Raw genomic sequence first — 47,399 nt, 5'->3', positions numbered from 1 at the left:
ATCGAAGGAAAGCTCTTTGCAGTACAGCCAGCGATTGAAGCGGCAGCTGCACAGCTTTACGAAACAGATCCAGAGCTATGTAAGGAATTCCTTACTGATTACGTTGCTGACGTCACCGACAGAGTAATGGCAGAAGTATGGGATTTCAACGAATATCTAATAACCAAGTACAGAGACGGATACATCAACATCCCGAACGTTGGTTCTTCAGCTGGATACCCCGATTGGTGGCTGCAGGAAGTCGGTTATGCAGACGGTCACGTCTTTGGTGACGACGCTTACAAACCTAAATGATAGTCCTGGCCTGCCCCTTTCGGGGCAGGTTTTCTTCGATAATTTCGGACTTTGTATACGATATTTGTTTCAAATATATGAGTCGAATAGAGCAGAAAGAAGGAGGTAGTTTCATGAAGAAAGCAATTCTCGTTATGATTATTGTTTCTGTTGTTGGTGCACTTGCCTTCTCGGCTACAGAAGTCTCACTGGCACTTCCTGTTGTAATCACTTCAGCCGGTCAGAGTACGGAAGTTGAGACGGTGACTTATGTTGCCGACGAAGTAGGTTTGAAGTACGATTATTGCGACATTCTCTCCAAAGATGAGCTAGCTGCCGGAGTAGGCCTTGGTGGAGCTGTGTCGGCTATTGGAAAGCACGTGACCACGCTTTCCCCTGATCCCAAAGGGACGAAGTTTCAGTCAATGATCCTGGTTCTTGGTGCGAGTCTCAAAGGTATGGGAGCGTCGGGATTGTCTGTAGAATCGGAAGTTTCAAGGCTCAAGGCACTCATCGACTACGCAAAGGCGAACGAGATCGCAATAATTGCCGTGGCAATCGGCGGTTCAGTTCAGAGGGGTCTTCCTGGTAGTCCGATCGAGGTAATGATTGACACAGTAGCTCCCTTTGCAGACATCTTCATCGTGACAAAGGACTCAAACAAGGACGGCAGATTCACGAATGCCGCTTCAGAAAGAAATGTGCCAATAGTGGAGATTGATTCAGCTTTCGATCTTCTCGACACATTCACAGAAGTCTTCGGGTTGTAGTTGATTGGATGCGGCGCGATCGTGATGATTGTGCCGCGTTCATTATAAGGGGGTAATCACGTTGTCAGCTGATGCAATATATATGCAAACGATCATAGCCGGGCTAGTCATGGTTGGAGCCTACGCCGTTGGAAAGTTCCTGAAGTTTTCAACGGAACTATGTATGTTTGTTGCAGTAATCGGGGGAGCAATTGCCGGAGGAGCAGGTTTTGACACTTTCAGGCATATAGCCGAAGGATCGGTAACTTACCTCGACATTGGACTTATCTTCGTATTTGCGACGATTTTCATGAATATTATCAAAGAGTCGGGTGGAACGAATTATATCGTCAGGAAGATAATTGGAGCTTTCCATAACAAAAGAGTCCTGATGCTGATACTACTGATGCTTGTAATTCTAGTTCCGGGAGCGCTCACCGGAGCAGGGAGTATCTCCGTTCTAGTTGTGGGGGGTACGGTAGCAGCAGCCCTTAACGCGATGGGACTTTCAAAGGTCAGGATTTCGGCGCTAATCTTCATAATTGCGGGTTTGAGCGCTGCTGCTCCGCCAGTCAACATCTGGGCAATGATGACTTGTGCGGGAACAGCAATACCTTATGTGGGGTTCACAATGCCTCTTCTTGTACCGATCTTGATTCTGGCGCTGTTTTCTGTCCTGTTCTTTGGACGTGGTGCAAAGAACATAGACAAAGAAAAGGCACTAAAAGAGATTCCCGATCCCAAAGGGCTCTCCGGGTGGAGCGTTGCTGTTCCTTTCCTTGTCTTGATATTCCTGCTCGGGGCCCCCAGAATCTGGCCGTTCGGATTCCCGGTTCTTGGATTGCCTCTAGTCTTTGCAATCTGTGCGTTAGTTGCTTGGCTAATGAACTTCAAGAGAGTGAATATTCTGAAGGTCAGCAAAGAGACCGTTGCCCAATTAACACCCCTGATAGCAACCACCGCAGTTGTGGGAATGCTGATCCAGGTCATGAGTTTCAATGGTGTGAAGGGTTTGATCTCAATGTGGATTGTTACGGCTCCTCTGGCTATAGTCTGGATACTCCTTCCCTTCATAATACCGATATCGGAAGGTCTCCTTACATATGGTGGTGCGATGGTAATAGGAATACCGCTTATCTGGATGTTGAATTCAAACGGAATAAACCCGGTAATTGTTTTGGCAGGATTAAGCCTTCTATGGCCTCTTGGAGATGGACTACCCCCAACTGCGCTGATAGGGAGGTTGACAGTGAGTACGGTTGGCTATAAAGGTTCTTACGGCTCGTTCTTGAAAGAGTGTGTAGTGCCCTGGATAGCCATAACCGCAGTTGCTATGATACTGATTATCTTCGCCAACAAATTCAACTTCCTGATGATGGTAGGTTGAGGAGGAGGTGTCGTCATGACTTTGATAATGTTTCTGTATTATGTGATGACAGCCTATGTGGCAGGCATGCTAATATGGAACTTCATTAAGACCAAGGATTTAAAGAGCGAGATACTCTATACTTTGGCTCTTCTACCCCTCATTCTCAGACTGCTGAGAATGAAGTAGGAGTGGTTTTATGATGAGAAAACTTATAATCGCTGGTGTACTTGCACTTATAGTTCTGGCTGGAGGAATACCACTGTACGTTCAGAGGTACTTCAAGGAAGAAGTAGTGGCCGGACCAAGTGTGACTAACGTTTTTAAACTCAGCAAGTACTTTGACGGAATAGAAGGAACGATTGCAGATACCGATGTTTTTGAACTGAAGGGCGCAGAGGAAGGCGGGAAGACTCTCATAATAGCGGGGACCCATGCCAATGAACCCTCTGCGGCTTTACTCGCATATTTTTTCATCGGGAATCTCGAAGTGGAAAAGGGAACAGTCTACGTTATTCCCCATTTCAATGTTAGCGGTTCTCTTGGAACACAGCCAGGTGGAGGATTTCCTCTCTACTACTATCTGGAAACTCCATGGGGAGAACAGAAGTTCAGAATGGGCGACAGAGGGTTCCAGGCACTTGACCAGTGGCCAGACCCGGACGTCTATGTACACTATCCTGATGGTCAGCTTTTGTCGTACATAGACGCAAGAAATACAAATCGATCCTGGCCAGGCAGGCCTGACGGATTCCTTGCTGAGAAAGTATCCTTTGCAGCAATGGAGATGATCCGTAATGAGGNNTTATTGATTTGCATGAAGCAGAGGCGATGTACCCTGTGACCAACTGCATAGTTGCCCCTGAGAAGTCAATGCCCTATGCAATAGGAGCTTCCTTCTATGTGAAGGGAAGAGAGAAGTTTGATAATCACGTGGAGTCTTCTCCAACCGGTTACAGAGGCCTCTCACACAGGGAAATTGGCGATTGGTCCGACGCATACCCGTTCTTACTGGAGTCACCCGGAGTCCATCTTGATCAGATTACGGCTGCCAAAACTCCAGAACTGATTATCGATGGTATAGACCCATTTGTGTTGAAGGCTGGTGAAAAGGGATTGCTTTTCGTCCCATACGACGAGAACGGATTCTCTATGGACAGAAGAGTCGGCCAGCATTCTTCAGTTATTCAGGAGATTCTGTCTCAGTGGACGAAGAAGAACCCCGACAGAGGATTCTCGGTTTCCGCCGCAAGATACGCCGAAATAGTCGAAAACGGACTTGGATACTACTTCAAGGACCCTGCTGAAGCAGATTCAAGAAAGGTATACTACCAATAGAATATCTTTCTGCATAGGAAAAGTGCATACGGGTTTTGCGTATGCACTTTTTTCATTTGCTATACATGTTAGGAATGGCCGTCATCAGAAACAATCTTTTCAAGCTGTAACAGATTGTCTATTGTGAAGTCGACTCGAATGGTTGGTCTGGATCCATTCTGAGAGAAGAAACATGTCTTTGTTCCCGCATCCCTTGCAGCAATGACGTCAAGGTCTCTATCACCAATGGAGAGAGTTGATCTGGGGTTCAGTCTATAATTTCTTATCGCGCTGACGAAAGCATCGGGGTCTGGTTTCCTCTTAAATCCGCTTTCTCTGGTGATTATGTCGCTGAAAAGCGAGGTCATTTCATAGTAACTTAGCAGCTTGAAAGCAGTCTTTCGCGATCTATGAGTTATGATCAGATTCTTACCGCCATTCCTTACAACTATTGAGCACACCTCGCGAGCACCTTCAAAAGGAGGTTGCTCGGCCGGGTCGAGTTCTTCTTCAGATTTCTTGAAGTCTTTGTAGAAGGCATAGTCAACTCCTCTATCCAAATAGAAGTCAACGGCCTTTCCGAGGGTGTCTTTCATGAGGGAGAGAATTTCGTTTTCGGAAGCGACATATCCCTTTCTAAGCAGAGCCTGTTTAAACAGTCTGACCATAGCGGGGTAGGTATTGAAAAGCGAACCGTCGAAATCCCATATAAGATTCTCGATCATCAGCTTTCACAACCACTGTATCTGTTGCACACCTGCAAAACAGAAGGAACCTGTTTCAAGGAGGTAACGACAAAATCAGCTTTTGTGGTTGCTGACGACGAATCTGGATTGAAGAGGCAGGTAGCTATTCCGGCGCGTTTCCCGGCCTCAATATCGATCTCTCGATCACCGATTGTAATAACTCTTTCTCTCTCAAGCCCATACTTGTCGATAATATACATAATTGCCTGTGGATCGGGCTTTCTGGCAAAACCACCGTCTGCAGATACAATTTCGGAGAAAAGATCCAGCATCTTGTAGTAATTCAGAAGTTTGGTCATGGAGTAATTACTCCTGTGACTGAAAAGGAAATTACTTCCACCGTTCTTATTAATCTGGATACAGGTATCCTTTGCCCCTTCAAAAGGTGGTTGTCTCTCCGGTTCAAGATGGTTCTCTATACTGTAGAAATCCTCCAGAAATCCACTGTGCAGTCTGTACTTATCCATGAAGTGTTGTGCGGCTTTCGATGTTGATTCCTTAAGCTTTTCAAGAATTTCTTTGACGGAAGCTCTCACCTCATACTTCTCAAGGACCCTCGAGAATACCTCCGCTGCCGCAGGGTAAGTATCGAAGAGAGTGCCGCCGAAATCCCAGATAACGTATTCATACATAATGGATTCTCCTTTCCTGTTGCTAAGTCAATGATATACGCTTTTCGGAATTTCGTCCTGTCGCACATTTTAAGAATTCTGAGTTTCTTCAAGATATCTTGTTCTTGATGCAGCGATAATTTCCAACGTTTCTTCTCTTCTTACCCAGCCCTCAATACCCGTTTTCTTCTTTTCGAGATCCTTGTATACGGAGAAGAAATGTTCTATCTCTTTCAGTAGATGAGGTGGAACGTCGTCGAGCGTCTCGATATAGTTCCAGACCGGATCATGTATCGGAACACAAAGGACTTTCTCGTCAGGGCCCTTCTCATCCCACATCTTGAATGCGCCGATTGGCTTTGCCTCAATCAGACACCCGGGAAAAGTCGGCTCCCATAGCAGAACCATTGCATCAAGCGGATCTTCGTCTTCGGCAAGAGTATTTAATATGAATCCATAGTCCATCGGGTAATGAACAGCAGAAAACAGAGTCCTGTCGAACCTTATCCTCTTGAGTTTCTTATCATACTCATACTTATTCCTACTTCCCTTAGGAATCTCTATCATTATGTCAAGCACGGTTTCTTCCTGCAAAGCTCTCACCTCCTTATCAATTATGCCAGAAAGACTACAGACTAATGATTATCACAAAAGAAGAACCCCCTAAGGGGGTTCTTCTAAACCTATTTCAAAACATTCTTACCTGTTGTTAAACAAGAATACCCAAGCAGCAGCGTCTTCGCCGTTGATCTTCCCGTCCTTGGGGAAGGAAATGTCACAGGTTGCGATATCCTCTGCTTCTGTCGAACCTATCTTTTCGACCAAAGCTTCGAAATCCTTCTCGTCGACAATGCCATCACCGTTTATATCAAGACTGTCTTCTTCGTGATGTGCAAGATCGTCGAAAATCGGAAGATACATCTCTCTTCCTTCGATTTCCCAGAAACCTATCTGTCCGCTCTCATATTGTTCCTCGCTAATGGCGGGGATTACATAGTAGCCCCCGTCTCCCCAATCATAGGCCCAGGAGTTCTTGATTATCCAGAAGGTGGTTGCTGTGAACTCTGGAGAACCGGTCTGTGTTGGATCCAAATATGTGTAGCTTTCGATTTCTTCGTCCAGTATAGGAGTTGCATCAGGATTCGTCCTGCCAGCTAGGATTATGTCATCGAGCTCGGTGGCATCCGCCCATCCAACTAGAGTGACTGCGTGTCCGCCTGTGCTGTAGTCTCCTTCTACAGGAGAATAGATTCCCTTGGAATAGAAGTTGAAACTGTATGGAACTGAGAAAGAGACGGCAAGAGATCCGTAATCCGCAAGAGCTGTCTTTATCATATTCAGATAATCCTCGTAGCTATATCCTAAGCGAGCTGCCGCTGTTGCAGGAGGTATCATCACACTTCTCGAGGACTTCAGCAGCGGAGCATTGTATGCCGATGGGGGCAGAGGAATCTCCTCTCTGGGGTCCAAATAGACTTCAGAATATGGAGCGTATTGTTCTTCCATCATTCCATACCTTATGAGATTGTACATTGCAAAGTAGCTGTTTCCACCCTCAAGGCTGTTCCTGTCCTGAACATAGTTGTCAGGTGAAAAGCTGTAGATGTCCCAGTCGATGTTATGATAGGTTCCCCATCGTTCCGAATAATCCAGGGTGTTATCCACGTTTCCGTTCATCCCATATATCTGCACTGCAAGCGCACTTTCAAAAGAACCAACAGTAGCGAAAGACCAGCAGCTGCCATGAATGAACTGGTCTCTAACGGGTTCAAGCCTCACGAAATAGCTTTCAGCCACTTCTCTCGGTTCCAAAAGGACGAAAGTTGACATCATGAGATCGTCTGTTGTGGTCATCCCCTGAATGGAAAAGTCCTCTACTTCTTCTATATATGCCATTCTAAGGTACTCAACCAACCGATCGCTAACATCCTTTGGAAGATCAATGTATCCATTAAGCCGCTCAAATATCGCATCGACATCTGCGATATTTGCGGTTTCAAGCTTTGCGACAAAGCTTTCTTCCAGACCTGCTTCCCAGCTCAAATTCAGCTTTTCTATTGAAGAATTTACTTTTTCCTCAGCTGACCTTACTTGAGTTGCAATACTTGCCAGTGCAAAGGACGATATCAAAACTACCGTAAGTAGAACTATAAAGGTTTTCTTCATAGTAATCCCCCCCTTACTCCAAGAAGACAATTGGTTCGTGGTCAACAATGAAACCGTCAACAGAACCATTGTCTACATCTCTGAAAGCGGGATTTGGCAAATCGGGATAGATGCCATATGTATCCCAGTAACCTTCGTACGCCAGTCCAACGGCAATGATCTCGCCTTCATAATCCTCAGGAACTGAGAAAGTGAGAGTTGCGAAGACATCATCGGCAGCTCCAGCTTCATCTGCTCCATTCAGGAAGGCTTTGTAAAGGGTGACAGCCTCATCACTACTCTTGAATGTTCCAACATCCTTCAAACCTGCCATGAAATTCCCGAACTCAACGCTTTCAAGAACCAAACCTTCGCTGTTCCACAGAGAGAGTTGAATATATCTGACATCATACAGATCGGCAAAACTCGCAACATTTTCTGTCATTACACCTACAGTAAACGAATCTCCAGGTCCTATATCGCTGTCAGGAGTGGAAAGGCTGATAATCGGTTTTTCGTCTGAATCATACCTCTCTCTTAGAGCAAACGCTTTGTAGGCTTCTCCGTAGTCGTTAAGCGTGTTTCCAAAGACATGAGCCTCAACCCATCTTGCATAAACTGTGTTTAGTTCAAAACCGACTTCCGCAAGAGGATAGAATAGAACGAAACCACTATACGGACCTTCTACTCCGGCATAATATACTCTAATTGAGTCCGTGCCATACTCAAAACCGTACGGTACCCAAAGTGTACTATAAACTTCCAAGTAACCCGGTAGGTACACGTACCTGTGTAGATCAGATCTGTTGTTAGGTATCTCTTCCCAAGTGTCATACAAGCCATCTTCATTGGTGTCCAGCAGGTTCAATCGCTTCCTTACAGTCACCTCTTCGGCAGGGACAATTTCCTCCGAAGCAGTTTTATAAAACCTCATGCCGAAGACTTCATCTTCGATGTACTCGAACAAATCGCTGTAATCGAAATACATCAGCCCAGCTCCAGATTGAAAGAGTTCTCTCTTCATATTAGTCGCTTTGAAAGAGATAGTCTTCTTTGTTTGAGCCCCCATCGAATCGGTCGCTACAACCTCTGCGACGTACTTTCCCTCTTCGTCTAGAGCGTACACCGCTTCGCCGGTGTCTACTACAGACAGAACTTCAGCCCCATTCTTGTAGAGCTTGAACTCAGAAGTGACTTCCGTGTCATCGAAGTCAGTTACTTCCCACTCGAAAGTGACAAGCGTCATCGGAGCAATTTCCTGTCCTTCCGAAACGGAGCCTGTCAACGATACCACTGGCGGATTGTTGATCTTGAAGCAGCCAGAGACAAAGAACAGGAATACAAGCAACAGAGATACGAACAATGCTTTCTTCATTCTCTTACCCCCTTTTTCGAGATTTCGTGTTCATGTACAATTATACATTCACAGGTGCCGATTCTGAAAACCTCATTTCTGAACAATTCTGCTTCCAGCGCTTGAAAACAAAATTGTCCACTTTACGTAGATCATGCAGGACACCGTCGGGAAATCCCTGAAAAACTTCGATAAACGAGTCGTCAACCTGCTTTTCAAATGAAGACTCTTGCCTCTCTGATCGACCGGGTTTGTCATCCCAAATTCAGTAACACTAGCATGTTATAATCCATCTAAGTTGCTTTTCTCAAGCTTTACACTCATTCGGGGAGGTAGCATATGTACGATTTCAGGGTGATTGAAAGGAAATGGCAGGATTACTATGCGAAGGAGAAGCCGTTTAACATAGATCTCAAGAAAGCGGAGAAGCCTTTCTACAATCTCATGATGTTTCCATATCCCTCCGCTGCCGGTCTCCACATAGGAAACATGTTTTCCTTCATCGGATCGGATGTATATGGAAGGTTCATGAAGCTCAAGGGCTACGACGTCTTCGAACCGATCGGTTTCGACGCTTTCGGTATACACAGCGAGAACTATGCCTTGAGAGTTGGGAGACATCCTGCTGAGCTCACTCCGAAAAGCATAGAGTACTTCAGAGAAGAGCAGCTCAAAATGATTGGTAATATTTTCGACTGGAACAGCGAAGCGATAACTTCTTCTCCGGAGTATTACAAGTGGACCCAGTGGATCTTCATTCAGTTGTTCAAGAACGGTCTTGCTGAGAAACGTGCGTCAAATGTTAACTGGTGTCCTTCGTGCAAGACAGTGCTGGCCGATGAGCAAGTAATTGACGGTCGTTGCGAACGATGCAATAATGAAGTCGAGAAACGTGAGATGAGTCAGTGGTTCTTCAAAATCACAAAGTACGCAGAGAAACTGCTGTCTAACCTCGAGAAGCTTGACTGGACGGATACTACTAAGAATCTTCAGCGCGCGTGGATAGGGAAATCTTCTGGAGCCACGATTTCTTTTAAAGTATCTGGAATGAATGAGCAGATAGATGTGTTTACAACCCGTCCAGATACGATATTTGGAGTAACTTACATAGTTGTAGCTCCTGAATACGGTCTGGTGAACAAGCTAGTCACGCCTTCAACAGTGGAGACTTTTGATAATTTCAAAGAAGAAGTGAAGAGCATGGATCTTGCCACAAGAACATCTATTTCTCGTCCAAAAAACGGGATATTTACCGGTTCTTACGCCATTCACCCTCTTACTGGTGAGGAGCTTCCAATTTGGATAGGAGATTACGTGCTGGCAGAATATGGAACGGGTGCCGTTATGGCCGTCCCGGCGCACGATGAGAGAGATTATGTCTTTGCGAAGAAGTATGGACTAGAGATAAGACAGGTCATAGAATGCGATCCCTCACAGTTGCCCTATACTGAGAAGGGAAAGATGATCAACAGCGAAAAGTACTCGGGTACGCTCAGTGTTGATTTCATCGACAAGATTGACGAAGTGAGCGAAAGCATAAAGGGCTCTGTGAACTATCACCTTCATGACTGGTGTATTTCCAGACAGCGCTACTGGGGTCCTCCGATACCAATGATCTACTGTGATAAGTGTGGAACTATCCCCGTCCCTGAAGATCAATTGCCAGTGATGTTGCCAAATACCGATGACTACATACCTGACGGCAGCGGCAAGTCTCCACTGGCCAAGAACAGCGAATTTGTCAACACGACTTGCCCGATTTGTGGAGAGGCTGCCAGAAGAGAGACCGATGTCTCCGACAACTTCCTTGATTCGGCATGGTATTATCTGCGATATCTTTCACCGAACAATGACGGTGCACCTTTTGATGATGGGCTGGTTGAAAAGTGGTGCCCGGTCGATATGTATATAGGCGGAAATGAACACGCAACTCTCCATCTGATGTACTCGAGATTTCTTGCGATGGCGCTACACGATATGGGTTTTCTTCCTTTTGAAGAGCCGTTTGCTTCATTTAGAGGACACGGGCTTATCATAAAAGACGGGGAGAAGATGTCGAAATCGAAGGGAAATATCGTCAATCCCAACGAGTATTTTGAGAGCCATGGAGTGGATGCCCTTAGAACCTATCTGATGTTTATGGGGACCTTTCTCGAAGGCGGAGATTTCCGGGACAGCGGAATGGACGCGATGAGAAGGTTTCTGAATCGAGTTTGGGACATCGCAACAATGCCTGAAGGCAAGAGCTCGACAGATCTGAAGATAAAGATGGCAGAGACTGTGGAAAAGGTCGAATATTCAATCAAGAATATCAAGCCGAACACGGCAATAGCCGCTCTCATGGAGTTCGTCAATGAGGCTTCGAAAGAGAGCGCTATCGAGAGAAAGCTCGTAGTAGATATGGCAAAACTCCTCTCGCCTTTCGCCCCCTTCATTTGCGAAGAGATATACAGCATGAAAGGCGGGAAGAAGAGGACTATTCTTGAAGATGGTTTCCCTTCTGGCTATGAGAAATACGCTTCTCTGGCGAAGACTGAATTGCCTGTTCAGATTACCGGTAAGATGAGAGGAAAGGTTGTGCTTCCTCAGAACGCATCCCAGGAAAAGGCAATGGAAGCGGTAATGGCTGATGAGAAGCTCTCAAAAATGCTTGAAGGAAAGTCAATAAGAAAGATCATCTACGTACAGGACAAGATAATCAATATAATTATTTGAGTGTAGTAAGAAATAGTATATTCTCAACATCTAGAAGGAGGGCCAGTGGCTCTCCTTTGTTTTCCATCGATTCATCTCCGTTTTGATGTGGGTTTTCGTGAAACGAAAATGCTTGAATTTTCGTATCTTGCATGGTGTCTTACAGTACTGAACACAGCCTCTTCCAGAACTGCTTGTTGATTATCTATGGAAAGCGGCAGATCAAAGTGGTAAAAACCATCAGGTGCGTCATGCTCGCTTCTCAGAGACTCGTATTTCTTGCGTAGTCCCATTTCCTCTATCGTGTAGTATCGACCACGTAATCTGCCTCGATATATGTTTCATTACCCGCTAGACTGTGGAGAATCTTCTTGAGCGACAACTTCTGTTTGTATCCGAAATGATGCATCGACTGAACCGAAATGGCAATGTCGAATTCTTCCGATGGCAAATCAACTTAGAAGTAGGAACCGGTAATCAAGTTCAGGCTGTCCAGTCTGTCTTCATGTTTGATTCTAAGAATTTCGAGCATCTTCTGGGACAAGTCGACACATGCTACTCTGGTTGTCGTGTTTAGTCTGAATATCTCGTCGAGTTCCGCAACCGAGATCAAGTATTTTGATTCCAGCAGTAACTAAAACTAACCTTTCCACTTCTCTGTAGAATTTAGCAGATTGATATTGTTCTTCATGTGTGATTCGAATGAATCGGCTCTTCTTCTGTCGAAAACACGAAAAAGGAAGGAAGCCATTCTTCCAGTTCCAGTTGATTATTATTTACTTCTTTTTTTCTTTTGTTTTTCTCTCTCTATTCTCTACGATCTCTACGAATCAAAACACACATGTCCCCTTTCTTCAGTCGCTATGATCTTCTGTATTAATATTGAAGTAGTCAGCAAACGTTATGTTTTTTCGAAATGGCGAATCGAGCTGTGATGATTTTGCACTTNNGAGCAGGAGGACAGATATCCCTGCTTTTTATTCAGAGTGGATGATAGAGCGTTTGAAAAGTGGCTTTGCTCTTGTTAGGAATCCGTTCAATCCCCATCAGGTGAGCAAAGTTATCCTAAATCCAGAAGCAGTAGACTGCTTCGTATTTTGGACAAAGGATCCCAAAAAAATGTTAGACAAGCTGAATCACTTTGCCGATTACTGTTATTATTTTCAATTCACGATTACGCCCTATCATGGAAGTGTAGAGCCTGGGCTTCGCAACAAGAGAGAGATTATCGAGACCTTCAAAAAGCTTTCCGGAAAGATTGGAGAAAACAGAGTGATTTGGAGATACGATCCTATTCTGATAAATGCAGACTATAGTGTCGACCATCATCTACGGGCCTTTGAAAAAATGGCGCATTTGCTTAAGGGTTTCACTGAAGAGTGTGTGATTAGTTTTCTCGATTACTATCAGAAGATCTCATCAAACCTTCGAAAACTTGATGCAAGGGCGCCTAATGAAATTGAGGTAAGGAAAATTGCCAGCCATTATTCAGAAGTATCATCTTCTGAAGGAATGAAGCTGAAGACATGTTCAGAGACCGTTGATCTTTCGGAATATGGAATTAGTCACGGAAGCTGTATTGACGGGACGGTAATTGACACGCTGACAGGCAAAAGGATTGATCACCCAAAAGACAGATATCAGAGAGCTGCATGCCGCTGTGTCGAGAGTGTCGACATTGGCGCATATAATACCTGTCTTAATCGTTGCCTATACTGCTATGCAAGCTTTAGTGAGAAAGCGATTCGTAAAAATTATCATTCCTTTAATCCAAAGGCCCCGCTTCTTTGTAGCGAATTGCAGGAGCACGATGAGATTACTGAGAGAAAGAAGTAGAGATATGCTAAATTTGGTAGAAATGATCTATACTAAGTCTGCCTCACTTGCCAGTTCATTCGAAGAAATCTGTTTTGCCCGTATTAAACAAGGTAATCTTTTTCATCATGCTATCCTGAAAGAAGTATCTTATAATTGGCTTGAGAGAAGAGTTTCTATGTAAGAATGCGGTAGGAGGGTTTCTAATGGAAGAATTCTTGAGTGGCGATCTCTTCAGATGGGTTCTTATGCCTCTGATAATCTTCTTCGCAAGGATCATCGACGTTTCTCTTGGAACCACGAGAATCATAATGGTTTCGAGAGGCAAGAAAGAAATAGCAAGTGTTATCGGTTTTTTTGAGATTATTCTGTGGTTGCTCGTTGCCAGCAAAGTAATCCAGAGTGTTGACAATGTACTTTACATTCTTGCTTATGCAGGTGGCTTCGCGGCCGGTAGCTACATAGGAATGCTCATTGATGAGAGGCTTGCAATTGGAACCGTATCGGTTAGGCTGATAATTTCGAGAGATCCAACTGAACTTATAGAAAAACTGTGCCAGGCTGGATTTGGAGTTACAAAGATAGACGCTCACGGTGCTCGAGGAAAGGCTTACATTGTTTACAGTATCATAAACAGGAAAGAAGTGGAAGACTTCGAGAGAATCGCTCTGGAATGCGTTCCAAAGGCGTTCATGTCAGTTGAAGATATTCGAAAGGTAAAAGAGGGGGTCTTCCTCCCCAAAGATACGATGCGCCTCAGAAGGGAATCCCCCTTAAGAAAGTCCAAATAGCTTTCCAGAAGTGTTATTATTTAGAGAGATGAGGGGGATGTCCCCCTTATCTCTTTATGTCATTGAAAATGTTGCCATCTCTGATTTCAACTATTCTGTCTGTCTCTTCTGCGATTCTTCTATCGTGAGTAATTATTACGAATGTTGTTCCGTATCTCTTGTTGAGATCACGCATGAGGCTGAAGACCTTCGCTGAGGTATCGGAGTCGAGATTGCCCGTAGGTTCATCTGCAAGTATAATCTTCGGATTGTTGATAAGGGCCCTTGCTATTGCGGTTCTTTGCTGCTGACCTCCCGACATGTTTGGAGCTAGATTATTCCTAACCTTGCTGATTTCAACGACATCCATTAGTTCCTTCGCCCTTTCCATAATTTCCTTCGAGGGTTTAAGACCTTTAATTCTGTAAGGAAGAATTACGTTTTCGAAAGCAGTGAACTCGGGAAGCAGATAATGAAACTGGAATATGAATCCAATAGTCTCATTTCTAACACTTGCGAGTTCATTCTTGTTCATTTTGTTTGTCTGTTTCCCTGCGATTTTTATTTCACCGCTCGTGGGTTGATCTAAAGTGCCCATAATGTTCATGAGTGTAGATTTTCCGCTTCCAGACTGTCCGACTATCGAAAGAAACGATGAGTCTTCGATTTCAAGATCCACACCGTGAAGAACTTCTGTCTTCACAACCGTTCCGTAAACCTTTTTTATATCCTTAAGCTCGATTATGTTAGCCATTTCGTATCACCTCAACAGGGCTGAGTTTGGAGGATCTCCTGGCTGGGACCATTGCGGCAATAGTTGAAGCGCCAATGGCAATGAGCGCGGACAACATTACAAACCCATAACTCAGAGAGATTCTGATGATCGGTTCTCCGTCAGTTCCTACGGCAAAAGTGGAGAACATAATTATAAGCAGGATTCCGAATGCAATTCCAACTACTGCTCCCACAATGCCGAGAGCGAGTCCCTGAAAGAGAAAAACGAAACTCGTCGTGGAATCCTTAAGTCCCATAGCTTTCAGGATTCCAATCTGCCTTGATTTCTGGACTACAGTTATTGCGAGCACGCTTGCTATTCCAAGGGAAACGGCTATGATTACGAACACCTGAATCATTATGCTTGAGACGCTCTGCCCGTTCAGTCCGGAGAGGAGATCTTCGTTCTGAGATTTCCAGTCAGTTACAAGTAAAGCAGACCCCGAAAGACGTTCCGAAATGACAGAGGCGTTTTCATCGGCTCTGAAGACCTCGCTCACCTGCATCTCTATCGATGTGACTGCATCACCAAGTTTTCCAACTGACTGAGCGGTGCCAATCGTTGAGATCATCCAGTTTTTGTTAAGGCTTGCAACACCCAGATCGAAGACACCGACTACCTTCAGAATCTCAACTGCTCTATCCGGAGTGAAGATTGTGATTTCTTCTCCAAGGTTCACATCGAGCTCATCCTTAAGACCCTTGCCGATAATGATTTCTCCGTCTCCTTCAGGAAGGCTGCCATCAATGAGGCGACTATCCGTCTTGTAAATAACATGTGATTCGGGGAACTGCAGACCTCGGAGGAGAACAGATAAGGTTCTGTCGCCGCTGCTTATGAAGACAGGAACATCTGCGCTTGCAGAAAGAGCCGTCAGATCTGTTGGCAAATCAAGAGAAGCGATTTCCGAAATTATGCCTTGCCAGTCTTCTACTCTGTTGTTTTCCGATGAGGAGACAGTTATCTGCGAAGAGCTTCCGATTGTTGTATCCACCAGGTCTTTTTGGAGTCCCTGGATAAGCGAGCCTATGAATACCTGAACGGAAACACCTATTGCAATTCCCATTACTATGAGAAGAGTTTGGGTCTTGCTGGAAGATAGAAAGCGCATCGCAATTGAAAAAGCCAATCTCATTTTACATCACACTTCCCCAGAGCTAGAATCTCTCTTGGATCTTTCAGGAAAATATCTGCACCGACTTCCTTCCAGTAGTCGGGATTTTTTTCGAATGCATTTCCACCTACGACAACTCTCGATTTCCCACCGGCTTCTTTAATTCGCGAAATCATCCTTCGTGTGTTTATTAGGTTGTAGTAGTTTGAAACACTAATCGCAACGTACATTGGACTCAGCTTTTTCGCAGCCTCAAGGAAGGTGTCTAGCGGGGTATTTGCTCCGACGAATATGGAATTGTACCCAGCGATAGTGAAGATATCCGAAATCATTCTAGCTCCGATCTCATGATACTCTTCGGGCGGGCAGAGTACTGCCACTGTCTGATCATTCTTTTCTGATCCATTGTCTCTTCTTTTCTTCACAATATAAGGGAAGCAGCATTCCATTACCGTTCTGACAATAGAGCTCCTTATATGTTCGTTCCATATGCACAATCTGTCGCTCACGTAGTCGCAATCCCAACTCCTCAATGCGGGTGCAAGAATATCCAGATACAAATCGATTACTTCAACATTGCCAGACTCAAGCGATTCTATGCACACCATCACTGCCCTCTCTTTATCTTGTGAGTCGAGAGCGCTTATAAAGTTGCTCTTGATATCGTTCAAGATGTCCTCCTTATTCTAGTGAATCAAGCATTTTCATATCCTCTCTGTCGAGGACAATCATGCCTGCTTCTAGATTTTCTCTCAGGTGTTCAAGCTTGGATGCCTTTGGTATGACCACCACACCATCTTTCCCCAGCAACCATGCAAGCATTACTTGCTGAACAGAGGCCGAGTACTTTTCAGAGAATCCAGTCAGAAGTTTCTCGGTTGAGGCTTTTAATGCGTTTCTCTTTAGCGGCGAGTATGCGGTTAGGGTAATGCCATGATCTTGGCAGTATGGTAGAAGCTCATTCATTGCTTGCCGGTCTTCTAGATTGAAGAGAACCTGATTGTTTACAATAGGTTCCTTTGAAATAGATACGGCCTTCTTAAGGAGCTGCGTGTCGAAATTAGAAACTCCGATATGCCTTATCCGTCCGTTCTTCACTTCTTCATTCATCGCCGAAAGAGTCTCTTCTAGCGGAACTTCAGGATTCGGCCAGTGAATAAGATACAGATCAATATAGTCTGTTCTCAGCCTCTTCAGTGTTCTTTCAAGGGCTTTGTGTAAGTCAACACTCCGCAAATGAGTGGGCCAGACCTTAGATGTGATAAACAATTCTTCTCTACTGAAAATCGAGACTGCCTCTCCAATTATTTCTTCGGTATGGCCACCACCATAGTATTCGGCAGTATCTATGTGCTTGTAACCCATTTCAATGGCTCTGGACAATGTGTCAATGTGTTCTCTGTCCCTCGTTTCATCAGGAACGTCTCTTCCTCCGATCTCCCATGTGCCTAGACCAATGGCGGGGATTTCTCCTTTGTTATCCTTCAGAGTTCTATATATCATTTAGATCACCCCCATTCCCTAAATTCTACATTAATATTTCGATAGATAATAGTCTGCCGATAAATCTAGAACTCCTCCTGGTTAATATAGGTAGACTGCCTTTGATGTATAATAAATGGAACGGGCTGATCACTTTGCAATAGTAGCTATGAACGGTCTTTCACAAACGGCTTTTCCAGAAATCAGGGTCTACATCTGGTACCTTCCTGTGTTAGTTATAAACAGAATCTAAGAAACCAGACGAAGGAGGGAGCGCCATGTACATTGTTTGCGATTTGAGGTACGCTGTTTCTGAAAGTAGATCCACAGAGGCTTTGAAGATGATACTTGAGACGCTCTCAAAGAAGTTACTTCTGGGAGCCCAAGGTGACACGCTCAACATGAGAGCCGAGACTGAAGATACAATTGAAGTTCAGATCATGGCTCTGAAAGGTTCCTGTTCCTTTGAAGAAGTGGTGCCAAGGATCAACGAGTACCTTTCACTGATCTCAAGAGCCCTGGAAACAAGTTTTCCAGATTACAGAGTAGTCAGTTCATACATCTACCCCGATGAAGAAGAGACACCTTACCTACTCTGTTGAAGTCATAAAAAGAGGGCCAAGAGCCCTCTTTTTCTTTAGAATCGAAACCTCTGTTCGGCATAATTGTATGGTTGACAAACAAAGTAGCGAAAAGTATAATTATATTGTAGCTAATAATAATTATTATAAATATGGAGGTGCTTTATGGAGAAAAGGATTCCATTGATCGGAGAAGATTTCCCTGAGATGAAAGTCAAGACGACACATGGGGTAATGAACCTACCGGAAGCTCACAAGGGAAAATGGTTTGTTCTATTCAGTCATCCGGGGGACTTTACACCGGTTTGCACGACCGAATTCGTGGGCTTTCAGAGAAGATATGATAAGTTCAGAGAGTTAAACTGTGAACTCGTAGGTCTTAGCGTTGACCAAGTCTTCTCTCATATAAAGTGGACGGAGTGGATAGAAGAGAAGCTAGGTGTGAAAATCGAGTTCCCTATTATCGCGGACGAAATGGGCGAAGTAGGAATGACTCTTGGGCTTATTCATCCTGCAAAGGGAACGAATACTGTCAGGGCGGTCTTCATTGTTGATCCGAAGGGAAAGATCAGAGCTATCCTCTATTACCCGCAAGAGCTGGGAAGGAATATGGATGAGATTCTCAGAATGGTAAAGGGCTTCCAGGTTGCCGATAAGAATGGAGTGGCTATTCCGGCAGATTGGCCAAACAACGAGATCATTGGGGATCACGTAATCATTCCTCCCGCATCAGATGTCAAGACTGCTGAAGAGAGAAGGGGCAAGGAAGGTTGTTACGACTGGTGGTTCTGCCACAAAAGCTTATAGAGTAATAGATAGAGTGTAAGCAGTTAGTACTAATGGGATCGGCATTGGCCGATCCCATTTTTATAGCTCTATTATGCTTAGGATATCTTCAGTGAACTTCTATAATCGGTTTCCTCTGCAGATTGCATAAGATCTCTTGGTTCAAACCATACTCTTAGAGCTAGTTTCTTAGAGTTATTTCTATCTAATCGATGCTAGATTGACGAGAATGGCAGTGATGGATCCTGAGGCGGTGTATAGCCTCTTTGAACGAAAGAAGAAGTTTGGTATCATTAGGGTGAAAAAAATTTCCTTCGGAGGTGGTGAAAATGAAAAAAATATTCTTTGTAGTATTTCTGGTATTGATGCTTTCGGTAACAATGACTGGAAAACTTGTTTACTGGCACACTCAGGAAGAAGAATCCAGACAGCAGATTATCGCTCAGTTGATCGAGTCGTTTACAATTGAAACCGGAGTAGAAGTTGATGTTGTGGCAATCGAGGAGAACGAGATGTTCTCGAAATTGGCTGCGGCTTCTGCGGCCGATACACTTCCAGACCTAATTGAAGCTGGCGCTGAAACTATTCTCGGCCTTGGAGCTGACGGTCTTCTGGATACTGTGATTCCAACAAGATTCATCAGAAATGCAGGGGATTTCTACACTGGTGCAACAAGATTTGTTATTACTCCGGCTGGGGATCAGTATTTTGCTATTCCTTATCACGGATGGGTTCAAGGAATTTGGTACAGAAGAGATTGGTTTGAAGAAGCGGGTCTTGCCGAACCAACAACTTGGGATGCGATTATGGAGGCGGCAAAGTATTTCCACGATCCTCAGAATGGAATGTATGGAATCGTACTTGGAAAGACCAACGATGCCTACGCGGAACAGGTCTTCACAATCTTTGCTTTGTCAAACGGAGCAAGGATTTTCGACAAGGACGGAAATGTAGTCATTAACTCTCCTGAGATGAGAGAGGTACTTCAGTTCTACAAGGACCTTGGCGCATATTCAGCTCCAGGACATACCTACTGGCAGCAGGCAAGAGAACTCTATCTTGCGGGTAGGACACCTATGATGTTCTACTCAACTTACGTCATGGATGACCTGGCTCTTGCCGAGATTCAGACTCAGTTCATAAGCGACTTTGATCCAGATCTTGTTAAGAACACTGAATTCGCTCCCATGATGACTAACAGCAGGCCTTCCTCCTTTGGACAGGTCTTGTCGCTCGCGATCGTCAAGTCTTCCCAGAACAAGCTTGATGTTCTCAAACTTCTCGATTTCATGTTCGAGCCGGACAATTACATAAAGTACATACATATGGCTCCCGGTGGAATGCTTCCTACAAGAGCTTCCATAGCTGAAAGCGAAGAATTCCTGAACGATCCAAAGGGGATTTATAAGAGCTACGGCGCAGAAAAGATCAAGGCAATCATTTATGGTATGGAGAACATTGAGAAGTTCGGTTATGTAGAAGGAAGAGTCTTCCCCGAAATGGGAAAGATATCCGGAGCCTTCACTATAGGTAATGGCATAGTCATGATGTTCGATAACAACGCAACCCCAGATCAGGTTCTAACCTTCTGGAGAGAGGACATTAGAAAGCTTATAGGAAGATAAACGCCTGACATCGAAGGCCCCGGAGCCGGGGCCTTCCTTTTTTGGAGGTAGATCTTATGCAGCAAGCAGCCTCTTCCATATTGAAGAAGGAAAATAGTTTAGGTTGGAAACTTGTTTCGCCAACAGTAATCCTACTGATGATATTGATAATCTATCCGGTGGCGTATAACATATACATTTCGTTTTTCGACTACGGGATTACTAGTTCAACGTTCGTAGGATTAGAAAACTATATCCGAGTTTTCAAAGACGCTGCTTTCTGGAAGTCCTTCTTCATAACAGTTGGTTTCACTCTGATGACAGTTATTGGAAGTATATTGTTGGGTCTCGGAGTAGCGCTGATGATGAACAAGGAGTTCAAGGGGAGGGCGATAGTTAGGACGATCATTCTGCTTCCATACATTACCCCACTTATCTCGATAGTCTTTTCATGGAAGTACATATTTGATCCAAGCTACGGGCCTTTTATGCAGTTATTCAGTCAAAGTCTCGGATGGGTCTCTCCGCAACTTGATCTCCTAAACAACTCGAACAATGCATTCTTTGTGGCATCGATATTCAACATTTGGCGGAACTTCCCTTTTGTTTACCTGATGCTGCTTTCAAGACTTCAATCTATTCCCGATGAGTACTACGAGGCTGCAGAAATCGATGGAGCAACATCATGGAGTAAGTTCACGAATATCACTCTACCGGAGATCTATTTCGTCATGGGTGCTGTCGCTCTCATGAGGGGTATCTGGAATTTCTATAAGTTTGACGAGGTCTATCTGATCAGCAAGAGAGCTGGCACTCTGCCTATCTTTATCTATGAAAGGGTTATCGGTACAACTTCGCCGGAGTACGGAGTGGCCGCGGCAATTGCAACAATCCTTATGGTAATTATGCTTGGGCTGATAACTGCATACGTGAAGAAGGTGTTGAAATGGTAAGGAAGAAGACACCTTTCAGAAGAGTCATGTTTGCATTGGGGATCTCTTTAATCTGTTTCTTCATACTCATTCCGTTTTATTTCATGGTTCATGTATCTCTTAAGGCAGACTACGATCCGAACAAAATGACATTCTCAGATTTCACAATCAGAAACTATCTGGAGATATTTGGGCTTATTCAAAGTAGTGAGACAGAGTTTTTCGGCGATGAGATAATTAGGGCAAATCTTGAACCTGTATTGAAGAGGATAGATGAGTTGGAAGAGAGAACGGCCTCAATTGAAGTGTATACGCGGTATGTTCATGATGTACAGCTCAAGGCCAAGGAAAAAGAACTGAGAGATATCGTTGATCTTGTGATCGACTTCAGTGGAATTGATGTAACAGACAGGGAAGAGTTTATTGAAAACTCGCTCGTTCCAGGTACAGAGGAGGCTTCAATAATCGAGGAAAACATGAAAACCATATTCAGTGCAAATGATGTGAAACGGTTCACGGATTTGAGAGCCGAGGTTGACAATGCTCTCTCCGAGGAAGCGCTTGCCGCCGGTTTCGAAAAGGCAAAGGCTCAACTGAAATTATTCGAAGCGCAGAAGACAAAAATATTGGAAGAGAGAGCTAGTGAATTTCCCTTCTTGAAATACCTTAGAAACTCGCTGATATTCGCAGGGATTTCCGCTTTGATAAGCCTCTTCGTAGCGATTTTAGGAGCATATGCATTCTCGAGGCTGAGATTCAAGGGTAGGGGACTTGTTCAGCGTTCGGTTCTTTTCGTGTATCTGTTCGGTGGTACCGTAATAATGGTGCCGCTTTATCAGATGGCGGTGAAACTTGGAATCCTTTCTACTCCATTTGGTACCGGAGTTTATCTGATCATGGTCTATGTTATTCAGACACTTCCGGTTTCTCTTTATATGTTGGGAAACTATTTCCGGACAATTCCGTTTTCAATAGAAGAAGCGGCGATTATCGATGGCTGTTCCAGAGTGCAGGCGATCTTCAAGATTGTTATTCCGCTCTCTCTTCCAGCAATTGTCACAGTATATATCTATGCCTTTATGATTGGATGGAACGAATACTTGTTTGCATCTGCCTTCCTTGGCCTAAAATCCTATAAGGATCTCTTCACTCTTCCAATTGGGTTGAATGCGTTTTCCGGTTCGGCTCATGCAGTATGGGGAAGGCTGATGGCGGCTTCAGTAGTTTCGGCAATCCCAATCATAATCATCTTCAGTCTCATGCAGAAGTACCTGACAAGCGGATTCACTGCCGGAGGTGTCAAAGAATAGGAGGTGGAAACATGCCTGGACTGAATCAGAAATCATATGACATAGTAATCGGAATACCTAGTTTTAACAACTCGAATACTATCAAATACGTAGTCGAGACGGCAGCAAAAGGTCTCGGTAAGTTTTTCCCATCGTTGAGAGGCTGTATCATCAATTCAGACGGAGGATCGACGGACAATACTGAAGAGGTTTTCTATTCAGCTTCCAGTGATGGAATAGATCTGCTTTCTTTCAGATACCGGGGGATCTCCGGAAAGGGAAGCGCAATGAGATCGATAATGGAGAAAGCCCTCACTCTCGATGCTCAGGCAGTGGTATTTCTCGACTCGGATTTAAGAAGTGTAGAACCTTTTTGGATAGATAGACTTGCGCGTCCGATCTTTGAAAAGAACGCAGCGTACGTTACCCCTTACTATATTCGACACAAGTATGACGGCACGATAACCAACAGCATATGCTACCCTCTAACAACGGCCCTTTATGGAAAGAAGGTAAGACAACCTATTGGAGGAGATTTCGGTGTAGGCAGAGAGATGCTTGACTATTACATTTCCGTATCTGAGGAGACATGGAAGTCCGACGTTTCCAGATTTGGAATTGATATCTGGATGACCACTTCTGCCATTAATGAGGCAAGAGGAAGAATATACCAGGCTGCTTTAGGTACGAAAATTCATGACGTGAAGGATCCAGGCAAGCAGCTTGGAAATATGTTTAGGGAAGTCGTTGGCACTTTGTTTTCCCTTATGCAGAGATATGAAGATTACTGGACAGCGGTTACAGATTACTATGAATCGCCAATCTATGGTGAAGTGGCAGCTGGAGTTCCAGAATCGGTAGAAGTCGATTTGGGAAATATGATTCTCAAGTGTTATGAGGGCATTAAAGAGCAAGAGGGCTTCATTGGGGAGATCCTTGGATCGGATATTTCTCATGAGCTGTTCCTTCTTGGAAAAACGAATGCGATGATTGATGATGATCTATGGGTTAGAATCATATACAGGATTGCTTCAAGATACAGAAATGTTGCACTTAGGAATAGACTGATAGAGTTGCTCGTTCCTCTTTATTTTGGGAAAGTTGCGAATTTTGTTTCGAGAACTGAGAAAGAATCTCAAGAGAAAGCCGAAAAGGAAACCGACAGACTCCTTGAGAAGTTTATGAGCACAAAGGATGAGTTGATATCAATATGGGAGAAGAGTTCAGAATAACAGAGAAACTCAAAGCTATGATAAAGGGGTTGAATCCGGCTGAGAAGAAGGCCGCGAAGTACATTATCGATTTTCCGGATGATGTGATTCACCATTCAATTAGCGAACTGTCTGTGCTCGCCGGGACGAGTGAGACCACTATCTTCAGATTATCAAAGAAGTTGAGTTTCAATGGCTACCAGGCTTTCAAAATCCAGCTGGCAAGAGAGCTTTCGAGTGAAACTCCGTCGATTTCTGCTGACAAGAACAAGTTGATTTCAGATCTTATTGAAGCACTGAATCAGCAGAATCATCTAATAGACGAAGTTCAGCTTGACAGAATCGCAAGTCGAATTGTGAAGGCAAGCAGGCTAATATTCTTCGGAGTGGCTTCTAGCGGAATAGTAGCGGAATTTGGAGCCACGCTCTTCATGAGGGCAGGTTTTTCGACAGCCTTCTATACTGATCCTCATTTGCAAATAATGACGGCCGTTTCTCTGAACAAAGGCGACATTGTTTTTGGGATTTCTGCTAGCGGAAATATCAGAGATACTGTCAAGTCAATCGAAGTAGCCTCTGATTCTGGAGCATATACTGTAGCGATTACAGGTGGGATCGGATCAAGAATTGTCAGCGTTTCTACTGAGACGGTCTATGTCGCCCAGGGAGGACATGAGACTGGGATACCACTTCTTCAACCAAGAGTATGCCAGCTTGCTGTGATTCAACTCTTGCTTGAGAAGTCGATAAGGCTTAGAAACGGAACAATGCAGACTCTGGAAAAAGTGGATAGAACACTTGATAAGAAGAGATACATCTGAGCTTATTACAAGGAGTGTCGTCTTGTATTAGGTAAAGAATTGGTTTATACGGATTAAGAACTTCAGGTATTGATAGATCTGACTTGCGTAGCATACATTAGGTATCATATATGAACTGTTGAAGAGGCAGCTTTTCAGTAATTTGTGGAGTTCTCCGCAAAAGAAAAGCCCTTTCTGAAAACGGCGATGCAAGACTCTACTACGCCTGCATGATAAAGAGATCCGCTGTTCTTAGCGATTTCGGCAAGAGCAAACTTCACTCCGTAAGTGGTCCTGTAAGGTCTATAAAAGCTCATTGCCGAAACTACCTCTGAGACTGCAAGAATACATCCTTCAAGACTTATTTCAGAGCCAGTCAAACCATCTGGATATCCCGACCCGTCCATCCTTTCGTGATGCTGAAGAATCGCATTTGAAACTTTGTCCGGAAATGGAACTCTTTTGGTAAGTTCGAACCCGGTTCTTGGATGTTCTTGAAGAAGCTTCAACTCAAAACTATGGAGAGGGCCGGGCCTGCTAATCATATCAAGAAACAGTGAAATCATACCAATATCGTGAATCTTTCCGGCCATTTCAATACAAACTTTTGTAAAGGAATCAAGCCCCATCTCATCGGCTATTGCAACTGCAAGCCTCGAGACATTAACTTCATGAGCTTCCACGTAGATGCTCTTGATCTTAAACATCTCCAACAGCGAATCAGCGGTCCCCCTGCAGATATCAAGACGGCTGGCAATATCAAACTCTATGTCTCTATCAGGAGCGCTGCAGTAATCATCATTCATTGAAAACTCCCCCGTTCGATGAACATATGGATGGAGCCTGGAAATCTCGAGAACATTTTTTCGGTCCATTCTTGCTGTATCGTATAGACAGATTGCCGCTATCGGGAATTCTTCAACCAAGTCATTAACGGATGCTTCGTACTCAAGAAGCTTTTCAAGCCTTGCACCCGATTCGAAGATCGGAGTGCCTATTCCTGCTACGCAGAGGCCTTCGAATCCTTCTTTTAAAGCATCCATTACCGCTTTTTCAAGAAACATGATGGAGCTATCTGGATCGAAAGTCCCTTGCTTTAGGTACGACTGAGTTGTTTCAATGAGTTCCAACGACTTTGCTTCCAGCAATTCATCGATACTGCTTTCTCTGTCAAGAAGGATTTTCTTCAAAACTGTGAATTCCGATTCGGCCCCCAGATATAGAATCTTGGCGTTATTAAACAGACCTTCGCTCAAAACAGAGTCGAGTGTAATTCTGAAGGCTTTGCTGTTGTTATATAAAGCAATATTGTGTGATCCAAATTTCATGAGCAACAACTCCAAAAAGAGAGAGTTCGAATTTGGTTTGAATGAACACTTTCTTCATATTATAGCATGTGCAAAATCCGTTCAAGCCGAACGCACACTTGTTTGAGATAATTGGTGAGAGACCTGCTGAGAGCAGTATGAGTCGGTTATACGTGGAAGATCAGACATATTGGAGTCTTGAAGGTGATACGCTTACATGTTCTTGGGAAAAGTAATGGTTACAGTTGTCCCCATCATATATCTTGACCTGACGTCTATTGTCCCATTTATTAGATTTAGAGCGTGCTTGACGAGAGATAGCCCCAATCCAAGTCCAGACGACCCCGATGTCCTAGCGTTGCTAGCTCGATAGAATCTTTCAAATATTCTGGGGAGTTCGTCACTCTTAATGCCTATTCCATCATCCTTCACGGAGATGTAGATATTAGATTCGTCTTCACGAGAAACCACTTCGATTTTATTCCCGACACTCGAATACTTGACAGCATTCGAGATGAGGTTGGATATTACTCTGAAGAGGAGCATCGAGTCCACGGCGGCATAAGTATCCGGCGACACAGTTGTGATGATCTCGAGTTTCTTTCGATTCCATTTGGCTTGAAGGTCGCCTATGGCTTCATCTACAAGTTCTCTTAGATTCACTGTTTCAACTTTTACTCTGTAGTTCTGCAGTTCGAGGTTGGATAGTATACCAAGCTCTTCGACGAGTCTTGAAAGTCTTCCTGTTGATCTGGATATTCTATCGATTGTCTCAGAGACATCGTTGGGCAGTTCACTGTTCCTGTCCATCAGTAGTTGCACGTAGCCGTTTATGACGGCCAGAGGTGTTGAGAATTCATGAACGATTGAATTTACGAAATCCATCTTGGCACTCTCAAACAACTTTTCACTTGTTATATTTCTGGCAATCACGTAAGGGGGTGAGACTTTGATCTTCAAATAGTGGGTTGTCTCGTCTTTAACAAATACCGTATCTGTACAGTAATGAGATCCAGAGATGAAGCTGTCTACTATGTTCGAAATCCCCTGAACATGAAGAGCATCGGGAAGAGCCGATCCCTCGATTTCGCCAAGTAACTTTTTGGCCGATAAGTTCGCATACGATATAACCAGGCCTTCATCGACCATTATGATTCCTTCACTGAGTTCGTTGAGCAATGATTCGTTCACTTCTGATCCCCTAGTGCAAATTTGTAGCCCACTCCCCTTACTGTCCGAATGAACCCTTCTCCGATTTTTTCTCTTAGTTTGCTGATGTGTACGTCTACAGTTCTGAAGTCTCCGAAGAAATCAATCCCCCACACCTTATCCAGCAGCTCTTCTCGCGTGAAAACCCTCCCGGGATTCTCCGCTAGCAACTTTAGCAACTCGAATTCACGTCTGGTGAGTTCTTCGGTCCTGCCGTTCTTGGTAACGGTGTACGATTTCAGGTTCACAATGGCCTCGCCTATTGCAAGATTCTCGTCCAATGTGCCGGATAGCTCGCTTCTCCTCATTACGGCCTTTATTCTCGCTACGAGAGCCCGCGGATTAAAAGGCTTTGTGACATAGTCATCGGCACCTAGTTCCAATCCGAGTATCATGTCAAGGTCCGATTTCCTTGCAGTCAAGAAGATTATAGGAATTCTTGGATGCTTAATCCTGATCTTCTTCACTAGATCAAGACCGTTTGCATCGGGCAGCATAATGTCAAGTAATATTACGTCTGGTCTTCCTGCCCGAAGAGCTGTCCAGAGTTCCTCTGCACTCGCGGCTGTGAAAGTCTCCATACTCTCGTTTTCGCAAGCTGTCCTAACAATGTTCAGAATATCGAGATCGTCATCAACAATCAATACCTTCAACGTCGCATTTCCTCCTTAAGACTCTCACCCTTTTTTATGTAGTAGATCTCTTCAGCGATATTCGTTGCATGGTCGCCGGCTCTTTCCAGAAATCTTGATACTAGCAACAGGTCAAGAAGCTGACCAATTGCGCCGGGGTCAGACATGCTTATCAGCTTGTCTCTCACTTCCCTCTTGATGTAAAGATAGTATTCGTCAACCTTACTGTCTTCAGTCCAAACTCCCTTGGCGGCTTCCGTATCCTTGCCGTAATAAGCGTCAATTACCTCTTCCAGCATCTTTTCTACCACGGCAGTCATCTTCTTTATGTGAATGAGGGGCTTGACCAGAGTCTGGTTCTCGTACCCAACTGCAACTTCAGCAATATTTACAGCAAGATCGCCTATCCTTTCTAGATCTGTAGCCAATTTCATCATCGTCAGAACATACCTGAGGTCTTCTGCCAGAGGTTGAAATCGGCCAATGTAATTGCAGATTTCCGTATCCATTTTTCTCTGCAAGTCATCAATAACTTCATCGTTTTCGATAACAGTTCTTGCAAGGTCGCCATCAAGTCTATCCAGCGCATCGATGGCTTTCTGAATACTGGATCTTACGTTCTCCATCATGTCTGAAAGCATTGATTTGAGCCTGTTGAGTCCCGCTTCAAGATGTCTTTGTCTCTCTGGTGTCATCAGAACCAACTCCCGTCAACTAAAGATTCCTCTCAGATAGTCGCTTGTCCTTTGATCCTTGGGATTTGAGGTAATCTTTTCCGTCGTATCAAACTCTACTAACTCTCCAACATAAAAGAACATAACATAATCCGAGATCCTCAGTGCCTGCTGCAAATTGTGGGTTACTATAACAATAGTATACTTCTCAGAGAGTTCTTCTATTAACGTTTCTATTCTCTGAGTAGCAATAGGGTCAAGAGCGCTTGTCGGCTCGTCCAACAAAAGGACGTCGGGTTCTACAGAAAGAGCCCTTGCTATGCAGAGTCTTTGCTGCTGGCCTCCCGACAGATTTGCTGCATTCTTCTTCAGTTCATCTTTGACTTCGTCCCATAGAGCAGCTTGCTTTAGTGATTTCTCGGTTATTTCACGCAGAACTTGGCGGTTCCTAATGCCATGAATTCTTGGGCCGTAAGTGACGTTTTCCTGTATTGTCTTCGGAAAGGGATTTGGCTTCTGAAATACCATTCCGATATGTTTCCTGAGTAATACAGGATCCATATCTAGAATCTCATCGCCTAAGAGCTTGACAGAACCGGTATGCTTGTATGAAGGAATTAAGTCATTCATTCGGTTTAGAACTCTCAGAAAGGTCGATTTCCCACAACCTGACGGACCTACTACTGCAGTTACCTTTCTCTGAGGTATATCACAGGTAACTTCTTTAAGAGCATGCTTCTCGCCATAGAAGACATTTAGGTTTTTTATTTTGAATATTGGTTCAGTCATCTCATCCCTCCATCTTCCGAGATTCCCTTCTTCTCCTGATTGCAACCGACATGAACAGCGCCACCACGATGATCAAGAGAACTGATACGCTTCCCTCCAACTTTGGAGTTACATTATCAGGATATATCGCGGAGAGCACGAAAATATGTGTAGGAAGAGCCATCGCCGGTTCAAAAGGACTAGAAGGATTTCTGGTTATATAGAATGCAGCTCCTGTGAAAAGCAACGGCGCGGTCTCACCAATTATTCTTCCAATTGCGATGATTACTCCGGTAAGTATTCTTGAAGAGGATGCAGGTATAACAATTTTGAAGGTTGTTTCGGCTTTATTGGCGCCCAAGGCCAGCGATGCTTCTCTGTATGACTTCGGGACCGCTACAAGACTTTCATGAGTATTGGAGATTATATACGGAAGTGACATAATTCCGAGTGTCAGACCTCCTGCAATGACTGAAGTTCCGAATCCAAAGGTGATCGAGAAAAGCGACAAGCCGAACATTCCGAAGACGACGGAAGGTATTCCGGCAAGAATATTGTTTGCTGTAAGCACTAGGCGCTGCAGACGATTCTCCTTACTATACTCACTGAGATATACTGCTGCGAGTATCCCAACAGGTACCGAGAAAAGAAGAGCTATCGACAGGAAATAAACAGTCCCCAGTATTGAAGGCCAGATTCCGCCTTCGGTCATTGAGTTTCTTGGAAATGAAGTCAGAAACTCCAGGTTTATATCATCTAGACCAGACAGTATTAGGAACCCTACGATTAAAAGAATTATGGTCACCAGAAGATAGGATATGATTCCGAAAACTATCTTCGCAATTCTATCTATTATCATCTTCTCATTCCTCTCTTCAAGCGCATTGCCGTAACTGTGAAGATAAGTGATATCATCAGAAGGACTACTCCTATCATGAAGAGGGCGAAGTAATGAGTACTTGCTAGCTCCACTTCTCCCATTTCACCTGCTATTGCAGCTGTTAGGGGTCTTACAGGATCGAAGATTGATTGTGGAATCATGGTTGCCCCCCCTGCAATCATTAAGACCACCATCGTCTCTCCAATTATTCTATTCGTTCCAAGAATGATTGCGTTGAGAATTCCACTTCTGGCCTGGGGAATGAGCACCCTGAAAAGAGTTGAGGTCATATTGGCGCCGAGTGCCAGTGAGGCTTCTTTCTGATCTACTGGGACGGCTTTCAACGCATCTTCTATCAGAGTTACGAAATAAGGTATTGCAAGAACAGAAAGCATCAAAGAGGCATTCAAAATATTCAGTCCGGTCCACACTTTCATCGGGAATAGGTCCATCAACCATTTGGAAATATATTTGAGACCAAAACTTCCCAGTACTACTGAAGGTATTCCCGCCGTAAGCTCAAATACATACTTCAGGAAATCATGTGTCTTCCTGTTTCCGAACTCCGCAAGGAAAATAGCGGATATGAACCCCAACGGGATAGAGATAAGCAATGTAAGCCCTGTGACTGCAAGCGTGCCGGACAAGAGAGCGAGGATGCCGAATTCGGCATCCTCGTACGTTGGGTACCAGCGAGTGCTGAGGAAGAAGTCTCTCAAAGATATCTTTCCAAAGACTCTAACTCCATCAGATATCAGAAAGAAGAATATTCCGAACAGAATAACCATTGTCAGTAGGGCAGCGCCCGTTACCAACACTCTTGAGAAAAGGTCAATTCTCTTCCTACTCAACTCGCTTCATCCGTTCCTACTCTATGCCGTAAGCGTTTACATAGCCCACACTGAGAACCGCCGACTGGCCTTCAGGTGAAAGAGCGAATCTCAAGAAGTCTCCTATAACACCGGTGGGGAGTCCGTTGGTTGCATCGACAAACATGAATAGCGGCCTTGATATTGGGTATGCACCGGAGTTTACGTTAGCTACGGTCGGTTCAATATTCTCTACTGTAAGAGCTTTCACGTCTTCAGTTATGTATCCCATGCCTATGTAACCGATCGCATACTTGTTCTGCATTATTTGCTCGACTTCCGCCCTTGTCGATGCCAATTGCTGAACCTGAGGGGCCAGCTTATCGCCTTTCATAACATGTTCAACAAAATACTCAAATGTTCCCGATGCATTATCTCTGGACAGCGGAACTATTCTGTTCTTTGGCAGCGAAGAATCGATTTGATTCCATGTGGTCACCTTACCCGAGTAAATGTCGTAAAGCTGTTGAACAGTTATGTTTTCGATCTCAAGAGACTTATTGACAACTATTGCTATTCCATCGTATGCAACGATGAAGGGAATGAAGTACTTACCTTCTTTGTTCATCTGCTCGATCTCCGAGCTCTTGATCCATCTACTGGAGTTTGCTATGTCTGCCTGTCCGTTGAACAGAGCTTTTATACCGGTTGAAGACCCCGCACCCTCAATCGATATCTCTGCATCCGGGTTGATTTCTTTGTAGGCTTCGGCCCACAGCTGTGCGACAGGATAAACAGTGTTTGAGCCCTTAATAACAAGAGTAGAACCAAATGCCGTTCCGACTAACATGAGCAAAACAAATACAGTACCGAAACTCTTCATGGCCACACCTCCTGAAGTTTTTTCCACATTTTATTTATACACAGAAGGTGTTATAGGGGTTTTATTAGAGTATTCCTATTTGTCCTTGCTGCTGAAATGTGCTGCTAGAGAAGAATTTCCGAGCAATAAGTAGTGCAAGTTCAGATTCTTGAAGTCTCCGGCAGTCGCACTATATTGTAAAATCCTTATCAGTAGGTGCTTATGAACGACAACGACGATTATTATCGGTGGTTTAAGAACTTTACGCTTCCTGAATTGCAGTAAAGAGCCGTTAATCTCGTCTCTGGATATAGAAACTGTCGAGAATCAATCCCTTTGCCGTCTTCGCATAACCAAACAGACCATCAACGGTATAGTTGAACAACATGTAGTGATATGCATTTGCAGAGGCGATCAGGTCTTTTCCTGAACCAATGTCATAGAGCGGTGCACCACCACCGGCTGAAATAACGTAGGTCACACCGTTTTTCTCGACCCTCTGGTAACCGTGATCATGCCCGTTTAGAACTAGATCTACTTTGTAATCTTCGAATACCGGTACAAGATACTGCTTTATATAGAGATGGTCGCCATGAGGACCGAAACTATAGGGGGGATGGTGGAAGTAGACTATTGTGAATGCAGGGTCTTCCTCTTTTGCCTCTTCGAGTTCCGTCAACAGCCAAATGTACTGCTGTGAATACTTGTCGAAAGCTTCATTCGTATTTAGACAGATAAAGAATACGTCTCCGTACCAGAAGCTATAGTATCGCTTATTGCCGGGAAAAGCAAAGAACTTTGTGTAGTTCTCAGCAGATGCCTCGTGATTACCAATTGTACTGTAGAAGACGCTATCCGATAAGATGTCAATTACATTGAAAAAACTTGTCCATTCATCGAGAGTGTCGTCTGAGGATACGAGATCTCCTGTATGTATGACCAGCGGAACATTTTCACGGGCAATTCCATGGGCAATTTCGAGATGCACCGCATGGTTGCTCCTGCTGTCTCCATAGACTGCGAAGCTAAATGGGGTCCTTTTCAAAGGAGCTGTTGTAAGTATGCCGCCATTCCTGAAGATTACTTTTCCGTCCTTTTCGCTTTTTACAGTGTATGCGTAACTCATTCCCGGTTGAAGACCGGAGACTTTGAATCTGTGCAACGTAACTTCCTGCTCGGAATAGATTGATTCATTTGAACCATCGTATACTATCAGGAAAGAGTCGGAAGGCTCCTCGGTAAACCAGTTAATCGTTACCCCATCCCCAGAAACATCATTAAGATAGAGAGAAAAGAGCTGAGAGATTGCCAGAAGAAATATCAGAATTGTGTATTTTTTCACTTTAGTCATCTCCTTTGGTCTGTTGTAGCTGTTAAGACTGATCCAACTCATAAGAGATTATAACGAAAAAGCGGTTTTGTATCTCGTCATAAAATCTCGCGAATTCCATTTTATTTTAGATGGCAGACAACTATCCGGCGGTTCAGAGAATTTCGGATCACGAGATAGTGATGATTAATTGCGTGATATAATCTCAAAGCGGAGGTGAGCCAAATGGAATTATACAGTAGTGAGAGTGAACCACCACTTTGATTTGTCTCGCCCATTGAAGCCTCCCTCTATCTAATCGGAGTTGCTTTGCTACTAGAAGAGGAGGTGTAGGTGTGCGAGAGATACTGATTTCAGAGAATGGAAAAATGAAAGTCATAGAGTCACCGACGGAAGGCTGCTGGATCAATGTTATTGCACCTGACAGTGGTGATATAGCTTTTCTCAGAAGTTTGGAGATCGACGAGGACTTTGTGTATGATGCTCTAGATCAGGAAGAAAGGGCAAGGTTTGAGCAAGACGAAGAACTCATCTACGTGATTACTAAGCTTCCATACTTCGATATCAACGACGAGGCGGTTCCTTACAGAACGACCACTCTTGGTATCGCTATGAAGTCCGGTTATTTTGTTACCATAAGTGGTTTCGAAAACGCCATTGTTTCTGACATAGTTGAAGGCAGAGTTAGGGACATATCAACCAAGAAGCGTAATCGTTTTCTTCTAAGAATCTTCGATAGGGCAACGGTTTATTACCTTAGGTATCTGAAGGAAATCCGAAGACTGTCAAATGAAGTCGAATCAGAGTTGCACAGATCGACCAGGAATCAAGAACTGGTGGCAATGTTGAATCTTGAAAAGTCTTTGGTCTTCTTTACCACATCTCTTAGGTCCAACGAGTTGATGTTTGAAAAGCTGAAGAGAGCCAACATTCTAACTTTATACGAGGAGGACGAAGAGCTGTTTGAGGATATTTCCATTGAGAACAGACAGGCTATAGAGATGGCGAATATTTACAGCGACATTCTGACGGGAATGATGGATGCCTTCGCGTCTGTTATTTCCAACAACCTCAACGTTGTAATGAAGATACTGACAATAGTGACTTTGTCTCTTCAGATTCCGACACTGGTTGCATCGATGTATGGAATGAATGTCAAACTTCCTTTTATGAACTACAGTTCTATCTTCTACTGGTCAATGGGTCTCTCGGGAGTTGTGGCGTTTCTTGTTGCCATAATACTCTTCAAAATTAGATGGTTTAAGAAGTAGTTCGTAGAGACTTAAGAAGGAAGATCTGAGTCAACGAAGTCAACAGTAGTACAGGGGGAATTAGCGTAACTGGAAGAAATAGCCCTAAGACTGCATAGAAGAGAGCCATGCCGGTAGATATTAATAGCGTGGCTCTCTTTTTCTGTCCACAGAGCTTGAATATTTTGTCATAATAGTGATCTCTATCACCTGTGAAAGGTGATTTCTTCGCAATAGATCTTCTCAAGAAACCCACGAAAAGGTCAAGTACTACGGGCCAGCAAATAGCTGCAACTCGAACGAAATTCTGACTTCCCCAAGACTGTATGAGTAACGTTCCCACAAATGTTCCGGCGATGTATGATCCCTGGTCCCCCATAAAAAGCCTTGCGGGGGGAAAGTTGAAGATCATATATCCGGCATAAGCGCCAGCGACTGCAAGAGACATAAGAGGCACAAATCCCGTGAAGAAGGCGAAGATTCCGAAAACAATCATATTAGTTGAGCATATTCCGTCAAGTCCATCCACCATATTATAGGCGTTAACCGTTCCTGCAAAGATGATTGATAGTATTATCGAATCGACTGTCGAGAAGCCGTAGATTACGAATGCAACGGAGAATCCAACAAGAATTTCCACTACCAGTCTGATCTTTGGTGATATGCCTCTTATGTCGTCCGCAAAGCCCAGAGTCCACATGATGATTATTGCGGGGAAGAACTCCGGACTCTGAATTAGCCATGGAACAAGCGCAAGTAGAATTGCAGTTCCACCCATATAGCTAATCGGTTTTTCGTGGGGCTTTAGAGTCCCCGAAGGCCTGTCTACCAGATCTAGCTTAATGCCAACTCTACGAAAAAGGAAACATAGTACGGCCGAGAGAACGAGAGCGTAGACAAAAGCCATCATCAGTTATACTCCAAAGCCTTTTCAATAGTGTGAGCAACGAACTGCTGTTCTTCTTCAGACAGATTATTGAAGAAAGGAATAGCAACCGTTCTTCTTGCGAGCTCTTCAGTTACGGGAAACATGCCATTCTTGAATCCAAACTTTGTCATATAAAAGGGTTGAAGGTGTATAGGTCTGAAATAGTCTCTGCACTGAACACCATTGTCATTGAGGTATTTCATGAAGTTGTCTCTCTCTATCTTTTCATCAAGCCTTATGACATACACGAACCAGCCGATACTTGTAGCGTAGTCTGCCACAAAGGGAGTCTCTACTCCATCAATCTTTGAAAGCAATTTCTCATATCTGTCGGCAACTCTCTGCCGCTTTGCTAGAATTTCATCAATTCTCTTAAGCTGCTCTAAACCCAGTGCTGCCGACATCTCGTCCATCCGATAATTGTAGCCCAACCTCACATGTTCAAGCCAATTTTCTGATGTACCTCTTCCCTGATTCCGCATGCTTTTCGATAATTCGGCAATCTTGCTGTCGTCAGTAACAATTATTCCACCCTCCCCAGTTGTGATTTGCTTGTTTGGATAGAATGCAAATGCACCTGCGAGACCGAAAGTGCCGGTTCTCCGCCCCATAAAGGAGCTCCCCAGCGCCTCACATGAATCCTCTATGATTTTTACGCCGTGTCTGTTACAGACACCTTCTATCCCGTCCCATTCAAGGGGATGACCAAAAATATCGACCGCCATGAAAACATCTGGAATGAAGGGTCCTAACTCAATTTGACCTGTATTCAAACCGTTTTTCGAATAATAGCCAAGAGCATCTTCCAAAGTCTCTGGAGAGATGTTGTATGTTGCCTCGTCAATATCTGCGAAAACAGGAACGGCGCCTTCGTATACTGCAACATTGGCTGAGGACACAAAAGTGAAGGAGCTTGTGATCACCGCCTGGTCCTGTTTCAAGTCGAGAGAGCGAACTATAAGATGAAGGGCGCTGGTCCCGCTGTTTACTGCAACTGCGTGCTCGACACCAATATATTCTGCAAACCTTTCTTCAAATTCTGCGACTTTTGGTCCGATGGATAGAATTCCGCTACTCATGATTTCAGTAACAGCGGATATCTCTCTTTCAGTTATGTCCGGTCTGGAAAGGGGTATAAACACTACTTCACCTCCTGGGGAGACTTTGAAAATAGAGAAAGCATTAGTCCCAGCATGAACGACCATAATGCGGCAAGACCAATCTGGAAGTCTTTTGGCAGTAAAAAGGTCAATGTGTGTGCTGGAAGCCAGAACCATATCAGAGAGAATAAGGCTTTATCGACGTTTTTCCAGTTCTTAGCATGAAGAATAAGATTATCGAGCAACCTGTGAAACAGAACCAAGAAGACTCCAAACTGAAGATTCATTGATGCAGACCGTGTGACTGCATTCAGAAATGAGTCTTCTGCGAAGGATGTCGGCAGAATTCTGTTGATTACCAAAGCAGAAACGAATCCCTCGTAGCCAATGAAGGCAATCTTTATGAAGATTGACAGGAAAGCCCATTCTAGCGCCTTCAAAACCATTACGGAAGCAGAGAGGTTTTCCTTAGAACCTGCAATCTTTGCGCTGACGAAATCTCCAAGAGTTCCGAGAATCGCAAACTGAATCATTGCAGAAGCAAAGGGGAAATCTCTGACAAATTCCACATACCATCTCATCGAAAATCACACCCGGCACTTATTTTGACTGTGGCATCGTCAACTATTTCGGCCGTGATTTTGTTCAGCTCTTCAAAATCGTTGTTATCAACGGCTGCCCTAAGGCGACTGGCTATCGAAAATAAGGTCGTTTCATCCATTGCTTCCTTTGTCTTCAGACGAAAAATCTTTGGATGCTTCGTCTGAATAAATTCTTCGTTCGTAAGGACAAGTTCCTCGAATAATTTCTCGCCCGGTCGAACTCCCGTGTACTTTATTTCTATTTCTTGCTGCGGTACGTATCCTGCCAGTGTGATCATCTCGTTTGCAAGAGAAGAGATCTTGACGGGTTCTCCCATATCTAGCACGAAAACGTCTCCGCCTCCGGAGTAAGCTCCTGCCTGAAGCACAAGCGATACAGCTTCTGGGATAGTCATAAAATATCTAGTCATTCTTGGGTCCGTCACGGTAACGGGACCGCCCGACTGGATTTGTTTCTTAAAGAGGGGGATCACGCTTCCTCTGCTTCCCAGAACATTGCCAAATCTGACTATTCCGAACCTTGTTTTACTTCTCGATGAGATAGACCTAACGAACTCCTCTGCGATTCTTTTTGAAACGCCCATTACAGAACTCGGCTTGACGGCTTTATCAGTAGATATTACCACCATAGTCTCCGCACCGAACTCACTGGCAAGCATAGCAACGTTGTAAGTGCCAATGGAATTAACTTTGAACGCTTCCGTCGGGTTCTCCTCCATCAGAGGTACATGTTTGTGAGCCGCTGCATGAAAGATGACTTCGGGTTTCATCGTCTCGAAGATATACCTCATTCTTGATGAATCGGCAACGTCGCAAATCAGCTGACAGAGATCGAGATCGGGAAACAACGACCCAATCTCCTGTCTGATCTCATAGATACTGTTTTCTCCCTTACCCGCCAGCAGCAGTCTTCTGGGCTTCAGTGGAGCTATCTGCCTGCAAAGCTCACTTCCGATGCTTCCTCCGGCACCGGTTACGAGTACAGTTCTTCCGACAATGTAATCCTTAAGTGAATTCGCATCGATGCGCACGCTCTCTCTGCCAAGCAAGTCCTCGATGTTGATCTCTCTCAAGTATCCTAGCTTCGCTTTGCCATCCATTATCTCTGTAATGCTAGGCAGCGTCTGAGCTTTTACCTTTCCCACATCGATCTTTGAGAAAATCCTTCTCAAAGTAGCTGCATCAGCAGAAGGGATTGCGATTATGACTCGCTTCACATCCATCTTTTCAACCAAGGCCATGATTTCGTCTGTGTTTCCCAAAACCGGGATTCCCCTGATCCGTTTTCGAAGTTTTCTTGGGGAATCGTCGATAAACCCTATAACCAGCCCATTTTCTGGGCGGCGAGACAATTCCTCCGCTATTGAAGTTCCCGCATCACCGGCGCCCACTATCAGTACTCTCTCTGCAGAGGAAACGACATGATGATTTCTACTCAATATGCTCAGCCAGAATATCCTTGACCAGATAATCAAAAACACAGAGATAATGGCAGCCATAGTCGATACCGTGAATGGTACCGTAAGAAACCTGATGCCAAAAAGATTCAGAAGTCTTCCGGTAGCAAACCCTACTGCATAACCTATGACGACCGCCCTTAGAATAATCAGATAATCTCTGAAGTAGCTGTAACTCCAGGCTATTGTATAGACTCCATTCAGAATCAGAGAGACTACTATGAATAAGCTGAAGTAGACTCCATTGACAAAAAACTGAGGTTCGTCCAAAGTGAAGATTCCGTATCTGAAGTACATACCTAAAATGAATGCGAAATAGACCATCAACGAATCGAAAACCAGAAGTGTCAGATTTCTTCTGAAGCCACTTAGATCACCGTGTCTTTTCAAGCACCTCACCTCATGGAGATTCTAGCATACTTAGCGCAAGCTCAGAATTCGGAAGCCATCTGAAAATGATCTCAGCTTCAACACCCCTTAGTAACACGAGAAAACCTCTCGTCTGTCTGAGCAACGCGAATCGCAGATTGAGCAGACAGCTCCTTGTCTTTGATCTCGAGCATTATGTCAAAATCATATGAACTGCTTACTCTAAGAAAGTCTGAAAAATGCTCAAGATCGATGCTCTCCGTGTGTTTACCCTTTCTTGCTCCACCTTGTTGAGTGCTGTAGTCGACAACGGGGATGCCGTCTTCAGGAAGCCATGTCCACTGAGAAAGCTTCAGCGAATCCATTTGAGTTATTCCATCGCCGAGAATTGAGTGTGGAATACGTCAAGAAGTACGGGAATACCTGTAGAGTTATCTATCGAGAGACAGTCCACCAGCGAGTAAAGCCTCTCATCATTTTCAATGACTAGCCTTTCGCGTACGTTTTCGGGCAGATATTTGTACCGATCAATGAATCTTTCCATAGCCTCTTTCTTCTTTCCGTAAACTCCACCAAAGTGAATCTGAATCTTCGCACTCTTGTCAAGCCCCATAAGATCCAGAAGCTTGGCATGATACTTAAGCTCAGAAATACTGTTTTCCAGAACTTCACGCTTGGGTGAGTTAAGTAAGACGAACTGATCGGGGTGCATTGAAATCCTCATATCGTATGTTCTTATCATCTTCCCGATTCTGTCGAAGTCACTCTTGAAATGCATCTCCCAGTCAACCCTACAAACAGGGTGGGATGCAAACGGAATCAAGTCTGAGGTTATTCTGAAGAAGAGGATACTCTTCGCTCTGTTGAATTCAAGGATCTTTTCAAGGCACATGAGATTTGCCGCTGTAGTTTCAAGCAATCTCTCTTCGCTGTATGATGAAAGCCTGAGTGTCCTCGCAGAACAGCACTTTACGGTTCTGTTGATGCACGTGTATCCAATCTTCATCTTCTACCTCCTACCATAGTATTTTAGCTGAGTTTCGGATAGAGAATGTATAATTGATTCGATATTGATTGAGAGGTGAGTTCTTTGAGGGTTAAGAAGCAGCAATCTTTCCCATTTCTTAGGGTAGCCGTTGTTGTTTTTTTTGGGCTTTCAATCCTTCTTCTTGTGCTTTTCGCTGTTCAGCTGGGAAAGGTGAAGAATCTTGCGGACAAGATTGCGAACCTCGAAAAGCATCAGGCGGCACTTGAACTGGAGATAAGTGCTGTAACGGGTGTACAGAGAACTATGAACGTTAATCTTTACTATTACAACGAGCTTCTAGACAGATTGATAAACGGTGAAATAGCTTGCGATATAGAAGCTGTTATCCCTGTACAAAGAACAATTCCGGTTTCTCAGTCTCCAATTAACGACGTTGTACGTCTTCTTATAAGAGGTGAACTGACAAAGGCAGAACGAGACCTCGGGTTCAAGACGGAATTCCCTGGCAGAGAGCTTCAGTTTCTTGGAGCGAAGCTGGAAAATGGAGTTCTCTATCTGAGATTCTCGGATCCTTTGGGATTCACTTCAGGTGGATCGTGCAGAGTGAGCCTCCTGAAGGCACAGATTGAGAAGACTGCACTGCAGTTTGATACCGTCAAAAGTGTTGTCTTAGAACCCGAAAACATCTTCCAACCCTAGAGTGAGTGCAAGCTGAAACTGAAGTTTACTATGTGGTAATGCGCAAAGCAATTGACTTTAACAAATATCCGTGGTACAATAATTACTAAGACGTCCGAAAACGGGCGTCTTTTTCGTTGTCTCTCTTTGCTCTGCTATTCCTTTTCATTCAGAAAAAGACAAGTATTATGAGAGTCGTACCTATGATTCCTACTATTCCAAGACCGTATTTCTCCCACTTTGCGAGTCCGGTATGATAATGGAAAGCTCTCATCTCTGTAATCCACCTTGGGACAGCTGCTATCTGGGCTACCGTGAATCTCTCTTTTTTTCCGAAAGTTATCCATGCCCTTCCGGAACCTTCAGCCTCAATTTCAACAGAATAGATCCCCTCTTTAGTGAGCTCTGAGTCGTGCCTGACGTAAAGATATGAGTAAGTATCGCCAAAAAACTCGTACATTATCTCAGGTTCTGTGCTTTCGAGGAAGAAGTCTTCGAGAACCTCTCGATCTGGACCATAAAATGTCAGATTCGGTCGGAAATCTGCAGTTGATTTCATATTGTCAGCTTCCTTTGGTACTCCAAAAAGCATATGAAACTGTTGGCCGGCGGTCCCTTCGAAAACAAATCTGATCTTCTCCGCTGATGAGAAAATGTAGTAATAGATTTGGGAAAGATCAATTTCTTTTACAAGATATGATCCTTCCACAAAGTCTTCAGGAGTAAGGAAAAAGGGAATGTGTGAAAAAGCCGAGCTGGCAAAGACAATCAGTAGTGACACCAAAATCAGTGTCTTCTTCATAGAAAGCCTCCTAAATTGGAATGAATGCAAGTAAGTTTACCAGCAATTGCCTTACTTTCTTTCAGCTGGAAATAGTGGGGAAGCCTAAATCATGAACATCTTTGAGGCAAGCATATAAGACCAGAGAGTTAACTGAGTTGATCGGAGCAAATTTCGTTTAACCACATTCACGGCAGTTAGAGCTGTCTTTGATAGCAATCGAGTATCAAGGCAAAACAACAAGTTTAGTCTCGCCGGGTAATTTCAACTTCAGGAGGAGTCACAATATTCTTTCAAACGATGAAATCTCCAGTAAGTATTCCCACTCATTTGACCTCAAGTTTCTGGACCCGGTTTCGATTTCCCCTACCTGGTTATCGTAAGGATCAGATCTATAGAATCTCTTGGCAGGCACAAGGGGAGACATGAAAGCTGAGTTAGAAACCATTCTGAATGCATCGAGATTACCAAAATAGAATTCTCTGTATGCCGGCATATCTTTTCTTGACCCTCCAAATGAACAGTCTACAGGTAGCCAGCCGAAAGGCTCAACCCAGAACATCGCCCAGTCATGAGGGCTGGCACCCAAAGGAGCTGCAAACCATCCGGACTGCCATCTGGCAGGAATACCTTTAATCCTGCAAAGGGTAATGAACAAGAGAGCCTTCACTCCGCAGTCGCCTCTAAGATTGACGGCTGCGAATTCGGAGAGATTCGGATAGAGTGCATACTCACTCATAAAAGTGTACTTGACGTTTTCACATATCCAGTCGTAAAAACTCTTCGCGATGAAATAAGGGTTATTTTCGCTCCCGACAATTTCCTCCGCCAAAGATCTGACTAGAGGCGAAAAGACTACATGAGGAGCTTGTTCGCATAGATAGCCCGAGAATCTCTTTGCGTCAGGTTCTACACAGCTAAAGGGGTCTAGGGAAGTAGATATTTCGGAGATTTCGTATTCATATTCGATGCTGAAAACCGTATCGTTCTTTGCAGCCGCTTCCATGTATACAGTACGCTGAGAGTAGTTAGCCGGTGATAGAAAATAGCTGTGGCTTGAACTCAAGATCCTCGTTGAAGACACCTGATCTCCAACTCTGGATACAGGTAACCAGCAACGATAGACACTTTCATCGGAACCTTCGACGGAAATCAATGACTTTGCAACTACTCTGAATCTTGCGGGTTGCCTTTCACTTATCAGTCGATCTATTTCTTTGTGAAGAGAGACTCTGGTCGCTTCCCTATCTGTGTTCTTGTTTTTCAGTCGCTTCTCGTATTCTGGCATCGTGAATAGGAGGTTCTTATCGAATCTTTTCTCGAATTTCTCTTCACCGTCGAAAATCATGGAGTCGAGCTTTCTGGCGCTGTTGAGAGAATCGAATTCCCCTTCAGTGAATCCTTCAAGATCTCTTGAGAGAATCCCCAGAGCCTCTGAAGCCGAATAGGGATAGTTGTTTTTGAGCCTTACGATTCTCTCTCTTTCCCACCTTAGTCTTTCAATCATTATCGAAGGGAGATAATCATCAAGTTGGATCTCTATCTCCTTTAAAGCGCCGTCATAATCCCCAATACTTTCGAAGAAGCTTATCTTCTCCGGAAGTTGTGCCGCAAGAAACTTCATATCCGTCCCCCCCCCATTCAGTTCAACCTGTGAACTCAAGATGATTATATCAGCTGCAAGGTCTTTCCAAAAAAAAGGCGGTCTCCGTTCTGAGACCGCTATTCTTTTGAGATATTAGGGGTGGAATTTTCTCCACTGAATAAGCCAAAGCAATTCTGTGCCAGAAAAACTATGCATCGAGTGAGAATCAGCATGCCAAGTCAATGTAAGCCTTTTGAATTTACGTTGAATGCTGTCAATGAACAGATTATGTCATTGAGCTCGCAAGGGAATAATCCTGTGAAAGACGATTACCCCGAAACGGAAATCAGTGTTTCTTTTGTCTTGAATTGCCGAATTCTCACTTTCCGTTTTTCAAAGACAAGCACTGAACTTGATACGCTCATTAAACCTAAACAATCATTGATTCTCCTTGGATTTCGGGGAAGTTCGATTCATGCCATTGTTTTGATCTTGTATGTGCGCCGCATTCATTCACAGATCACTAGAACGTATTCTAGACTGGTAGAGATCCATGCTCAGAGTACTCTTTCGTTATCATAGAGGTTCCTGCGACAGTTAATAGAAGGCATTCTTAATTGATCAGTATAGGATGAATGTAACTCGAGAACTCAAATAATGGCGAGCAGGAAAAGAGAGCTCCGCGTTCGGAAAGAGTAGAGGTATTTGTCATATAATGGTTGTTGAAGAGACGGCGCCTAGCTTTGGTCAAGTGAAGAGTATGTAGTTGGCAGCCAGTATGAATTCCGGAGGTGCTAATGTGGCAGAAATCGAGTTGAACAAAGCTGTTCCCGATTTTTCTTTGCCCGATCAGACCGGAACTGAAGTGTCATTGTCGGATTTTTCGGGCAAGAGAGTCGTTCTATACTTCTACCCAAAAGACAATACTTCGGGTTGTACTCTTGAGGCGGAAAACTTCAGAGATCTAGCGGATCAATTTGCCAGTAACAATGCGGTTGTAATAGGAATCAGCAGGGACAGTCAAAAGTCTCATCAAGGCTTCGCACTCAAACTTGATCTAAACTTCTCCATTCTAAGCGATAAGAATGAAGAGATACACAAGCTGTTTGACGTGATTAAGCCGAAGAAGATGTACGGTAAGGAGTATCTGGGAACTGAGAGATCGACGTTCATTATTGACGAAGAAGGGGTTCTCATTAGGGAGTATAGAGGCGTTAAAGCAAAGGGTCACGCACAAGAAGTCCTGAATTTCATAAGCAAGTTGAAGTAGGCGGGATAAGTAGTCTGTAGCAAACCTTGCTATACATCTTTTCGAAACCCTCTTTAGAGATAGAGCCTTTTCATTTGCCGCATTCACCGAAAGGACACTTTCAAGTTCGTGTTTCAGCGAAAGCCGTAATGCCTTTCGCAATAATAACCTACCGAATTCATGCCCCTGAAAGCGCGGCAGAACTGCTATGGGACCGATTTCCAGATGTCCATCTTCGTTGATTTCTGAGAAGAAGGGCCCGATAGGCTCATTCCCCTTAAGAAGAAGCTGGATACCGGAATCAGGTACCTTTCTGTTTGAAGTCAGTTCTCTCAGTTTGTCCTCGGTGATGTCTAAGTGACCTGCAATTTCAGCGAAGGCCGAGTTGATAATACAACAGTATGCCTGTCCACGAAGGTCAATCGAGAAATCTGTGAATTGATTTCCTTGGGAATGTCGAGTGAAACGTGCTCAAGCCCTCCTTTTAGGACAAAAAAGTATCTTTCTATGGAGAAACCGATTTCCTCAAGGATTTTCTGAACCGGTCGCCCGGGTGAGACGAAGATATATACTTCGTCAACTTCGGAAATCATACCGGAAATGGAATTCAGAAGCGACCTGTAAGCACCGACTTGCGAAGTTTCTGAATGAAAGATCATGAACCTTCCCTTTCCAGCCTTTCTATAAGGTTCTTCAAGGATCAGTGAAGCTGCTCCAATTACTCTTCCATCTTCACTTAAGAGTACTACAGAGGGATGTCTCTCATCTGCAACAAAGTCGTCGCAAGGAAGATATTAATCGTCGTGTTCTGGTGCCACACGACGACTGTATTCTATGAAACTCTTCAGGATTGAGTCGTCTACCTTTTTTATCGCGCGACACCACCTTCATTCAAGCGTATAACGCATATTCTATCTCAGATCCGGCGTCGTAATGCATCATAATTAAATCTACTCAAGAGGGAGTTAATGCATCAAAATAGAATCTACTTAAAGTCGAGTGTTTCTGGCAAAACAGGCAAAATAGAACACTCCTTTCTTACTTATTGAGGAAGAGCGATTTCCTACTTGCCAAAAACAGGTGAAGGGACACATAATGATCTGTTTCCTTGCGCTTGTAATGGAGACTGCCTTATGTAGAAAGCTGAAAGAGATTGGAAGTACTTTCTCTTACGCAGAAATACTTGAAGACTTGAAAGAGATAAGGGCAGTTGAGCTAACGGTAGAAGGCAAACGCTTTCTTGCAAGGACTGAAATGATGGGCAATGCTTACGACGCTTTCAAATCACTCAAAATAAGACCACCGGATCTACTCAAAGAGATTGCATAATATACCACTGTGGTGGTACGTCTGTTTTTCTTTTCATTTTTCCCCTTGTTTAGCTGTTTTTAGATTTGTCGCTGTCAAAGTTGAGTCTAAGTTCTCATTCCTGCAAATTGATCTGCTTCTTAAGTGGGGCAGCGATTTCTAAAGCTAACTCTTGAAAGGTCTGGCGATGGAGCACTTCAAAAGCAATGAGAGCAATAAGTTCAGGTTTTCTTGGTACCGCCAGTATAATCTGCAAAGTGCAACAATTGCAGCAAACTTCGAAGCCTTTTTCTTGCGATTGTTGTCGTCTGGTGAACTTAGATGCTATCTGAGGTCAATATCTCCGATCATTCAACGTATCGATATGCTTGTTATTATATGATGCCAGGCTCGAGCACTCGAAAATAGGTGAACACTATTTTTTCTCGACTGAAATCGTTAGATCACTGTTCTTACCAGGTTCGAGCCATATTGTCCTCAGATTTTCTGAGACAGTATATCCGTTTGGCAACTCGGTTATTTCGATGGAGTGTTCCCCAAAGACAAGTCCTACCAGTTCGATCATTCCAAAGACCTGGAATTCGATTCCATCGACATTCAGACTAACCACTTCATACAAATAATCTCCTGTCTCGTCAATCAAAGATATGTTCAGTGAGCTCCTTTGAGCGAATCCAATCTCGAGTCGAGTATCGCCCTTCTCGTCAACTTCAATTGTTTCAATTGATGTAGTGCGAGAGTAGAGTCTTTCAAAGCCCCTGTCCATCGTCAGACTTGCTCTGCTAACACCGGCAGGAACACCCTCAAGGATCGTCCGGGAGCCTATTCTAAAGGGTTTTCCGCCTATGGTTAGAATACCTGAAGCATCCAGAAGAGGCTCTTCGCTCTCTCTCAGACCGTTCGCGTTCAGGTCTCTGAAGAGGACCACTTCGATTTTCCGCTGGAAGGCGACTCCAAATTCGACACTCTTCCTCTCCCCCGGTCTCAGCTCTAACTGTCTGTTCAAAGTACCGGTCGTGATACTGACACCCGAACCTAGCGAGGCCAGATCCAGTGAGATTCTTATAATTCCCGATGAGACCGGGACGGTAAGTGTTTTGTCTTCGGTAAACACTACATCCTCGCCTATGTTGATAGAGAAGCTCTTCAGGTATTCCTCTTCCTTATCGTATGTGCCCGAAGAATTCGAGTCGACAAAGATACGTATATCTACGTACGCTGGAGACTCCATAAACGGCCAGTAGAAGTCTCTGGATCCGTACTCAGTTATCTGAAGCTCTGGAGAATCCTTAAGCAAGGAAACAAGTGAATCGGGGTATTCTACGAGTTCGACTCTGTAAAGACCGACGGGCAACTCGACAGATATGACTCCATTTCCATCGCTCTTGTACTCTATGCCATCTATTCTCACCTTGACGCTTACGGGCATCTCACCTGTATCGAATTTCGTATCGAGATCCTTGTCGAGGAAGAAGTAGAGGTTCAACTTTCCGGTGCTTCTGCTCTTGAAGAACCAGCTGTCGTCCAATTTGATTTTTACTCCAAAGTAGAAGCCGTCCTTTCCCAGATTTCCAAGGAAGCTCTCCTTCAGCGAACCGAAGCCATAACCGGCGTAGACAACTGTATCCGGCCACAGGGTGAGACCGGCCTGGACTATGAATCTGTTATAGAAACCGCCTCTATTATCGTTTACAAGATATCCGGCACCGGTGATATAGAAGAGATCGGCAAAAGACTTCTCCGCTCTGAGTCCGTTTATTGTGTAAACCATGTTTTTCTTGAGATATATCTCCCCGGTCAGAGCGAAGTTGAAGGTTCTATCATACCAGAAGACAGTGTCAAGAGTCAGTCGGCCTTCAGAAGTCGTTTCTTCTCCGTTTCTGCTTATATAGTAAGCTCCCTCCGCAAGGAGAGCCAGAGGGCTCCTCAACTGGGGAACATATGCGAGGCCGGCCTGGACTTCAAATCTGCTGCTCTGGGTCTTCAGGTCGTTCGTGAAGAGAATGTGATATGCCGGTCTAAGCCTATCAAGACCGAGATACTCTCCCCGGCTCTCTATAAGGAATCGCGACAGGGCGAATCCGGTGTCGAATCTTAGATCTGTATCCAGCCTGAGTTTGAGGGACTCAATCTCACGATTCTCTATACCTACGTGAAGGGCGTAGAAGTCCTCGGTGTTCGAGCCAACGAGAGTGTGTCTTCCCTGTAAGAGAAAATCC

At 44.2% G+C, this 47,399-nt stretch carries 45 protein-coding genes and 3 pseudogenes; 19 read left to right on the top strand and 29 right to left on the bottom strand.

Going from position 1 to position 47,399, the window contains the following annotated elements; all coding sequences use genetic code 11:
• The 5 genes and pseudogenes from B3N33_RS05510 to B3N33_RS05490 all read left to right on the top strand — a co-directional run.
• Nucleotides 1–294: pseudogene (locus tag B3N33_RS05510) on the top strand (iron ABC transporter ATP-binding protein); the annotation flags it as partial.
• 113 nt (nucleotides 295–407) lie between these two features.
• The gene (locus tag B3N33_RS05505) at nucleotides 408–1,043 is read left to right on the top strand and encodes a DUF6305 family protein (protein ID WP_099829780.1); all 636 of its coding nucleotides are present in this window, start codon (nucleotides 408–410) and stop codon (nucleotides 1,041–1,043) included.
• 61 nt (nucleotides 1,044–1,104) lie between these two features.
• On the top strand, nucleotides 1,105–2,409 hold the full coding sequence (locus B3N33_RS05500) for a C4-dicarboxylate ABC transporter (RefSeq protein WP_099829781.1): 1,305 nt from the start codon (nucleotides 1,105–1,107) through the stop codon (nucleotides 2,407–2,409).
• A 15-nt stretch (nucleotides 2,410–2,424) separates the two neighbouring features.
• A complete protein-coding gene (locus B3N33_RS05495) occupies nucleotides 2,425–2,577 on the top strand; it encodes a hypothetical protein (RefSeq protein WP_165775360.1) in 153 nt (50 codons plus the stop codon).
• Between the two features lie 624 nt (nucleotides 2,578–3,201).
• Nucleotides 3,202–3,726, top strand: a complete 525-nt coding sequence (locus B3N33_RS05490) for a hypothetical protein (RefSeq protein ID WP_292592427.1) — start codon at nucleotides 3,202–3,204, stop codon at nucleotides 3,724–3,726.
• A gap of 68 nt (nucleotides 3,727–3,794) precedes the next feature.
• Here the strand turns inward: B3N33_RS05490 and B3N33_RS05485 are convergent, their stop codons facing one another.
• The 5 genes from B3N33_RS05485 to B3N33_RS05465 all read right to left on the bottom strand — a co-directional run bounded on the left by B3N33_RS05485 (nucleotide 3,795) and on the right by B3N33_RS05465 (nucleotide 8,582).
• The gene (locus tag B3N33_RS05485) at nucleotides 3,795–4,430 is read right to left on the bottom strand and encodes an HAD hydrolase-like protein (protein WP_292592425.1); all 636 of its coding nucleotides are present in this window, start codon (nucleotides 4,428–4,430) and stop codon (nucleotides 3,795–3,797) included.
• Nucleotides 4,430–5,083: an HAD-IA family hydrolase gene (locus B3N33_RS05480; RefSeq protein WP_099829784.1), complete on the bottom strand. Its 654-nt coding sequence runs from the start codon at nucleotides 5,081–5,083 to the stop codon at nucleotides 4,430–4,432. The genes B3N33_RS05485 and B3N33_RS05480 overlap by 1 nt, the downstream gene beginning before the upstream one ends.
• Before the next feature lie 69 nt (nucleotides 5,084–5,152).
• A complete protein-coding gene (locus tag B3N33_RS05475; RefSeq protein ID WP_349682113.1) occupies nucleotides 5,153–5,656 on the bottom strand; it encodes an inorganic diphosphatase in 504 nt (167 codons plus the stop codon).
• 105 nt (nucleotides 5,657–5,761) lie between these two features.
• Nucleotides 5,762–7,228 (bottom strand): C1 family peptidase, encoded by a 1,467-nt coding sequence (locus B3N33_RS05470; protein WP_292590291.1) that lies wholly within the window; start codon nucleotides 7,226–7,228, stop codon nucleotides 5,762–5,764.
• Between the two features lie 13 nt (nucleotides 7,229–7,241).
• Nucleotides 7,242–8,582, bottom strand: a complete 1,341-nt coding sequence (locus B3N33_RS05465) for a hypothetical protein (RefSeq protein WP_292590290.1) — start codon at nucleotides 8,580–8,582, stop codon at nucleotides 7,242–7,244.
• A gap of 318 nt (nucleotides 8,583–8,900) precedes the next feature.
• Between B3N33_RS05465 and leuS the strand changes: the two genes are divergently transcribed.
• The 3 genes from leuS (at nucleotide 8,901) to B3N33_RS05450 (ending at nucleotide 13,861) form a co-directional block, all read left to right on the top strand.
• The gene (leuS, locus tag B3N33_RS05460; protein WP_292592421.1) at nucleotides 8,901–11,276 is read left to right on the top strand and encodes a leucine--tRNA ligase; all 2,376 of its coding nucleotides are present in this window, start codon (nucleotides 8,901–8,903) and stop codon (nucleotides 11,274–11,276) included.
• Nucleotides 11,277–12,257: 981 nt separating this feature from the next.
• A complete protein-coding gene (locus B3N33_RS05455; RefSeq protein ID WP_414674179.1) occupies nucleotides 12,258–13,091 on the top strand; it encodes a DUF1848 domain-containing protein in 834 nt (277 codons plus the stop codon).
• Nucleotides 13,092–13,276: 185 nt separating this feature from the next.
• The gene (locus B3N33_RS05450) at nucleotides 13,277–13,861 is read left to right on the top strand and encodes a DUF2179 domain-containing protein (protein ID WP_099829794.1); all 585 of its coding nucleotides are present in this window, start codon (nucleotides 13,277–13,279) and stop codon (nucleotides 13,859–13,861) included.
• A 46-nt stretch (nucleotides 13,862–13,907) separates the two neighbouring features.
• Here B3N33_RS05450 and B3N33_RS05445 read toward each other — a convergent pair whose 3' ends face one another.
• Genes B3N33_RS05445 through B3N33_RS05430 form a run of 4 tightly spaced genes read right to left on the bottom strand, consistent with a single transcriptional unit; the run spans nucleotide 13,908 to nucleotide 17,232 of the window.
• Nucleotides 13,908–14,594, bottom strand: coding sequence for an ABC transporter ATP-binding protein (locus tag B3N33_RS05445; protein WP_099829795.1), 687 nt, complete (start codon nucleotides 14,592–14,594; stop codon nucleotides 13,908–13,910).
• A complete protein-coding gene (locus tag B3N33_RS05440) occupies nucleotides 14,587–15,750 on the bottom strand; it encodes an ABC transporter permease (RefSeq protein WP_292590288.1) in 1,164 nt (387 codons plus the stop codon). Before B3N33_RS05440 ends, B3N33_RS05445 begins: the two co-directional genes overlap by 8 nt.
• Nucleotides 15,747–16,400 carry a cobalamin B12-binding domain-containing protein gene (locus B3N33_RS05435; protein WP_292590287.1) on the bottom strand — a complete coding sequence of 218 codons (654 nt, stop codon included), beginning with the start codon at nucleotides 16,398–16,400 and terminating at the stop codon, nucleotides 15,747–15,749. Before B3N33_RS05435 ends, B3N33_RS05440 begins: the two co-directional genes overlap by 4 nt.
• Nucleotides 16,401–16,410: 10 nt before the next feature.
• Nucleotides 16,411–17,232, bottom strand: coding sequence for an aldo/keto reductase (locus B3N33_RS05430; protein WP_099829798.1), 822 nt, complete (start codon nucleotides 17,230–17,232; stop codon nucleotides 16,411–16,413).
• A gap of 257 nt (nucleotides 17,233–17,489) precedes the next feature.
• Between B3N33_RS05430 and B3N33_RS05425 the strand changes: the two genes are divergently transcribed.
• From B3N33_RS05425 to B3N33_RS05395, 7 genes are all read left to right on the top strand, one after another.
• A complete protein-coding gene (locus tag B3N33_RS05425; protein ID WP_099829799.1) occupies nucleotides 17,490–17,813 on the top strand; it encodes a hypothetical protein in 324 nt (107 codons plus the stop codon).
• A 144-nt stretch (nucleotides 17,814–17,957) separates the two neighbouring features.
• A complete protein-coding gene (locus B3N33_RS05420; protein ID WP_214059950.1) occupies nucleotides 17,958–18,599 on the top strand; it encodes a peroxiredoxin in 642 nt (213 codons plus the stop codon).
• 308 nt (nucleotides 18,600–18,907) lie between these two features.
• Nucleotides 18,908–20,203 carry an ABC transporter substrate-binding protein gene (locus tag B3N33_RS05415; protein ID WP_102818814.1) on the top strand — a complete coding sequence of 432 codons (1,296 nt, stop codon included), beginning with the start codon at nucleotides 18,908–18,910 and terminating at the stop codon, nucleotides 20,201–20,203.
• A gap of 56 nt (nucleotides 20,204–20,259) precedes the next feature.
• Nucleotides 20,260–21,135 (top strand): carbohydrate ABC transporter permease, encoded by an 876-nt coding sequence (locus B3N33_RS05410; protein WP_214059948.1) that lies wholly within the window; start codon nucleotides 20,260–20,262, stop codon nucleotides 21,133–21,135.
• A complete protein-coding gene (locus B3N33_RS05405; protein ID WP_292590286.1) occupies nucleotides 21,129–22,424 on the top strand; it encodes a carbohydrate ABC transporter permease in 1,296 nt (431 codons plus the stop codon). Before B3N33_RS05410 ends, B3N33_RS05405 begins: the two co-directional genes overlap by 7 nt.
• Nucleotides 22,425–22,435: 11 nt before the next feature.
• A complete protein-coding gene (locus B3N33_RS05400) occupies nucleotides 22,436–23,635 on the top strand; it encodes a glycosyltransferase (protein WP_214059946.1) in 1,200 nt (399 codons plus the stop codon).
• Nucleotides 23,614–24,435: a MurR/RpiR family transcriptional regulator gene (locus B3N33_RS05395; RefSeq protein WP_121551253.1), complete on the top strand. Its 822-nt coding sequence runs from the start codon at nucleotides 23,614–23,616 to the stop codon at nucleotides 24,433–24,435. The genes B3N33_RS05400 and B3N33_RS05395 overlap by 22 nt, the downstream gene beginning before the upstream one ends.
• A gap of 134 nt (nucleotides 24,436–24,569) precedes the next feature.
• On the opposite strand, the gene B3N33_RS05390 is transcribed toward B3N33_RS05395, so the two are convergent.
• From B3N33_RS05390 to B3N33_RS05350, 9 genes are all read right to left on the bottom strand, one after another.
• Nucleotides 24,570–25,742, bottom strand: coding sequence for an MEDS domain-containing protein (locus tag B3N33_RS05390; RefSeq protein WP_292590285.1), 1,173 nt, complete (start codon nucleotides 25,740–25,742; stop codon nucleotides 24,570–24,572).
• 192 nt (nucleotides 25,743–25,934) lie between these two features.
• Nucleotides 25,935–26,912, bottom strand: a complete 978-nt coding sequence (locus tag B3N33_RS05385) for an ATP-binding protein (RefSeq protein ID WP_292590284.1) — start codon at nucleotides 26,910–26,912, stop codon at nucleotides 25,935–25,937.
• Nucleotides 26,909–27,583, bottom strand: coding sequence for a response regulator transcription factor (locus tag B3N33_RS05380; protein WP_214059891.1), 675 nt, complete (start codon nucleotides 27,581–27,583; stop codon nucleotides 26,909–26,911). Before B3N33_RS05380 ends, B3N33_RS05385 begins: the two co-directional genes overlap by 4 nt.
• Nucleotides 27,580–28,257: a phosphate signaling complex protein PhoU gene (gene phoU, locus B3N33_RS05375; RefSeq protein WP_292590283.1), complete on the bottom strand. Its 678-nt coding sequence runs from the start codon at nucleotides 28,255–28,257 to the stop codon at nucleotides 27,580–27,582. Before phoU ends, B3N33_RS05380 begins: the two co-directional genes overlap by 4 nt.
• A gap of 15 nt (nucleotides 28,258–28,272) precedes the next feature.
• Complete coding sequence (gene pstB / locus B3N33_RS05370; RefSeq protein WP_214059893.1) at nucleotides 28,273–29,025, bottom strand: phosphate ABC transporter ATP-binding protein PstB; 753 nt, start codon at nucleotides 29,023–29,025, stop codon at nucleotides 28,273–28,275.
• 1 nt (nucleotide 29,026) lies between these two features.
• The gene (gene pstA, locus B3N33_RS05365) at nucleotides 29,027–29,863 is read right to left on the bottom strand and encodes a phosphate ABC transporter permease PstA (protein ID WP_214059894.1); all 837 of its coding nucleotides are present in this window, start codon (nucleotides 29,861–29,863) and stop codon (nucleotides 29,027–29,029) included.
• Nucleotides 29,860–30,735, bottom strand: a complete 876-nt coding sequence (gene pstC / locus B3N33_RS05360) for a phosphate ABC transporter permease subunit PstC (protein WP_214059895.1) — start codon at nucleotides 30,733–30,735, stop codon at nucleotides 29,860–29,862. The genes pstA and pstC overlap by 4 nt, the downstream gene beginning before the upstream one ends.
• 16 nt (nucleotides 30,736–30,751) lie before the next feature.
• Nucleotides 30,752–31,576: a PstS family phosphate ABC transporter substrate-binding protein gene (locus B3N33_RS05355; RefSeq protein WP_292590281.1), complete on the bottom strand. Its 825-nt coding sequence runs from the start codon at nucleotides 31,574–31,576 to the stop codon at nucleotides 30,752–30,754.
• 271 nt (nucleotides 31,577–31,847) lie between these two features.
• Nucleotides 31,848–32,906: a metallophosphoesterase gene (locus B3N33_RS05350; RefSeq protein ID WP_292590280.1), complete on the bottom strand. Its 1,059-nt coding sequence runs from the start codon at nucleotides 32,904–32,906 to the stop codon at nucleotides 31,848–31,850.
• A 314-nt stretch (nucleotides 32,907–33,220) separates the two neighbouring features.
• Here B3N33_RS05350 and B3N33_RS05345 point away from each other — a divergent pair, with 314 nt between their 5' ends.
• Entirely contained in the window at nucleotides 33,221–34,156 is a 936-nt protein-coding gene (locus B3N33_RS05345; protein ID WP_103134656.1) for a magnesium transporter CorA family protein, read from the top strand.
• On the opposite strand, the gene B3N33_RS05340 is transcribed toward B3N33_RS05345, so the two are convergent.
• The 6 genes from B3N33_RS05340 to uvsE all read right to left on the bottom strand — a co-directional run bounded on the left by B3N33_RS05340 (nucleotide 34,146) and on the right by uvsE (nucleotide 39,597).
• Nucleotides 34,146–35,045, bottom strand: coding sequence for a glycosyltransferase family 4 protein (locus tag B3N33_RS05340; protein WP_292592416.1), 900 nt, complete (start codon nucleotides 35,043–35,045; stop codon nucleotides 34,146–34,148). The genes B3N33_RS05345 and B3N33_RS05340 overlap by 11 nt on opposite strands.
• Nucleotides 35,045–36,205 (bottom strand): DegT/DnrJ/EryC1/StrS family aminotransferase, encoded by a 1,161-nt coding sequence (locus tag B3N33_RS05335; protein WP_292590276.1) that lies wholly within the window; start codon nucleotides 36,203–36,205, stop codon nucleotides 35,045–35,047. Before B3N33_RS05335 ends, B3N33_RS05340 begins: the two co-directional genes overlap by 1 nt.
• Nucleotides 36,205–36,744 carry a hypothetical protein gene (locus tag B3N33_RS05330; RefSeq protein WP_214060561.1) on the bottom strand — a complete coding sequence of 180 codons (540 nt, stop codon included), beginning with the start codon at nucleotides 36,742–36,744 and terminating at the stop codon, nucleotides 36,205–36,207. Before B3N33_RS05330 ends, B3N33_RS05335 begins: the two co-directional genes overlap by 1 nt.
• A complete protein-coding gene (locus B3N33_RS05325; RefSeq protein WP_414674178.1) occupies nucleotides 36,741–38,612 on the bottom strand; it encodes a nucleoside-diphosphate sugar epimerase/dehydratase in 1,872 nt (623 codons plus the stop codon). Before B3N33_RS05325 ends, B3N33_RS05330 begins: the two co-directional genes overlap by 4 nt.
• 77 nt (nucleotides 38,613–38,689) lie before the next feature.
• A complete protein-coding gene (locus B3N33_RS05320; RefSeq protein ID WP_292590273.1) occupies nucleotides 38,690–38,956 on the bottom strand; it encodes a hypothetical protein in 267 nt (88 codons plus the stop codon).
• Between the two features lie 5 nt (nucleotides 38,957–38,961).
• Complete coding sequence (gene uvsE, locus B3N33_RS05315; protein ID WP_292590271.1) at nucleotides 38,962–39,597, bottom strand: UV DNA damage repair endonuclease UvsE; 636 nt, start codon at nucleotides 39,595–39,597, stop codon at nucleotides 38,962–38,964.
• 84 nt (nucleotides 39,598–39,681) lie between these two features.
• On the opposite strand from uvsE, the gene B3N33_RS05310 reads away from it, so the two are divergent.
• On the top strand, nucleotides 39,682–40,278 hold the full coding sequence (locus B3N33_RS05310) for a GerMN domain-containing protein (protein WP_292590268.1): 597 nt from the start codon (nucleotides 39,682–39,684) through the stop codon (nucleotides 40,276–40,278).
• A gap of 148 nt (nucleotides 40,279–40,426) precedes the next feature.
• Here B3N33_RS05310 and B3N33_RS05305 read toward each other — a convergent pair whose 3' ends face one another.
• Complete coding sequence (locus B3N33_RS05305; RefSeq protein WP_292590266.1) at nucleotides 40,427–41,059, bottom strand: hypothetical protein; 633 nt, start codon at nucleotides 41,057–41,059, stop codon at nucleotides 40,427–40,429.
• Between the two features lie 259 nt (nucleotides 41,060–41,318).
• Nucleotides 41,319–42,662 carry a transglutaminase-like domain-containing protein gene (locus B3N33_RS05300; protein ID WP_292590264.1) on the bottom strand — a complete coding sequence of 448 codons (1,344 nt, stop codon included), beginning with the start codon at nucleotides 42,660–42,662 and terminating at the stop codon, nucleotides 41,319–41,321.
• A 760-nt stretch (nucleotides 42,663–43,422) separates the two neighbouring features.
• Here B3N33_RS05300 and bcp point away from each other — a divergent pair.
• Nucleotides 43,423–43,893 (top strand): thioredoxin-dependent thiol peroxidase, encoded by a 471-nt coding sequence (gene bcp, locus B3N33_RS05295; RefSeq protein WP_214079830.1) that lies wholly within the window; start codon nucleotides 43,423–43,425, stop codon nucleotides 43,891–43,893.
• A 69-nt stretch (nucleotides 43,894–43,962) separates the two neighbouring features.
• On the opposite strand, the pseudogene B3N33_RS13030 reads toward bcp, so the two are convergent.
• Nucleotides 43,963–44,199 (bottom strand): annotated as a pseudogene (locus B3N33_RS13030) (GNAT family N-acetyltransferase); the annotation flags it as partial.
• A 26-nt stretch (nucleotides 44,200–44,225) separates the two neighbouring features.
• Entirely contained in the window at nucleotides 44,226–44,531 is a 306-nt protein-coding gene (locus B3N33_RS05290) for a hypothetical protein (protein WP_292590261.1), read from the bottom strand.
• A 418-nt stretch (nucleotides 44,532–44,949) separates the two neighbouring features.
• Between B3N33_RS05290 and B3N33_RS05285 the strand changes: the two are divergent.
• Nucleotides 44,950–45,201: pseudogene (locus B3N33_RS05285) on the top strand (IS1634 family transposase); the annotation flags it as partial.
• A gap of 394 nt (nucleotides 45,202–45,595) precedes the next feature.
• Here B3N33_RS05285 and B3N33_RS05280 read toward each other — a convergent pair.
• The coding region (locus B3N33_RS05280; protein WP_292592411.1) for a hypothetical protein at nucleotides 45,596–47,399 on the bottom strand (1,804 nt) is incomplete at its 5' end.

The organism is Mesotoga sp. UBA5825 (genome assembly GCF_002432955.1).
In the GTDB taxonomy this organism is placed as follows: domain Bacteria; phylum Thermotogota; class Thermotogae; order Petrotogales; family Kosmotogaceae; genus Mesotoga.
Note: the sequence above shows the minus strand (reverse complement) of the source record. Positions and strands in the feature narration are given on the sequence as shown.

Coding starts and splice junctions, on each gene's coding strand:
- B3N33_RS05320 (WP_292590273.1), bottom strand. CDS start 38,956: ATGGATTCGCTGAAGCTTTCTCAGTGGACATGGCTTCCTGAAGACGGC.
- B3N33_RS05470 (WP_292590291.1), bottom strand. CDS start 7,228: ATGAAGAAAACCTTTATAGTTCTACTTACGGTAGTTTTGATATCGTCC.
- B3N33_RS05305 (WP_292590266.1), bottom strand. CDS start 41,059: ATGAAGAAGACACTGATTTTGGTGTCACTACTGATTGTCTTTGCCAGC.
- B3N33_RS05410 (WP_214059948.1), top strand. CDS start 20,260: ATGCAGCAAGCAGCCTCTTCCATATTGAAGAAGGAAAATAGTTTAGGT.
- B3N33_RS05505 (WP_099829780.1), top strand. CDS start 408: ATGAAGAAAGCAATTCTCGTTATGATTATTGTTTCTGTTGTTGGTGCA.
- B3N33_RS05290 (WP_292590261.1), bottom strand. CDS start 44,531: ATGATCTTTCATTCAGAAACTTCGCAAGTCGGTGCTTACAGGTCGCTT.
- B3N33_RS05300 (WP_292590264.1), bottom strand. CDS start 42,662: ATGAAGTTTCTTGCGGCACAACTTCCGGAGAAGATAAGCTTCTTCGAA.
- B3N33_RS05405 (WP_292590286.1), top strand. CDS start 21,129: ATGGTAAGGAAGAAGACACCTTTCAGAAGAGTCATGTTTGCATTGGGG.
- B3N33_RS05340 (WP_292592416.1), bottom strand. CDS start 35,045: ATGATGGCTTTTGTCTACGCTCTCGTTCTCTCGGCCGTACTATGTTTC.
- B3N33_RS05495 (WP_165775360.1), top strand. CDS start 2,425: ATGACTTTGATAATGTTTCTGTATTATGTGATGACAGCCTATGTGGCA.
- phoU (WP_292590283.1), bottom strand. CDS start 28,257: ATGACACCAGAGAGACAAAGACATCTTGAAGCGGGACTCAACAGGCTC.
- B3N33_RS05465 (WP_292590290.1), bottom strand. CDS start 8,582: ATGAAGAAAGCATTGTTCGTATCTCTGTTGCTTGTATTCCTGTTCTTT.
- B3N33_RS05350 (WP_292590280.1), bottom strand. CDS start 32,906: ATGACTAAAGTGAAAAAATACACAATTCTGATATTTCTTCTGGCAATC.
- B3N33_RS05430 (WP_099829798.1), bottom strand. CDS start 17,232: ATGATATATAGAACTCTGAAGGATAACAAAGGAGAAATCCCCGCCATT.
- leuS (WP_292592421.1), top strand. CDS start 8,901: ATGTACGATTTCAGGGTGATTGAAAGGAAATGGCAGGATTACTATGCG.
- uvsE (WP_292590271.1), bottom strand. CDS start 39,597: ATGAAGATTGGATACACGTGCATCAACAGAACCGTAAAGTGCTGTTCT.
- B3N33_RS05400 (WP_214059946.1), top strand. CDS start 22,436: ATGCCTGGACTGAATCAGAAATCATATGACATAGTAATCGGAATACCT.
- B3N33_RS05445 (WP_099829795.1), bottom strand. CDS start 14,594: ATGGCTAACATAATCGAGCTTAAGGATATAAAAAAGGTTTACGGAACG.
- B3N33_RS05485 (WP_292592425.1), bottom strand. CDS start 4,430: ATGATCGAGAATCTTATATGGGATTTCGACGGTTCGCTTTTCAATACC.
- B3N33_RS05450 (WP_099829794.1), top strand. CDS start 13,277: ATGGAAGAATTCTTGAGTGGCGATCTCTTCAGATGGGTTCTTATGCCT.
- B3N33_RS05440 (WP_292590288.1), bottom strand. CDS start 15,750: ATGAGATTGGCTTTTTCAATTGCGATGCGCTTTCTATCTTCCAGCAAG.
- pstB (WP_214059893.1), bottom strand. CDS start 29,025: ATGACTGAACCAATATTCAAAATAAAAAACCTAAATGTCTTCTATGGC.
- B3N33_RS05355 (WP_292590281.1), bottom strand. CDS start 31,576: ATGAAGAGTTTCGGTACTGTATTTGTTTTGCTCATGTTAGTCGGAACG.
- B3N33_RS05415 (WP_102818814.1), top strand. CDS start 18,908: ATGAAAAAAATATTCTTTGTAGTATTTCTGGTATTGATGCTTTCGGTA.
- B3N33_RS05395 (WP_121551253.1), top strand. CDS start 23,614: ATGGGAGAAGAGTTCAGAATAACAGAGAAACTCAAAGCTATGATAAAG.
- B3N33_RS05480 (WP_099829784.1), bottom strand. CDS start 5,083: ATGTATGAATACGTTATCTGGGATTTCGGCGGCACTCTCTTCGATACT.
- pstA (WP_214059894.1), bottom strand. CDS start 29,863: ATGATAATAGATAGAATTGCGAAGATAGTTTTCGGAATCATATCCTAT.
- B3N33_RS05420 (WP_214059950.1), top strand. CDS start 17,958: ATGGAGAAAAGGATTCCATTGATCGGAGAAGATTTCCCTGAGATGAAA.
- B3N33_RS05390 (WP_292590285.1), bottom strand. CDS start 25,742: ATGAAATTTGGATCACACAATATTGCTTTATATAACAACAGCAAAGCC.
- B3N33_RS05425 (WP_099829799.1), top strand. CDS start 17,490: ATGTACATTGTTTGCGATTTGAGGTACGCTGTTTCTGAAAGTAGATCC.
- B3N33_RS05330 (WP_214060561.1), bottom strand. CDS start 36,744: ATGAGATGGTATGTGGAATTTGTCAGAGATTTCCCCTTTGCTTCTGCA.